The organism is Acinetobacter terrae, assembly GCF_002135195.1.
Taxonomy (GTDB): Bacteria; Pseudomonadota; Gammaproteobacteria; order Pseudomonadales; family Moraxellaceae; genus Acinetobacter; species Acinetobacter terrae.
In genome coordinates this window covers 173,015-230,685 of the sequence record NZ_NEGF01000004.1, presented here as the reverse complement: position 1 = coordinate 230,685, position 57,671 = coordinate 173,015, and the positions used below count along the sequence as shown (strand labels likewise).

53 protein-coding genes and 2 tRNA genes (1 of these 55 cut by a window edge) are annotated in these 57,671 nt (G+C 40.6%); 30 read left to right on the top strand and 25 right to left on the bottom strand.

The annotated features are described in order from the left end of the window. The 6 genes in view from B9T23_RS06770 to B9T23_RS06745 are tightly spaced (at most 15 nt apart) and all read right to left on the bottom strand, a layout consistent with a single transcriptional unit that may run on beyond the window. On the bottom strand, positions 1–744 hold the 5' portion of the coding sequence (locus B9T23_RS06770; RefSeq protein ID WP_086193531.1) for a methionine ABC transporter ATP-binding protein. 327 nt of this gene lie to the left of the window's left edge; the window shows 744 of its 1,071 coding nt (coding positions 1–744); the start codon lies at positions 742–744; its stop codon lies off the left edge, out of view. An 11-nt stretch (positions 745–755) separates the two neighbouring features. After that, positions 756–1,592 carry a MetQ/NlpA family ABC transporter substrate-binding protein gene (locus tag B9T23_RS06765; RefSeq protein ID WP_086193530.1) on the bottom strand — a complete coding sequence of 279 codons (837 nt, stop codon included), beginning with the start codon at positions 1,590–1,592 and terminating at the stop codon, positions 756–758. Positions 1,593–1,596: 4 nt separating this feature from the next. Then, complete coding sequence (locus B9T23_RS06760; protein ID WP_086193529.1) at positions 1,597–2,427, bottom strand: MetQ/NlpA family ABC transporter substrate-binding protein; 831 nt, start codon at positions 2,425–2,427, stop codon at positions 1,597–1,599. 15 nt (positions 2,428–2,442) lie between these two features. Continuing rightward, positions 2,443–3,867, bottom strand: coding sequence for an LLM class flavin-dependent oxidoreductase (locus B9T23_RS06755; RefSeq protein ID WP_086193528.1), 1,425 nt, complete (start codon positions 3,865–3,867; stop codon positions 2,443–2,445). Continuing rightward, positions 3,867–5,090 (bottom strand): SfnB family sulfur acquisition oxidoreductase, encoded by a 1,224-nt coding sequence (locus B9T23_RS06750; protein ID WP_086193527.1) that lies wholly within the window; start codon positions 5,088–5,090, stop codon positions 3,867–3,869. The genes B9T23_RS06755 and B9T23_RS06750 overlap by 1 nt, the downstream gene beginning before the upstream one ends. Positions 5,091–5,101: 11 nt before the next feature. Next, on the bottom strand, positions 5,102–6,304 hold the full coding sequence (locus B9T23_RS06745; RefSeq protein ID WP_086193526.1) for an SfnB family sulfur acquisition oxidoreductase: 1,203 nt from the start codon (positions 6,302–6,304) through the stop codon (positions 5,102–5,104). A 381-nt stretch (positions 6,305–6,685) separates the two neighbouring features. Here B9T23_RS06745 and B9T23_RS06740 point away from each other — a divergent pair, with 381 nt between their 5' ends. Further along, on the top strand, positions 6,686–7,450 hold the full coding sequence (locus tag B9T23_RS06740) for a glutathione S-transferase family protein (RefSeq protein ID WP_086193525.1): 765 nt from the start codon (positions 6,686–6,688) through the stop codon (positions 7,448–7,450). 71 nt (positions 7,451–7,521) lie between these two features. Here B9T23_RS06740 and B9T23_RS06735 read toward each other — a convergent pair whose 3' ends face one another. Then, positions 7,522–7,854 (bottom strand): hypothetical protein, encoded by a 333-nt coding sequence (locus B9T23_RS06735; protein ID WP_086193524.1) that lies wholly within the window; start codon positions 7,852–7,854, stop codon positions 7,522–7,524. 338 nt (positions 7,855–8,192) lie between these two features. Here B9T23_RS06735 and B9T23_RS06730 point away from each other — a divergent pair, with 338 nt between their 5' ends. Further along, positions 8,193–8,663, top strand: coding sequence for an Lrp/AsnC family transcriptional regulator (locus B9T23_RS06730; RefSeq protein ID WP_067724192.1), 471 nt, complete (start codon positions 8,193–8,195; stop codon positions 8,661–8,663). Positions 8,664–8,769: 106 nt separating this feature from the next. Here B9T23_RS06730 and B9T23_RS06725 read toward each other — a convergent pair whose 3' ends face one another. Next, a complete protein-coding gene (locus B9T23_RS06725; RefSeq protein WP_067724193.1) occupies positions 8,770–9,519 on the bottom strand; it encodes a YebC/PmpR family DNA-binding transcriptional regulator in 750 nt (249 codons plus the stop codon). A 113-nt stretch (positions 9,520–9,632) separates the two neighbouring features. Beyond that, the gene (locus tag B9T23_RS06720; protein ID WP_067724194.1) at positions 9,633–10,196 is read right to left on the bottom strand and encodes a 1-acyl-sn-glycerol-3-phosphate acyltransferase; all 564 of its coding nucleotides are present in this window, start codon (positions 10,194–10,196) and stop codon (positions 9,633–9,635) included. A 309-nt stretch (positions 10,197–10,505) separates the two neighbouring features. On the opposite strand from B9T23_RS06720, the gene B9T23_RS17145 reads away from it, so the two are divergent. The 4 genes from B9T23_RS17145 to B9T23_RS06705 all read left to right on the top strand — a co-directional run bounded on the left by B9T23_RS17145 (position 10,506) and on the right by B9T23_RS06705 (position 14,775). Further along, positions 10,506–10,628 (top strand): hypothetical protein, encoded by a 123-nt coding sequence (locus B9T23_RS17145; RefSeq protein WP_265733409.1) that lies wholly within the window; start codon positions 10,506–10,508, stop codon positions 10,626–10,628. A gap of 381 nt (positions 10,629–11,009) precedes the next feature. After that, positions 11,010–11,086: transfer RNA gene (locus B9T23_RS06715), tRNA-Ile, on the top strand. Between the two features lie 543 nt (positions 11,087–11,629). Continuing rightward, positions 11,630–13,834: an OsmC domain/YcaO domain-containing protein gene (locus B9T23_RS06710; protein WP_086193523.1), complete on the top strand. Its 2,205-nt coding sequence runs from the start codon at positions 11,630–11,632 to the stop codon at positions 13,832–13,834. Positions 13,835–14,550: 716 nt separating this feature from the next. Then, the gene (locus tag B9T23_RS06705; RefSeq protein ID WP_086193522.1) at positions 14,551–14,775 is read left to right on the top strand and encodes a hypothetical protein; all 225 of its coding nucleotides are present in this window, start codon (positions 14,551–14,553) and stop codon (positions 14,773–14,775) included. A 72-nt stretch (positions 14,776–14,847) separates the two neighbouring features. On the opposite strand, the gene bioB is transcribed toward B9T23_RS06705, so the two are convergent. Together bioB and queG are read right to left on the bottom strand one after the other, a co-directional pair. Beyond that, entirely contained in the window at positions 14,848–15,837 is a 990-nt protein-coding gene (gene bioB, locus B9T23_RS06700) for a biotin synthase BioB (RefSeq protein WP_086193521.1), read from the bottom strand. Between the two features lie 284 nt (positions 15,838–16,121). Next, positions 16,122–17,234, bottom strand: a complete 1,113-nt coding sequence (gene queG / locus B9T23_RS06695) for a tRNA epoxyqueuosine(34) reductase QueG (RefSeq protein WP_086193520.1) — start codon at positions 17,232–17,234, stop codon at positions 16,122–16,124. 23 nt (positions 17,235–17,257) lie between these two features. Here queG and B9T23_RS06690 point away from each other — a divergent pair, with 23 nt between their 5' ends. The 3 genes from B9T23_RS06690 to B9T23_RS06680 are packed head-to-tail and all read left to right on the top strand — an operon-like array spanning position 17,258 to position 19,373. Then, a complete protein-coding gene (locus B9T23_RS06690; protein ID WP_086193519.1) occupies positions 17,258–18,730 on the top strand; it encodes an NAD(P)H-hydrate dehydratase in 1,473 nt (490 codons plus the stop codon). Further along, complete coding sequence (locus B9T23_RS06685) at positions 18,723–18,998, top strand: acylphosphatase (RefSeq protein ID WP_086193518.1); 276 nt, start codon at positions 18,723–18,725, stop codon at positions 18,996–18,998. Before B9T23_RS06690 ends, B9T23_RS06685 begins: the two co-directional genes overlap by 8 nt. Positions 18,999–19,034: 36 nt before the next feature. Next, a complete protein-coding gene (locus tag B9T23_RS06680; RefSeq protein WP_171263063.1) occupies positions 19,035–19,373 on the top strand; it encodes a hypothetical protein in 339 nt (112 codons plus the stop codon). A 9-nt stretch (positions 19,374–19,382) separates the two neighbouring features. Here B9T23_RS06680 and ruvC read toward each other — a convergent pair whose 3' ends face one another. Then, the gene (gene ruvC / locus B9T23_RS06675; RefSeq protein WP_086193516.1) at positions 19,383–19,925 is read right to left on the bottom strand and encodes a crossover junction endodeoxyribonuclease RuvC; all 543 of its coding nucleotides are present in this window, start codon (positions 19,923–19,925) and stop codon (positions 19,383–19,385) included. A 122-nt stretch (positions 19,926–20,047) separates the two neighbouring features. On the opposite strand from ruvC, the gene B9T23_RS06670 reads away from it, so the two are divergent. Both B9T23_RS06670 and B9T23_RS06665 read left to right on the top strand, forming a co-directional pair. Beyond that, complete coding sequence (locus B9T23_RS06670; RefSeq protein ID WP_086193515.1) at positions 20,048–20,614, top strand: FxsA family protein; 567 nt, start codon at positions 20,048–20,050, stop codon at positions 20,612–20,614. Positions 20,615–20,760: 146 nt separating this feature from the next. Then, on the top strand, positions 20,761–21,399 hold the full coding sequence (locus B9T23_RS06665) for a LysE family transporter (protein WP_086193514.1): 639 nt from the start codon (positions 20,761–20,763) through the stop codon (positions 21,397–21,399). Here the strand turns inward: B9T23_RS06665 and B9T23_RS06660 are convergent. Then, positions 21,396–21,584: a hypothetical protein gene (locus B9T23_RS06660; RefSeq protein WP_086193513.1), complete on the bottom strand. Its 189-nt coding sequence runs from the start codon at positions 21,582–21,584 to the stop codon at positions 21,396–21,398. The two genes, B9T23_RS06665 and B9T23_RS06660, sit on opposite strands and share 4 nt — an antisense overlap. 323 nt (positions 21,585–21,907) lie before the next feature. Between B9T23_RS06660 and B9T23_RS06655 the strand changes: the two genes are divergently transcribed. Next, entirely contained in the window at positions 21,908–22,150 is a 243-nt protein-coding gene (locus tag B9T23_RS06655; protein WP_086193512.1) for a hypothetical protein, read from the top strand. 51 nt (positions 22,151–22,201) lie between these two features. Here B9T23_RS06655 and metK read toward each other — a convergent pair whose 3' ends face one another. After that, entirely contained in the window at positions 22,202–23,368 is a 1,167-nt protein-coding gene (metK, locus tag B9T23_RS06650) for a methionine adenosyltransferase (RefSeq protein ID WP_086193511.1), read from the bottom strand. A gap of 847 nt (positions 23,369–24,215) precedes the next feature. Between metK and tkt the strand changes: the two genes are divergently transcribed. The 3 genes from tkt (at position 24,216) to B9T23_RS06635 (ending at position 27,598) form a co-directional block, all read left to right on the top strand. Further along, positions 24,216–26,204, top strand: a complete 1,989-nt coding sequence (gene tkt / locus B9T23_RS06645; protein ID WP_086193510.1) for a transketolase — start codon at positions 24,216–24,218, stop codon at positions 26,202–26,204. A 164-nt stretch (positions 26,205–26,368) separates the two neighbouring features. Beyond that, positions 26,369–26,584 carry a hypothetical protein gene (locus B9T23_RS06640; protein WP_067724440.1) on the top strand — a complete coding sequence of 72 codons (216 nt, stop codon included), beginning with the start codon at positions 26,369–26,371 and terminating at the stop codon, positions 26,582–26,584. A gap of 429 nt (positions 26,585–27,013) precedes the next feature. Then, a complete protein-coding gene (locus tag B9T23_RS06635) occupies positions 27,014–27,598 on the top strand; it encodes a YceI family protein (RefSeq protein WP_086193509.1) in 585 nt (194 codons plus the stop codon). 54 nt (positions 27,599–27,652) lie between these two features. On the opposite strand, the gene B9T23_RS06630 is transcribed toward B9T23_RS06635, so the two are convergent. The 3 genes from B9T23_RS06630 to exaC all read right to left on the bottom strand — a co-directional run bounded on the left by B9T23_RS06630 (position 27,653) and on the right by exaC (position 30,725). Then, entirely contained in the window at positions 27,653–28,285 is a 633-nt protein-coding gene (locus tag B9T23_RS06630; RefSeq protein ID WP_213033030.1) for a LysE family transporter, read from the bottom strand. A 58-nt stretch (positions 28,286–28,343) separates the two neighbouring features. After that, the gene (locus B9T23_RS06625) at positions 28,344–29,063 is read right to left on the bottom strand and encodes a glutamine amidotransferase (RefSeq protein WP_086193507.1); all 720 of its coding nucleotides are present in this window, start codon (positions 29,061–29,063) and stop codon (positions 28,344–28,346) included. Positions 29,064–29,213: 150 nt separating this feature from the next. Then, positions 29,214–30,725 (bottom strand): acetaldehyde dehydrogenase ExaC, encoded by a 1,512-nt coding sequence (gene exaC, locus B9T23_RS06620; protein ID WP_086193506.1) that lies wholly within the window; start codon positions 30,723–30,725, stop codon positions 29,214–29,216. 203 nt (positions 30,726–30,928) lie between these two features. Between exaC and B9T23_RS06615 the strand changes: the two genes are divergently transcribed. Continuing rightward, positions 30,929–32,110, top strand: coding sequence for a helix-turn-helix domain-containing protein (locus B9T23_RS06615; protein WP_086193505.1), 1,182 nt, complete (start codon positions 30,929–30,931; stop codon positions 32,108–32,110). Positions 32,111–32,132: 22 nt separating this feature from the next. Here B9T23_RS06615 and B9T23_RS06610 read toward each other — a convergent pair whose 3' ends face one another. Together B9T23_RS06610 and mdh are read right to left on the bottom strand one after the other, a co-directional pair. Further along, on the bottom strand, positions 32,133–33,101 hold the full coding sequence (locus B9T23_RS06610) for an alpha/beta hydrolase (protein ID WP_086193504.1): 969 nt from the start codon (positions 33,099–33,101) through the stop codon (positions 32,133–32,135). Between the two features lie 183 nt (positions 33,102–33,284). Beyond that, a complete protein-coding gene (mdh, locus tag B9T23_RS06605) occupies positions 33,285–34,457 on the bottom strand; it encodes an iron-dependent methanol dehydrogenase (RefSeq protein ID WP_086193503.1) in 1,173 nt (390 codons plus the stop codon). A 442-nt stretch (positions 34,458–34,899) separates the two neighbouring features. On the opposite strand from mdh, the gene B9T23_RS06600 reads away from it, so the two are divergent. Then, on the top strand, positions 34,900–35,184 hold the full coding sequence (locus B9T23_RS06600) for a hypothetical protein (protein ID WP_067724448.1): 285 nt from the start codon (positions 34,900–34,902) through the stop codon (positions 35,182–35,184). 110 nt (positions 35,185–35,294) lie between these two features. On the opposite strand, the gene B9T23_RS06595 is transcribed toward B9T23_RS06600, so the two are convergent. From B9T23_RS06595 to B9T23_RS06585, 3 genes are all read right to left on the bottom strand, one after another. Then, positions 35,295–37,373 carry a TonB-dependent receptor plug domain-containing protein gene (locus B9T23_RS06595; protein ID WP_086193502.1) on the bottom strand — a complete coding sequence of 693 codons (2,079 nt, stop codon included), beginning with the start codon at positions 37,371–37,373 and terminating at the stop codon, positions 35,295–35,297. A gap of 180 nt (positions 37,374–37,553) precedes the next feature. Beyond that, positions 37,554–38,552, bottom strand: coding sequence for an ABC transporter substrate-binding protein (locus B9T23_RS06590; RefSeq protein WP_086193501.1), 999 nt, complete (start codon positions 38,550–38,552; stop codon positions 37,554–37,556). A gap of 3 nt (positions 38,553–38,555) precedes the next feature. Then, positions 38,556–39,143 (bottom strand): ANTAR domain-containing response regulator, encoded by a 588-nt coding sequence (locus tag B9T23_RS06585; RefSeq protein ID WP_086193500.1) that lies wholly within the window; start codon positions 39,141–39,143, stop codon positions 38,556–38,558. A 450-nt stretch (positions 39,144–39,593) separates the two neighbouring features. Here B9T23_RS06585 and B9T23_RS06580 point away from each other — a divergent pair, with 450 nt between their 5' ends. The 13 genes from B9T23_RS06580 to B9T23_RS06520 all read left to right on the top strand — a co-directional run bounded on the left by B9T23_RS06580 (position 39,594) and on the right by B9T23_RS06520 (position 55,141). Further along, a complete protein-coding gene (locus tag B9T23_RS06580) occupies positions 39,594–40,934 on the top strand; it encodes an MFS transporter (RefSeq protein ID WP_086193499.1) in 1,341 nt (446 codons plus the stop codon). A 31-nt stretch (positions 40,935–40,965) separates the two neighbouring features. Beyond that, complete coding sequence (gene nirB, locus B9T23_RS06575; protein ID WP_086193498.1) at positions 40,966–43,512, top strand: nitrite reductase large subunit NirB; 2,547 nt, start codon at positions 40,966–40,968, stop codon at positions 43,510–43,512. A 30-nt stretch (positions 43,513–43,542) separates the two neighbouring features. Beyond that, positions 43,543–45,168 carry a nitrite reductase small subunit NirD gene (gene nirD, locus B9T23_RS06570; protein ID WP_086193497.1) on the top strand — a complete coding sequence of 542 codons (1,626 nt, stop codon included), beginning with the start codon at positions 43,543–43,545 and terminating at the stop codon, positions 45,166–45,168. A gap of 209 nt (positions 45,169–45,377) precedes the next feature. Further along, on the top strand, positions 45,378–48,158 hold the full coding sequence (locus B9T23_RS06565) for a nitrate reductase (protein ID WP_086193496.1): 2,781 nt from the start codon (positions 45,378–45,380) through the stop codon (positions 48,156–48,158). An 8-nt stretch (positions 48,159–48,166) separates the two neighbouring features. Beyond that, positions 48,167–48,793: a molybdenum cofactor guanylyltransferase gene (gene mobA / locus B9T23_RS06560; protein WP_086193495.1), complete on the top strand. Its 627-nt coding sequence runs from the start codon at positions 48,167–48,169 to the stop codon at positions 48,791–48,793. Between the two features lie 133 nt (positions 48,794–48,926). After that, on the top strand, positions 48,927–49,979 hold the full coding sequence (gene moaA / locus B9T23_RS06555; protein ID WP_086193494.1) for a GTP 3',8-cyclase MoaA: 1,053 nt from the start codon (positions 48,927–48,929) through the stop codon (positions 49,977–49,979). A gap of 1 nt (position 49,980) precedes the next feature. Further along, positions 49,981–50,232: a MoaD/ThiS family protein gene (locus B9T23_RS06550; protein ID WP_086193493.1), complete on the top strand. Its 252-nt coding sequence runs from the start codon at positions 49,981–49,983 to the stop codon at positions 50,230–50,232. A 1-nt stretch (position 50,233) separates the two neighbouring features. Continuing rightward, on the top strand, positions 50,234–50,788 hold the full coding sequence (locus B9T23_RS06545; protein WP_086193492.1) for a molybdenum cofactor biosynthesis protein MoaE: 555 nt from the start codon (positions 50,234–50,236) through the stop codon (positions 50,786–50,788). Continuing rightward, complete coding sequence (gene moaCB, locus B9T23_RS06540) at positions 50,757–51,752, top strand: bifunctional molybdenum cofactor biosynthesis protein MoaC/MoaB (RefSeq protein ID WP_228145902.1); 996 nt, start codon at positions 50,757–50,759, stop codon at positions 51,750–51,752. Before B9T23_RS06545 ends, moaCB begins: the two co-directional genes overlap by 32 nt. Continuing rightward, entirely contained in the window at positions 51,749–52,990 is a 1,242-nt protein-coding gene (locus tag B9T23_RS06535; RefSeq protein WP_086193490.1) for a molybdopterin molybdotransferase MoeA, read from the top strand. Before moaCB ends, B9T23_RS06535 begins: the two co-directional genes overlap by 4 nt. A 14-nt stretch (positions 52,991–53,004) precedes the next feature. Next, a complete protein-coding gene (gene modA, locus B9T23_RS06530) occupies positions 53,005–53,766 on the top strand; it encodes a molybdate ABC transporter substrate-binding protein (protein WP_086193489.1) in 762 nt (253 codons plus the stop codon). A gap of 27 nt (positions 53,767–53,793) precedes the next feature. Next, positions 53,794–54,477: a molybdate ABC transporter permease subunit gene (gene modB / locus B9T23_RS06525; protein WP_086193488.1), complete on the top strand. Its 684-nt coding sequence runs from the start codon at positions 53,794–53,796 to the stop codon at positions 54,475–54,477. 1 nt (position 54,478) lies between these two features. Then, positions 54,479–55,141, top strand: a complete 663-nt coding sequence (locus tag B9T23_RS06520) for an ATP-binding cassette domain-containing protein (protein WP_086193487.1) — start codon at positions 54,479–54,481, stop codon at positions 55,139–55,141. 88 nt (positions 55,142–55,229) lie between these two features. On the opposite strand, the gene B9T23_RS06515 is transcribed toward B9T23_RS06520, so the two are convergent. The 3 genes from B9T23_RS06515 to cysS form a co-directional block, all read right to left on the bottom strand. Next, on the bottom strand, positions 55,230–55,616 hold the full coding sequence (locus B9T23_RS06515; protein ID WP_086193486.1) for a carboxymuconolactone decarboxylase family protein: 387 nt from the start codon (positions 55,614–55,616) through the stop codon (positions 55,230–55,232). 381 nt (positions 55,617–55,997) lie between these two features. Then, positions 55,998–56,073 (bottom strand) — tRNA-Gly (locus B9T23_RS06510). A 62-nt stretch (positions 56,074–56,135) separates the two neighbouring features. After that, positions 56,136–57,557, bottom strand: coding sequence for a cysteine--tRNA ligase (gene cysS, locus B9T23_RS06505; RefSeq protein ID WP_086193485.1), 1,422 nt, complete (start codon positions 57,555–57,557; stop codon positions 56,136–56,138). Between the last annotated feature and the right edge of the window lie 114 nt (positions 57,558–57,671).

Genomic DNA, 57,671 nt, shown 5'->3' with positions numbered 1-57,671 from the left:
GGCTTTTTCTGGATTGGAAAATACCGACCAGACTTGCCCCGACTCCACGATTTCACCTTTTTCAATCACCACCACTTGATCGCAGATTTCACGGATCACCTGCATTTCATGGGTAATCAGTACAATGGTAATACCCAGTTTCTGATTGATTTCTTTGAGCAGGGAAAGCACCACCGAGGTACTTTCAGGATCGAGTGCAGAAGTGGCTTCATCGCAGAGTAAAATTTCAGGATGACTGACCAAAGCGCGGGCAATCCCGACACGCTGTTTTTGCCCACCAGAAAGCTGTGACGGATAATGTTGCGCCTTATCGCTCAGCCCAACCAATTCCAGTACTTCATTGACGCGTTGTTCAATGTCCGCCTTATTAAAGTTTGAAATTTTTAAAGGCAGGGCGACATTTTCCCAAACAGTTTTTGCCGACATTAAATTAAAATGCTGGAAAATCATGCCAATTTTTTGGCGCAATTGAATTAAATCCTGATGATTTAATGTCGCTATTTCTTGTTCATGGATATGAATACTGCCTTCATTGGCCTGTTCTAATCCATTGAGGGTGCGAAGCAGGGACGATTTGCCTGCGCCACTTTTACCAATAATGCCCAGAATCTTGCCTTGTGGAATATCCAGATTAATATTCTTTAAGGCATGCACCTGTTTGTCCTGTACATCATAAAATTTATTCAAGTGCCGGATTTGAATATGCGGCACTGAAAAATCGATTTGTGAACCAAAACTCACCATGGTTATTCTCCTTATTTCCAGCCTTCGAACCACATGCCTTGCCCAAAATCTTTATTCAAAATTTCACGAACTTTGGCAGAGTTTTGGAATGCTTGGACAAAGGTGGCAAGTTTTTGGTCTTGATCCGGGTAGTCTTTACGCGTCACAAATAAAATGGCGTATTTTTTATTCACTGGATCAATAATTAGTGCTGAATTTGGGTCAGCGACTTTTGCCATTTTTAAGTAATGTGGAAAGCCCATAATCAGATCCGCTTCGTTATAGGCATGCGCTGTTTGTGGACCTTCAACTTCAATTAACTTGAGTTGTTTTGGGTTACTTGTGATGTCTTGCAGTGTGGTCAATTCATTGTTGACATCTTTTACAGAGAGCAAACCTGCACGAGCCAATAGCGTCAAGCCACGCGATAAGTTCACAGGATCATTCGGCACCACCACTTTGGCTTGATTTGGAATTTGATCAAGCGACTGATATTTTTTGGAATATAAGCCGACATGACTGCCAGAACCTTTGCCAAAAGCATGCAGGTTATAACCCGTTTCACGCACGGCATTGGCTAAGAACACACTCTGCTGAAAAAAGTTGGCATCAATATCACCGTTTTGAACCGCAACATTGGGTGCTTGCCAGTCTGAAAACTCGATCAGCTCGACATTAATGCCTTGGGCTTTAACCTCGTCAGCCACACTTTTTAAAAGTTCGGCATAGGGTGGGCTAATGCCAATTTTCAGTGTGTCACTGTGTGTGTTGCTGTTGATCCAGCGATAGCCTGTCAGTCCGGCCACCAGCGCAATCACCACTGCTGTGATGACCCAAAGTTTGGTATTGTTTTTAACTGTATTTGACATGATCTTATTTCCAGCCCGGGAACCAAAGTTTGGCACCGAAATCTGCATCCAAAGCCTGTTTCACTTTTGGAGAGTTTTGATAGATATCCACAAATTTCTTCAGCTTGTCATTTTTATCTTCGTAGTCATCACGCACTGCAAACAAAATGGCATAGCGTGTGTCAGCGTTAGAGTCAAATAACAAGGCTTGTTCAGGATCTGCTGTTTTGGCAAGACGTAAGTAGTGCGGGTAGCCAAAAGCCAGATCAACATCATCAATGGCACGCGCCGTTTGTGGGCCTTCCACTTCGACAAACTGTAATTTTTTAGGGTTGGTCACAATGTCTTTTAGACTAGATAAATAATTCTCTGGATCTTTAAGGGTAATTAACTGTGCTTGTTGTAAAAGTAGCAGCGCGCGCCCCTGATTCACTGGATCATTGGGAACGACCACTTTGGCATTGTCTTTTAACTCATCAAAGCTTTTGATTTTCTTTGAATACAAACCCACATGCGTTGCAGCACCTTTAGCGAATGCTTTGATTTTAAAGTCGGTTTCTTTTTTTGCGTTATCCAGGAAAGGCTGGTGCTGGAAGAAGTTGGCATCAATATCGCCATGGTTCAATGTGATATTAGGGGTGTTCCAGTCGGAAAATTCCACCAGTTTTACATTCAAGCCTTGTTGTTTGGCCTCATCTGCTGCGACCTGTAATGGTTTGGCAAATGATGGACTGATCCCAATCACAAGTTCATCTGAACCGGATTTCTTTTGTTGATTCCAGACCACCAGTCCAATAATGACTGCGGCAATAATCACCCCAATAATGGTGAATTTGGTTTTCGCTGTTTGTGCCATGTTGCACCTCAAAATTTATGCGGATTGTTTTTGCTTTAAGTTGGAATTCGAAGTTGAGGCGGAGCTTTGACATCGAAATTGCTGCACCGGATGTGAGGCAGACAGTCGGTCGCCTTGCTGAAAAAGTTTGTGTCTTAAACTGCCGTGTTCATATGCTGTTTTATAACGGCCGCGTTGTTGTAATTCGGGAATCACCAGTCGAATAAAATCATGATGCGATTCAGGTGCAACGGTACGGGTCAGGTTAAAACCATCGATTCCTGTTTCATCTATCAGTTGAATCAGTTTTTCAGCAACGGTCGCACCACTGCCGACAATTAAGGGATAACGTCCACCGAGGACATGCTGTGCTTTTAAATCATTTTTGCTGATTTTCTGTTCTTTAAACTTATTGTTGACCGAAACAATGCTGTTGGTCTTTTGATAGGGAATCGCTTCGTCATCGGCAAATTTGGACAGATCGATACCGACTGAACTGGAGAAGTGGGCGAGACCCGCTTCAGGACTGGCATAAGAGATGTATTCATCCAGTTTTTGTTGTGCCAGATCATCGGTTTCAGCAGTCACTACAGTAATACCAACAAAGATTTTAATGGCTTCTGGATCGCGTCCTTGTTCGGTCGCCTGCTGACGAATTTGATCGACCTGTTTTTTGATTTTTTCAGGTTGATCACCACCAATGAACATGCCTTCTGCATGCTGAGTCGCAAAAGCTAAACCACGAGGAGATGCACCTGCCTGGAATAAAACTGGGGTACGTTGAATAGAAGGTGCAACCTGAAATACACCCTGGCTTTGGTAAAACTGACCGTCATGCTGAACTGGATGCACTTTGGATGGATCGGTAAAAATACGATTCTGCTTATCTTTTAAGACCGCATCGTTTTCCCAAGAGCCTTCCCAGAATTTATAGCAAAGCTGTAAAAACTCTTCGGCTTGCTCATAGCGCAGGTCGTGGTCTTTCAATCCTTTTTCACCAATCAGACGTTGTGCACTGTCTAAGTAACCGGTGACAATGTTCCAGCCAATACGGCCATGGGTGAGATGATCAAGACTGGCGAAGCGGCGGGCGAACTGATAAGGCGATTCATAGCTTAAATTTACCGTAACTCCAAAGCCTAGATTTTGCGTTACGGCAGCCATAGCTGAAACCAAGGTTGTTGGATCATGGCTCGGCAACTGAATCGATTCCTTTAAGGTCAACTCAATGTCATTTTGATAGACATCATAGACACCAGTAATGTCGGCAATAAATAAACCATCAAACAGACCTTGTTCTAATGTTTTAGCCAAGTCTGTCCAATAACTGAGTTCATTAAAACGATGTGACTCATCACGTGGATGGGTCCACAAACCGTGATTGATATGACCAACACAGTTCATGTCAAAGGCATTGAGCAGGATTTTTTTTGCTGTATTTGGCGTTGAGGTTGTTGTCATTACAATGTCCCTCGACGTGGTGGCAATACACCATTTAACACATGATTGGCAATGAAATAATATTTCCAGCGAGAAGCATCATGAAGGGTATGCACACGGGCATTACGCCAGAAGCGGTCCAAGCCATCTTCACGTTGACTACCACGGCTGCCTGCCAGTTCAATCAGTTTTGAGGACGCTTTCAACGCTGTTTCAGTACTGTGTGCACGCACCTTTGCGACATCGATTGAAGCTTTGGCAATATTTTCAACAGTAGGTTGTGGCTTGGCTGCATCAATAGAACGAGCTGCTTGTTTCAGTAAAACTTCTGAAGCACGCACATCGGCAACAATGCGACCCAATTCAAACAGGGTGAGCGGATCATCGGTGGCTTTGTCGACACCTGAATCGATCCATGGACGTGCTTGACGCACGCGGATCAGAGTTTCTTCAAATGCAGCACGTGCAATACCGGTTTCAATCGCGGCATGCATAATTTGTGCAAAGGGTCCTGAAATCGTCGGCTGTGAATACGCAGTATCAAATGGAATAACATCTTCAGCTTCAACGAAAACATTATTAAATTTAACGGTGCCACTACCTGTGGTGCGCTGTCCAAAACCAGACCAGTCATCTACTAATTCCAGACCTTCACTTTGACGAGGAATAAAAGCCAGAAATTCACGGCCATGTTCGTCTTTCACCAAGGTTGGGATGCGATGTGCAAATAAGCTGCCGGTGCAATAAAACTTTTCACCATTGACCAAGAAACCGTGTTCAGTGGAGCTAATTGCGGTTTGCTTTTGTGCGGCATTCTTGGTTTTAAATTCTGCTAACGCATTACCAAAACGTGCACCTTTTAAAACTTCGGCATACAGTTTCTGCTTTTGCTGTTCTGTGCCGGTATTACGTAAAATTTCTAGGCCATAAAAATGATTTTGTGGAATTTGCCCAATTGAACCATCCACACCACTCATGAGCGCAATGACTTGAGCTACTGTATAGCTGGATACTTCTGCGCCACCATATTGCTTAGGCACAGTAATCGCCCATAAGCCGGATTGGCTGTACGCCTCAATTTCTTCAAAGGGTAAAATACGTTCAGCATCACGTTGCACAGCATTATTTTTAAACTGTTCTGCTAACGCATGTGCAATTTCCAATGCTTCAGTATCAGACTGAATAATATGTGCATGCGCCAATTGTTGCGCTTCAGACTGGCTAAGTTCTTGATATGAAGTCATGTTTTTACTCCTTAAATCCAGGCGTGACGGGCAGGTAATTTATGATTCAGGTAATAGTCACCTAAAGCATGCAATTTCCAGCGCACTGGGTCATGCAGGGTATGCACACGGGCATTGCGCCAATGTTGATCCAGATTATGCTGACTTAGACTTGAACGGCTGCCACCAAGTTCGAGTAGTTTTTCAGAGATGTGCAGCGCTGCATCATTGGCATAGATTTTTGCCTCAGCCACTAAAATTGAAGCTTTAGCCGCTTGTTCATCCGTTACAGCATCAAGTTGATCCAGTTCATCTAAATACTCAGCTGCTTCATCGAGTAATAAGATGGCAGCATCCAGTAATACATTCGATTTACCGATTTCTTGCAGGGTGTAATGTTCAAAGCTGGCTTTTTCGACATTGGCATCAATAATGGGGCGGGCTTTTTGTACCGCACTTAGCGTGTCGGCAAAAGCGGCTTCGGCAATACCGACATCAATTGCGACTTGCATCAGCTGTGAGTAAGCACCACGATAGCTTGGCGCATTGCCGAGTAGGCGTTCATCAAAAATTAAAAATGGGTCAACTTCAACATGATGGAGTTTAACGGTGCCGCTTGATGTGGTGCGCTGACCAAAACCATTCCAGTTATCAATGACTTCAACACCAGTCGCTTGATGATTGACTACCACCAAAACCACATGACCTTCAGGATGAATGGCTTTAATCGCAAGCCAGTGTGCAAAACTGCTGCCGGTAGAATAAAATTTTTCACCCTCTAAAAAATAATGACCATCTTCAATTGTTAAAAGCGTATTTAATGTTTTAGTGTCTTTGGTATGACGTTCTGGACCACCGTTGGCTAAGCGTTTGCCTTGTAAAATTTCATTAAAAATAAACGTCTTTTGCTGTTCTGTACCCATGATGTTAATCATGTTGAGCAGGGCAATCTGGTTTTGCGGAATTTGTCCCACACTGGAATCCGCTTTATTTAAAATGCGAAAAACATGCGCCAAGGTTTTATTGGACACAAAGGCACCACCAAAATTTTGCGGAATGCGAATTCCACCTAAGCCTTTTTGACTGAATAAATCAATTTCAGCAAACGGTAATTGACGTTTTTGATCACGTTCATTACGACCTTCCAAAGCAAAATCTGCAACTTGGTACGCTGCATTAATCGCATCTTTGTCATTTTCAACCACATGAACATTGTCAGAAATTAAATGAGACATAACGACATCCTAAATAGATATCAAAACGCTACAAGTAATTGGATTTAAAATTAAGCAATTGCTTTTGCAAAGCTTATGAAAAATGGTCTTTAAGATAAAAACTGCTAGTTTTTGAATGAATTTGAATAAGTTAAGTGTTTAAAAATCCACATGATTTGGTTTTGTTTAAGTTTTTATTTGAACTTTAATCTACGGGTTTATCTGCTTTAAAGATAATCAAGACAAAAAAATGTATAAAAATAAATAATCTAGCAGTAACGCTGTACTCAGGTTTTTGAATAAAAAGTGCATTGTATTTCTAGGGCAGGGTGACTAAAGTATCCGACTAAGGTCGATGGTTATCTTTATAACCAGAACTAAAAAAATAACTGCGGAGATTTTATGCGAACTTTATACCAGTTTCCCTTGTCTCATTTTTGTGAGAAAGCTCGCTGGTTGCTCGATCATAAAGAATTGGATTATGTAGCCCATAATCTGATCCCAGGGGTGCATCGTGCATTTGCACAATTAAAAACAGGGCAAAACCGTTTACCCATTTTACGTGACCAAGACCGCTGGATTGCTGATTCGACTGAAATTGCATTGTATTTGGATGAAGTTTATCCAGAACATTCTTTGCTACGAGCTGATTTACAACAGCGTGAGTTAGCTTTAGAAATTAATCATCAAGCCACAGAATTGGGGATGCATGTGCGTCGCTGGGGCTTAGCGCATACTTTGTCCGAAAGTGAAGAATCACTCGATATTCTGATTGGTGAAAAAGGCTATTTACGCCAATTTGAAAAATATTCAAAACCGATTATCAAAGCATTGCTTTCAAAAGGCTATCAACTGAATGCTGATAAAGTGGCTGAATCTAAACAACGAATGGATGCTTTAGTCGAGCTGCTGAATCAGCGTTTAATTGAAAATCATGGGCGTTATTTTGTTGGTGAGCGTTTAGGTTTGGCTGATATTGCTGTTTGTTCAATGCTTGCTCCACTTTTGGAAATTCCCGGTACGCCGTGGGAAAAAGAGCATGCTGAAGGGTTATCTGAAGAATTTAAAAAATATAAAGAGACTTTAACTGAATTGCCGATCGGGCAATATGTGTTGCGTATTTATCAGACCGAACGCAATGCCCGCGTGGATTGGCGCGGGGTCTAAATGTAATTTATAAAAATACGTGCTCTATAGTGCATATTTTTTGCTCACTCAATGGCTTACCAAAAACAGACTTAACCAAATACAATCGGCTGATCGAGTTCTAAACTTGGTGTTGAAGTCGGTAAAGATGTTGCATCGTAACTCGATAGCGTGCCGATACTCAAAATTTCGTGAATTGAGTCTGTGGTACCCGGGGTAATATTGCCTAAATCGATATTACCTAAACTATTGTTACCTTGTAATAAATCAGCAACGCTTAGTAAAGTCGTTGGAGTGTCGCCAATCAATTGACCAGCACCTTCGATAATGCCACCGAGATCCAGAGTGCTGCCATTATTGAGATTACCCAATAATCCACTCAAGTCTATACCATTTGAGCCGCCTTCACTGAGACTGCCAAGCAAGTCTGTGACGGCACCAATGTCAATGTTGTTTGAACCACCGATTAAGCCACCTACTAGTTGAGCAATATACTCGAACAGCTCAGCCTGATCTTAAAGTTAGTCCTAAAGTTAAATGATTTAAAAATAAAGATTTAATGAAAATTGCTACTGGTCATTTTTATAATTAAATGACCAGTAGCAATCTAACTCAGCATTAATCAAAAATTTCTTTATGAATTGAGCAAGCTTTTGGAAAATATTTTCAGAATATTAAAATTTTGTGAAAATAAATAATTATTGTATAACAGGGATAGCGCAATATTTTGCGCATCTATTGATTATTGAGAAAGAGTATAAAAATGGAACTGGATCGTTTCGATAAACAAATCCTGGAAATTTTGAATCAGGAAGATGTGAATTTAAATGAACTTTCAGAGCGAATTAATCTTTCTGTAAGTTCTGTGCATCGACGGATTAAGCATTTGATTGAAGCTAATATCATGACGCATTTAAAGCGTGATATTAATTATGCCAAGTTAGGTTTTAGCCTGCATGTTTTATTACAAGTGTCTTTAAATAAACATGATACCGATACTTTCGCAAAGTTTTTAGAAGAACTTGAAAGTATTCCGGAAGTGATTAATGCCTTTTTAGTGACAGGTCAATCTGCCGATTTTATTGTCGAAGTAGTTGCAAAAGATATGGAAAATTACAGTGAAATTCTTCTAAAACGTATTGGTAAAATTGAGCATGTCGTGGCACTGCATTCGAGCTTTGTCATTAAAGAATATAACGTGTTGAACTGTAGTGGCTTACTCAGTCGGGTGTAATAGCTTTTATTCAATCTATCACTTTAAAAATTGATCCTCTCATTCATCTCTGGTTTTAAAGATCAAAAAAACGCACCATGCGGTGCGTTTTAGATTTGAAAAAATATTAGGCTTCAAGTTGCTCTAATACTTCATCTGAAAATTCTACGTTGGTATAAACGTTTTGAACATCATCAAGATCTTCAAACATATCAATCATTTTCAAGATGAGTTTTGCTTGATCGATATCTGTGATTTCTGCTTTAGTAGATGGACTCATCACAACTTCAGCATTGTCAGATTTTAAACCTGCAGCAGATAAAGCATCCTGTACATCACCAAATGATTCAGGCGTGGTGATGACTAAAATTTCATCTTCACTCACTTCAATATCTTCAGCGCCCGCTTCTAAAGCCACGTCCATGATTTTATCTTCTAAAGAAACATCTTCAAAAGTAATTTCACCACGTTTAGTAAAGAGGTAAGCCACTGAACCTGCAGTACCTAAGTTACCATTGGTTTTAGAGAAGCAATGACGAACGTCAGGTACGGTACGGTTTAAATTGTCTGTCATTGTTTCGACTAGAACAGCTACGCCACCCACACCGTAACCTTCGTAAGTGACTTCTTTTAACTCGTCGTTATCTTCGCCACCAGCACCACGTTGAATGGCACGGTTGATCACATCACGTGTCATATTTACAGACAGTGCTTTTTCGACTACAGCGCGTAGACGAGGGTTACTTCCCACATCTGGACCGCCGAGTTTTGCAGCAGTTGTTAATTCACGAATGTATTTGGTAAAAACTTTACCACGGCTAGCATCTTGTTTTGCTTTGCGATGCTTAATATTGGCCCACTTGGAATGACCCGCCATGCGAAATATGCTCCTTGTAGATTGGCTTTATGCCTAATCGAATGTGTTAAATTCTACCATAAGCCCTTTTTTCTTAGAAAGGGCTGGCTTTGGAGTTTTTATACAAATGTGACTTAGTTTTTAGGTTCTGGAATCACAATATCCAAACCAACTTTATCTTTATAAAGTTGTTTAAGCAAAGCTAAGTCATGATTGATTTCAGTCGGGTATATTTTCCCTAAAATACCGCCTTGCTTGGTAGTTGAATTGGCATACATTAAAACGATAGGAACACCCGCTGCTTTGGCAATATGCCAAAAGCCGGTACGAATCGGTCTTCTTGTTTCACCTGGTTTTGCACGGGTGGCTTCAGGTGCAATCACAAGATTGAATTTTTCATTTTGCTGAAAATGCTCAACCATTAATGACACAATATCTTTATTGGATTTGCGATCGACTGCAATACCGCCAATCGCTTCTAATAATGGTTTCATTGGCCCCTTAAATAATTCTTTTTTAATCAGGGTATGAATTTTCATATCAAAAATTTGGAACAAAGCAAGAGACAGAACCGCATCCATCATCGATGTATGTTCAAAGCCAACAATGACTTGTTTATTCTCAAGTACATCTGGTTCAACATGATAAGTCCATCCCGCAAGTTTAAATGCAGATTCACCAAGAAATTTTTTTAACATAGGAGGAAATTAGACAATTCGAAAGTCAGCTAATTTCTGCTTGTTCGTATTTATAGTCAAGAGGCGATGTGTTTAAAGTGTACAAATAAATATTTTGTATATAGTTTTGGGAAATGGTCGCATTAATTGTTTTTATATCTAAATAGGTGTTAATAAATATATAAAATGTATCATTTAATATAAATTAAGAATTAATAATGGCTCAAAATAGCTATTCAGATCAAAAAATACCTATTAGACTTTTGTCGAAGATAAAAGCTTCTGAACAAATTGTTCAACTTCGCTTCTGTTTAATGAGGATTGAAAAGAATGATGTATTTTTCGACTTTTCTATTGGCGTTTGGGTTGTTTATGCTGGTTGTTGTATGGTCTTTAATCGAAATTCGCTTGGAATCTCGTAAAGGACGCAGTTTTGGCTCTGAAGTGGGCTGAAAATTAAACTTTTTTGAAAAGTTAATCACTCTGTTTTATTTTTACATTATTACTTAAAATAATGGTTGAATGATTAATTAAGACCTTATAAGTATAATTAAGTCATCATTTTATCATGTTGTATTGTTCAGCATTCAAGCTTCTTATGTGATAGTGAATGTGGTTTTATTGAATGAATGTATTTCTAAAATAGAAAAAATATCTACTTTTAATTTTAGCGATGAATTAAGAATTTATGAAAAATACAAGTCATAAAATAAGTGATAAAAACAATTGTTGTGTTACTGTGCAAGTGAAAGCAAAAACGCTTGTTTTTTGAAAAAATCTTCGTTAGTATTGCCTCGCTTGAACTTGTTGATATATAACAGTTTCAGCTTATAAGGGCCTATAGCTCAGTTGGTTAGAGCAGCGGACTCATAATCCGTTGGTCGACAGTTCAAGTCTGTCTGGGCCCACCAAATTTTATAATCATATAGTTTTATATAAGATCCAAGCCCTTAATTCTAAAAGAGTTAAGGGTTTTTTGTTGCTTGGGTACACGTACTAAAATCCAGTTTATATATCTCAATAATTTCAAAAAATTAATGACTGATGCCGTATATACGGCATTAAAACCAACAGAAAAAGAATATCGTGTATCTAGTGTATAAGTTCTTTATATGTGAATCACTCCAAAAGATGGTAAATCTTGGCAATATTGATTTAAAAATAATGCGAGTAAGTGGGGATGCTTAGAGCTAATCAAAATCTTTGTCTAAGTTGTTCTTGTTTTAAGCATTTTTTATAAATAGTCTGTAAAGACAGACAAAAGTTATCAATCTAACCAAATCACTCTATAATATCGCCCATCATTACAAGTGTCAGTCGTTCGGTGTGGTCACCAAACGCATGATGCGAGTTACTCTCTTTTTTAAGTCAATTCTTTCCGTGATTCGGCTTATGTTTCAATATTTAGAATCTTATGGGTCCACAGTGGCACATAAGAATAGTTAGGTGCCAGCATGGAAATCAAGGTCAATTATCTCGACAACCTTCGACAAGAAGCCAAGTTCGATGATTTTACGGTAATTGCCGACCAACCAATTCGTTATAAAGGTGATGGTTCAGCACCAGGGCCATTCGATTATTTTCTTGCATCTTCTGCTTTATGTGCCGCCTACTTTGTAAAGGTGTATTGTGCAGCGCGTGATATCCCGACCGATAATATTCGTCTGTCGCAAAACAACATTGTAGATCCAGAAAACCGCTACAAACAAATTTTTAAAATTCAGGTGGAACTACCTGCGGACATTTCAGAAAAAGACCGTCAAGGTATTTTGCGTTCAATTGACCGTTGTACGGTTAAAAAAGTGATCCAAACGGGTCCTGAATTTATCATCGAAGAAGTAGAAAGCATTGATGCTGATGCACAAGCTTTGTTGATGCCAAGTTTAGCGTCAGAAAGCAGTACCTTTATTCCCGGTAAAGATCTGCCATTAGAAGAAACCATTGCCAATATGTCGGGCATTTTGGCCGGTCTTGGCATGAAGATTGAAATCGCTTCATGGCGTAACATTGTGCCGAACGTGTGGTCTTTACATGTTCGTGATGCGCAATCACCAATGTGCTTTACCAACGGTAAAGGTTCAACCAAAGAAAGTGCGTTGGCTTCGGCACTTGGTGAATTCATTGAACGTCTAAACTGTAACTTTTTCTACAACGATCAGTTTTGGGGTGAAGACATTGCCAATGCTGAATTTGTACATTACCCAGATGAAAAATGGTTTAAGCCGGGTTCACAAGGTGAATTACCAAAAGAAATTTTGGATGAATATACTTTAGAGATTTACAATCCTGAAGATGAACTCCTCGGGACGCATTTGTACGACACCAACTCAGGCAATACCGAGCGTGGAATCTGTTCATTGCCATTCGTGCGTCATTCTGATGGCGAGGTGGTGTATTTCCCATCAAACCTGATTGAAAACTTGTACTTAAGTAACGGTATGAGTGCCGGGAATACCCTAGCTGAAGCACAAGTACAGTGTTTGTCTGAAATTTTTGAACGTGCGGTGAAACGTGAAATTTTAGAAGGCGAGATTGCACTTCCAGATGTGCCAGAAGATGTATTGGCGAAATATCCAGGCATTGTGGCGGGCATTAAAGGTTTGGAAGAGCAAGGTTTTCCGGTCTTGGTCAAAGATGCCTCATTGGGTGGGAAATATCCAGTGATGTGCGTGACCTTAATGAATCCACGTACTGGCGGTGTATTTGCCTCTTTTGGTGCACATCCAAAATTAGAAGTGGCTTTAGAACGTAGTTTGACTGAATTATTGCAAGGCCGTAGTTTTGAAGGTCTCAATGATTTACCAAAACCAACCTTTAGCAGCAATGCCGTCACTGAACCGAATAACTTCGTAGAGCACTTTATCGATTCAAGCGGGCTGGTGTCTTGGCGTTTCTTTAGCTCAAAATCTGATTATGAATTTGTTGAATGGGATTTTACTTCTGAGGGCGAAAATGCCAATGCGGAAGAAGCTGCAACCATGTTTGGTATTCTCGAAGAGATGGGCAAAGAAGTGTATATGGCGGTGTATCAGCATTTAGATGCAACTGCTTGCCGTATCTTAGTGCCAGGATATTCGGAAATTTATCTGGTTGAAGATCTTATTTGGGACAATACCAATAAAGCACTTCAGTTCCGCGAAGATATCTTAAATATCCATCGTTTGGATGATGAACAGCTAGAAGCCTTGGTTGAGCGTTTAGAAGAGTGTGAGTCTGATGATTACACCGATATCGTGACCTTAATTGGTATTGAATTTGATGACAATACCGTTTGGGGGCAGCTCACTATTCTGGAACTTAAGCTCCTTATTTATATTGCCTTACAGCAATTTGAAGAGGCGAAAGACTTAGTTGAACAATTCCTGCAATACAACACCAATACGGTTGAACGTGGTTTATTCTACCAATGCTTAAATGTCATTCTGGAAGTTGAACTCGATGACGATATGGATTTGGATGATTATGAAACCAATTTCCGTCGTATGTTCGGTGATGAACGGATGGATGCCGTGATTGGTTCTATGGATGGCAGTATCCGCTTCCATGGTTTAACTGAAACCAGTATCAAACTGGAAGGCCTAGACCGTCATTTACGTCTGATTGATAGTTATAAAAAGCTCCATGCAGCACGGAAGAAGTTTGTAGCTGTATCAGAATAGAAATTATGCAGGCTGGAGCCATTATGAATATTACCGAGTTGCTCCTATGCTGTTGATGTGAAATGAAATAGATTTAAGAAGTGCTATCTATTTTCTATTCTAAGCGCCTGTGTATCAGCAATAAGCCGAATGACTCAAATCATTCGGCTTATTTTTTGTATTTATCAATATAATTTTTTAAATACAATGAGGTGGGAGATACTTCTTGCCTGTGTCGGTCTGTCAAATATTAAACCTCATAAACCTTTTTGTTTATGGGGGGATGACCTTATTTAACCGAGTATTAAAAGTAAGTCATTATTTAAAAAGAGTATTAATTTTAGCTTTATTTTTGTAATTTGCTCTAAAAATTGTTGCTAAGTTATTTGAATTATCCAGAAAATGTGTTAATAAATAGGGGTGATGTTTTTTTAATCACATAGTGATTTCAGGATGAAATGTATTTTAAAAAAAACTGAATTTTAAAAACAATCAAAAAGGAGTTTAGAAAATGCTTCAATTGCTTATGAAATTATTTTGTTTACATGTTTATGAATATGAGCACATGGAAGAAATTGGGGAACATTATAAGGAATGCAGAAAGTGTGGAGATAAGCCGCTCTAATTGAATTCTATTTATAATAAAGAAGTGGGCTTTATGCTCACTTCTTTGTTTTCAGCGCAAAATTAGTAATAATTGATAAGTAAAACTTTTTACTTAGGCAAGGCTAAGGCCAATGAACAAAGATTTTAAAGCAAAAACTTATATTGTAGATGAGCATCTGGAAGATACATTAACGTGGTTGTGTCATCATCAAGACAGTTTTGATTCATTTACTTATGATGCAATTACTCAAGAATTGGCGGTGAATCATGCTAATGGTATGGACATCATTCGGGTGGGAGATTATCTGAATGCGAGTTATGGCATTTTAATTACCGCACATAATTTTGCAGAGTAATGTTGCAGAATAATTTTTCCGAAGAAAAAAAGCCCAATGAGGGCTTTTTTATCAACGATCAGAATGAGTCATTTAACTCGTCATGGCATCTACTGATAATTCTTTAATACTTGGTTTGGCTTTTTCTGCTACCAAGCCTAACCTATCAAATAACTGTTTGTCTTTACCTTCACCCGCATTCGGGGTAGTCAAAAGCTTTTCACCCGAGAATAATGAGTTTGCACCCGCCATGAAGGCCAAGGCTTGATCGGCATCAGACAAAGACTCGCGACCTGCAGAGAGACGAATATAGCTCTTTGGCATAATAATACGTGCTACAGCAATGGTGCGAATCCATTCGGTTATATCAAGTTTTTCTACATCTGCAAGAGGAGTACCTTCAATAGGAACCAGCATATTGATAGGTACAGATTCAGGATGAATCGGCAACGTTGCGAGTTCGTACAAAAGACCAATCCGATCTTTACTGTTTTCACCTAAGCCAACAATCCCACCACTACAGACTTTCATACCCGCTTGACGGACATGATCCAAAGTATTTAAACGATCATCATAAGAGCGTGTGGTAATAACATTGGGATAATATTCGCGAGAGGTGTCGAGGTTATGGTTGTAATAGTCTAAACCCGCTTCACTCAGGCGTTCGGCTTGCGATTGATTAAGCATCCCTAAAGTCATACAGGTTTCTAAGCCAAGTGCTTTCACTTCGCTGACCATTTCTAACACATAAGGCATATCGCGTTCATGTGGATTACGCCAAGCTGCACCCATACAGAAACGTGAAGAACCTGAAGCAAGCGCTTCTTTGGCTTCTTGAATCACTTTATCGACAGCAATACGTTTTTCAGCTTCAAGTTTTGAATCATAACGCGCTGACTGTGAACAATATTTACAATCTTCAGGGCATTTACCTGTTTTAATTGAAAGTAATGTGCTGACTTGAATGGTATTTGGATCAAAGTGTTCACGATGAATGCGCTGTGCTTCAAAAACTAAATCTAAAAAAGGCTGATTATATAAAGCCTGAATTTCGTCACGTGTCCAGTCATTACGTACATTCATTGGTGAAAATCCATAATCATCATTATTTATTATTTTTTATCATACCTAATTTATGTGAAATCAAAAGGCATAAAAAGCCAAATTTGATGGTATCTATCGATTAATTTGAAATGAATTTTATAAATATAAGATTGTATATTTAGTTACAAACTAACTTGAATTGCTGTGAATATAGTTACAAAGTTTTTTATAATATTTTTTAGTTTGCATTGAACTGGACGCTAATTTTTTTATAAGACTGAAACTTTGCGCATATCTAGAAAAGTGGAATTTAAGAAAATATCTTACAATAAGTTAACTCCTTCATTAGATTTAGTCACTTGTTCCTGAATTGCCCAATCAATATGGACTTGCACAATCTCATCATGCGAATCACGCGTTTGCTTTAAAGTTTCAATAATTTCATGAGAAAATGGTGCATTTCCCAAACCAATCGCAATATTTCGCATAAAGCTTTGATAACCGGTACGTCGTATTGGACTGCCTTCAGTCTTGGCTAAAAAGGTCGCTTCATCCCAGTGCCATAAATTCAGTAAATTGATCTGATCTAAACCATGGCGTGGATTAAAATCTTCAATCGTGGCTTTCTTGGCAAAACTATTCCAAGGACAAATCAGTTGACAATCATCACAGCCAAAAACACGATTCCCAATACCACGACGTAATTCTTCAGCAATGATGCCTTTATATTCAATGGTTAAATAAGCAATACATTTACGCGCATCGAGCATATAAGGTTCAACAATGGCTTGGGTGGGGCAAATGTCGATACAGGCTGTGCAAGAGCCGCAATGCTTGGTTGCAGGCGAGTCGAAGGGCAAATCCAGCGAAGTAAAGAGTTCACCCAAAACAAAAAAGGAACCTGATTTTTTCTGAATCAATAAGGTATGTTTACCTGTCCAGCCCATACCGGCATTTTCTGCCAAAGATTTTTCAAATACTGGCGCAGAGTCAGCAAAAGGGCGTGATTCAAAATCCCCCACTTTTTCTCGAATTAAAGTGGCTAAAGTCTTTAAACGACCGCGCATGGTTTTATGGTAATCGCGACCTCGGGCATAGCGTGCAATGATGGCTGCATTAGGCTCATCCGGTACATAACGCGGTTTAGGCGTTTCGACCAAATAGTTCATTCGTACGCAAATAATGCTTTTAGTACCGGGAACCAGCAAAGTTGGATCAGCACGTTTTTCTAAATTTTCTTCCAGAAACTTCATATCGCCATGATAACCGCGCTTTAAATATTCTTTAAAACGTGGCAATTCTTCTTGAGCATCTGGTTTGGCAATGACACAATCACTGAAGCCTAATTGCAAAGCTTGAGCTTTAATCCACGCTTTTAGCGCTTCAGGATCATATTGATCTAAAGGTATTTTCTGTGACGGTGTGGATGTTGCCATAATTTAACAAGAAGAGAAGAACAATGCGTCAGCCAGTTTATCATAGCCAAAGTATTCAAGCATGGGAGCAACGCTGGTTTGCCAAGCAAAACAGTTCTTATGCGTTAATGCAGCAAGTCGCCTGGATGATTGCGCAGCGTCTAGTTCCCATTTTTCAGCAACAGCAAATAAAAAAAATCGCGGTGTGTTGTGGGCAAGGCAATAATGCAGGTGATGGATATCTAACGGCTAAATATTTAAAACAAGCCGGTTTTAATGTCGAGATTTATGCCGCCGAATTAGGTGCTTCAAAAGATTTACACAGTGCGTATCAAGAAGCTGTAACTGCAGAAATAAAAATCCATTCAGGTTTTGAATTTCCAAAACAATATGACTGCTATATCGATGCTTTGTTTGGCATTGGTTTAAATCGTGAACTCGGTGCTGATTGGCAGCAGATTATTCATAATATTAATGTTCAGTCTGGTTTGAAAATTGCCATTGATGTTCCAAGCGGTTTACAGGCCAATACTGGTCAGCCATTACCGTGTGCGATCAAAGCCGATTACACCTATTCGGCTTTAGGTTTAAAAGCTGGGCTATTTACCGGACAAGGGAAAGAATTTGCAGGACAGGTTGATGTCATTTCCCTGATTCCTATAGATGAAGATTTAAATCCAAGCGCTCAACTTTCAGCAATGACGATTTTACTTCCACAACGAAAAGCTTTTGGGAATAAAGGTAGCTATGGTCATGTACTCGTCGTTGGTGGACATGTGGATATGGGCGGTGCGGTCATGATGGCAGCCGAATCTGCTTATAGTGCAGGTGCGGGGAAAGTCACGATTGTCTGCCATGAAAAACATCACACGGCGATTTTGGCACGCTCACCGAATATTATGCTGCGTGATATCAATGCCTTGACCAAAACAGAAATTCAACAATTATTAGATCATGTCGATGCGGTCAGTTTTGGTATGGGTTTAGGACGTGATCCCTGGTCTGAACAACAATTTTTTAAATGGTTCCCGAAGCTCAATACAGCTGAACATTTACATGCGGTGCTCGATGCTGATGCGTTATGGTTTTTAGCTGAGCATCCTGAATTATTAAAAGCAGATTCTTACGCGACACCGCATCCGGGTGAAGCTGCAAAACTTCTACATTGTTCTGTGAAAGAAATTGAAAATGATCGCGTTGCAGCGATTCATCAACTTCAGGAAAAATACGCAGGGCAGTGGGTGCTCAAAGGTGCAGGCAGTTTGATTTTAGAAGATCAGCTCTGGATTTGTACCGCCGGCAATGCGGGGATGGGAACGGGCGGCATGGGTGATGTGCTGGCAGGTATGGTGGCCAGTTTGAAAGCACAATTTTCCGGGCAAATTCATCTGCATGAAATCGTCACTTTACATGCTTTGGCAGGGGATTGGCTGGCGACAAAAGGGATGCGTGGTGTGCAGGCTCATCATATGCATGAAGCGATTTATCATGTGGTCAATGGAAGTCATGATGAATAAGGCCATCAAATTAATCATTCATGGCAAAGTACAAGGTGTGGGCTACCGCCGCTGGTTTGAACAGCATGCTTTAGAATTAGAACTTAAAGGCTATGTAAAAAATCTGGATAGCGGTGAAGTTGAAGCAGTCATTGTTGGTACGGAATATCAGCTCCACACAATCATTGAACGTAGTTATATTGGCCCATCACGTGCCGAAGTTTCAAAGATTATTCAAATCGAATTTGATCAAAAACAGGATTTTATTGCATTTAAAATGTTGCGATAAATAGGACGTTGATAAAAACAAAAATATAGGCTGGAAATGATGGACAAATATCTGGTTGTGGCGATTGTGATCGCAATTTGCATTGTTATGGTGATTTACACACAACGTGGTGGTTCGAGTTCAAGTCGCTCAGGCAATACCTCATTTAAGGATATCGTACAAAAAGAATTCATGAAATATAAAGTCATTGAAAGGAATCAAACCATTATGATTTGCGAAATTAATCATCGCAATGAACCGGATGAACTGGTTTTGATCCGGATTGATCCCAATCAGAAAAAGAATATAAGAAATTTCGGCCGGAGAGTTACTTTTACTTATCCCAAGCAACCCTCGATTGGTGAAATGCGTAAAGATTTCGCGCCGTATCTTTAAATATTCTACTTATCTTCTTCTAACGGTACGGCTACGACCACGTGCCATACCACCTAGAGCATTGAGTACTGCCATTTTACTCATACTGCCTGAAGCGTGGGCATGGCAAATCGCAGCAGCCAAGGCATCGGCAGCATCTTGTTGCGGCTTAATGCTTAAATTTAAAATACGCATGACCATCATCTGAACTTGTTCTTTATCTGCCGCACCATAACCCACCACGGATTGCTTAATTTGTCGTGCTGTATATTCCGCCACTTGTAAGTCTAGATTTACCAATGCAGCAATGGCAGCGCCACGAGCTTGTCCCAACTTTAGCGCAGAGTCGGGGTTTTGTGCCATAAAGACTTGTTCGACTGCCGCTTCGGTAGGACCATGAAATTTAACAATACGTTCCACACCTGCAAAAATACGTTTTAAGCGTTCAGGCATTTCCGGGGTTTCGGTACGAATGGTTCCTGCATCTACAAAAGTCAATTTTTGCCCATTTTTTTCGATAATACCGTAGCCTGTCATGCGAGAACCCGGATCGATACCAATAATTAATGACATATAAAGACTTTAAAAATAGAATAATGCCCATATTGTTACATAAGCGTATCAAAAAAGCTTGATCGTGATTAAGCGCTTGAATATTGCACCCTATTTATTTTATTGAGATTTGATTAATTTTTATGAAATTATTTCTTATTGTTTTGGCTGGCTTAATCCTTGAAGTCTTTGTCTGGATTGGCGTGGGTGACCTCGTCGGCAGCATGTGGTACGTATTTTTCTGGTTTGTTGCTGCATTTTTCATCGGGATCAATATGATCCGTACCCATGCGTCTGGTCTGCAACAAATGAAACAAGGTCAAATGGCCATGGACCCAAGTCTAAGCAATAATTTACCTAAAATTATTGCGGGTTTGTTGTTACTGATTCCAGGCTTAATCACTGATGTACTTGCACTGTTAATACTCATTCCACCAGTACAACAAGCTTTGAAAGCTGTGGCAATGAAAACCATGATGAAACGTCAACAGGCCATGATGGAAAAAATGATGGGTGGTATGGGGAATATGGGAGGCATGGGCGATGCAGGTGCTCAAGGTCAAAATTCATTTGCGGATATCATGCGTCAAATGCAAGAGATGCAACAGCAAGGTGGGACACCGCGTCATGACTCTAGCATTATTGATGGTGAAGCACGTGAAGTAATGCCAGATGCGAAAAAAATTGAAATGAAAGATGTGAATAAATAAGTTTATTGATCTATATTTTTTTAAAGCCGAATCCTGATGATTCGGCTTTTTTATGCTTTCTATATTTGTATTAAAGGTAGGGCGTGAGACATGCAAAAAATTGAACAAACGATATAATACGTTTTTTTAAAATCTCCTCTATTTCTATGTCATTGCTTTTGACCATTTGTGCACTGCATTTTGTTGCACAGCTTAGCCCCGGGCCGGATGTTCTACTGATTGCTAAAAGTTCAGCATCGACTTCAAGAGCCAACACTTTAAAAATTATTTTCGGTATTTCAGTCGGTATTGTGGTTTGGGTGGTGCTGACCCTACTTGGCTTTACTGTGCTGATAGAACAATTTCCATGGATACAACAGGTTTTAATGTTGATTGGTGGACTGTTTTTGGCTCGCATGGGTTGGGCAATGTTGAATGGGGGGTTAAAAACCCTTAAAAAAGAAACAAATCTGGATGATGCTCAACAACACACTGCACCTGATGCTAAAAACCATTTTTTATTGGGATTGTTTACCAATTTATCCAATCCTAAGACTCTGATTTATTTTAGTAGCGTCTTTTCTTTAGCTTTAAGTTCATCCGCATCGACCCATTTAAAAACCCAACTTGCAGTGATTATTCCTCTGCAAACCTTTTTGGTTTTTGCATTGTTCATGCTAATTATGTCGATGCCAAAAATCAAAGCTGCTTATCAGCGTTCAGGGAGTTATATCGATATTATTTCGGGGGGATTATTCCTGATTTTTGCACTCTGGTTAGCGGTTGATGCATTAGCGATGTTTTAGTCTTTTTTGACGGAATCATCCGTGAGTGGTGTAGATGGGGGTGTAGCAGGACGTACTTCCTCATTTTTTTCGCCTTGAGAATAGCGATTGGGTTTTAAGGTTGTTTCAGTATTTTCTGAACCTTTGTAGCTGCGGCTACGGTTGGCACGTTCACGTAAGCCACCCTTTTTAATCAGTTGAACCATCATACACTCCAGATTATTGCCTGCTATTTTAACTAAAAACATGAGCATGATGTGGATCTTAAACGCACCAATTTAATTTTTGACTAATTCCATTTTTGTTACAAAGAATGTCAGTTTGTTTTAATTAGAAAAGAGATTTTTTATTAAAAATAAATAGATTAAATAAATAATGAAAAAGATTTATATTTTGGTCAATTTTAGTTATTGATAAATAGCCTTGTATCTAGCTAAAGACTCACATAAGATCTTATTGATATTACCCTCCATCAAACAATATGGTGGAAATATAAAAACAAGAATGTGCGTAATGTAGGAGCATGGCTATGCTATATCAATATCATTGTGCTTGTTGTGATCAAGTCGTTGATTCGACTCATAAAGAATGCACAAATTGCGGTTCACATAATATTAAAAGCCCGTATGGTTTCTGGATTTTTTGTGTTTTAAGCTGCTTGGCAGCAGTCATCATCTTTAAAATCGTTCATGTCTATTTACAGGATCATCAAGAAACGCCTGTGCAAATTTCATTATTAGAAATTCTACAACAGGGAGGAAAAACGAAATAATGATTTTTTACGTAAAAAAAGCCCACAGATGTGGGCTTTTTTATGAAAAAATTACAGTCCGGCAGAGGCTTTAAGCGCTTCCACTTTATCCGTTTTTTCCCAAGTAAATGCAGTGTCTGAACCTTCACGACCAAAATGACCATAAGCAGCAGTTTGCTTATACATCGGTTGAATCAGGTCTAGCATGCGGGTAATGCCGTATGGACGTAAGTCGAAGTGTTCACGAACCAATTGAATGATTAATTCTTCAGATACTTTTGCTGTATTGAAGGTATTGATTGAAATTGAAGTTGGCTCTGCAACACCAATTGCATAAGACACCTGAATTTCACATTTATCAGCAAGACCAGCAGCAACAATGTTTTTCGCTACATAACGACCTGCATAAGCAGCAGAACGGTCAACTTTAGATGGGTCTTTACCAGAGAAAGCACCACCACCGTGACGTGCCATACCACCGTAAGTATCTACAATGATTTTACGACCAGTCAAACCACAGTCACCTACAGGACCGCCAATCACAAACATCCCGGTTGGGTTGATGTGGAATTTGGTGTCTGCATGGAACATGTCAGCAGGAATCACTTTTTTCACGATTTCTTCAATCACAGCTTCTTTAAGATTTGCTTGTGAAATTTCAGGATCGTGTTGGGTAGACAATACCACCGCGTCTAAACGAACAGGCATGCCATTTTCATATGCAAAAGTCACCTGACTTTTCGCATCTGGACGTAACCAAGGTAAACGGCCATTACGGCGTAGTTCAGCCTGTTTTTCCATTAAGCGATGTGCATAAGAAATAGGAGCAGGCATTAAAACGTCAGTTTCGCGGCTTGCATAACCAAACATCAAGCCTTGGTCGCCCGCACCTTGATCTTCAGGTTTTTGACGGTCAACACCTTGAGCAATTTCAGGAGACTGTTTACCAATCATGTTGATGACAGCACAGGTTGAACCATCAAAACCAAGGTCAGAATGGTGATAACCAATTCCATTTACGGTTTGACGTACAATTGCTTCGAAGTCAACATTTGCAGTTGTTGTGATTTCACCGGCAAGTACTACCGCACCCGTTTTTACAAGCGTTTCACAAGCAACCCGTGCATATGGGTCTTCTGTTAATATTGCATCCAAAATAGCGTCACTGATTTGGTCAGCCATTTTATCCGGATGGCCTTCGCTTACAGATTCCGAGGTAAATACAGCGTACTCGCGCATAAGTCCTATCACAGTTAATTTTAAAGACCCGATATGTTACATCGAGTTAGACTTTTGGACTAGTTCTACACGACCAAAATGACTGAAATTATTTCAATTTCACGACTTTTTAATTGATATATGCATCTAAAAAACTGATAAGCAGAAGAAATTCGGCTTTAAAGTTGGAATTTCCGATATGAAAATTTTTATAGCGCATAGATTTAGTCAGTGAGTCAAAGTGTATTGATTGAGGATGAAAATATTATTAATAGGATTGCATGTTAAAGTTTATGTATAAAAATAATTATAATTATCAATATTTTAATTGGAGTAAATTGTGTTTCATTATTGTTTTAAGATCACTCTATTCAACTTATATAAGCAATAAAAATAGTCACAAAATATCGATTTAAAATAATTATATTTTTCATTAAATATTTCCAAAGATGAATTTTATTCAACTTTTGTATCTACTGGGTGTTAATTGACCAATTTCATTTAATAAAACTTTACTGACACCATCATGTGAGGGAAATTCATCCATTCATAGCTCAAAAAAAAAATGATTCCTTGGATAAGTGAAATATTTGAATAATGTTCTGACTCAATAAATGAAGCTGACTTATCGTTAAAATATTATTTATGAGTTTTAAATTAAATAAATCATGACTTTTACTTAGCTGCTAAATACTTAAAAGCGATGTGAAATTGAACGCTGCCTGCATTTAAATATGTCTAGTCACGAATAAATAGTGAAATGTTGACTATTAGGCTTTACCCCTTGCTGTTTTTTTAAGACAATATAGCCAGCTTTGAATTTTCCTATTCATCATCTTCTTTAAACGATTTAGTTGGACTCTGACCTATGACAACCCCGCTTAATGAACGTCGTATTGCAAACGCAATTCGTGTATTGGCAATGGATGCTGTGCAAAAAGCAAATTCAGGACATCCAGGTGCTCCAATGGGGATGGCAGATATCGCTGATGTAGTATGGCGTGAATTTTTAAATCATAACCCAACAAATCCACAATGGGCCAACCGTGACCGTTTCGTATTATCGAATGGCCATGGCTCAATGCTTCAATATGCATTATTACATTTAACCGGTTATGACCTTTCAATTGCGGATCTTCAACAATTCCGTCAATTACATTCTAAAACGCCTGGTCACCCTGAATTGGGTTATGCACCAGGGATTGAAACTACAACTGGTCCACTCGGTCAGGGTATTGCCAATGCAGTTGGTTTTGCTTTAGCTGAAAAAACGTTAGCAGCACAATTTAACAAAGACGACATTAAAGTTGTTGACCATTTCACTTACTGTTTCCTCGGTGATGGTTGCTTAATGGAAGGTGTTTCACACGAAGCATGTTCATTGGCAGGTACTTTAGGTCTGGGTAAGTTGATTGCTTACTATGACGACAACGGCATTTCAATTGATGGTGAAGTTGAAGGTTGGTTCTCTGACGATACAGAACAACGTTTCCATGCGTATGGCTGGCAAGTGATTAAAGTTGATGGACATGATGCTGATGCAATCCGTCAAGCAACTTTAGATGCAAAAGCTGAAACTGCTAAACCAACTTTAATCATCTGTAAAACAGTGATTGGTTTAGGTTCACCAAACAAACAAGGTAAAGAAGATTGCCACGGTGCGCCGTTAGGTAATGATGAAATTGCTTTAACCCGTGAAGCCTTAGGCTGGAAAGAAGAAGCATTTGTTATTCCTGCAGACGTATATGCTGCTTGGGATGCAAAAGACAAAGGTGCTAAATCTGAAGCTGCCTGGAATGAAGTATTTGCTGCATATGCTGCTAAATACCCAACTGAAGCTGCTGAGCTTAAACGTCGTATCTCAGGTGATTTACCTGCTGACTTCGTTGCAAATGCAGATGCATATATTGCTGAAGTGAATGCAAAAGCTGAAACTGTTGCGACGCGTAAAGCGAGCCAAGCTGCGATTCAAGCATTTGCTCCACAACTTCCTGAAATTTTAGGTGGTTCTGCGGATCTTGCAGGGTCTAACCTGACGCTTTGGAAAGGCGCACAAGGCGTTCAGGACAATCCAGCAGGTAACTACGTTCACTACGGTGTACGTGAGTTCGGTATGACTGCAATTGCCAATGGTGTTGCACTTCACGGTGGTTTCATCCCTTACGTAGCAACATTCTTGATGTTTATGGAATATGCACGTAATGCAGTACGTATGTCTGCATTGATGAAACAACGTGTGATTCATGTTTATACCCATGACTCAATTGGTCTGGGTGAAGATGGTCCTACACATCAACCTGTAGAACAGATTGCCTCTTTACGTGGCACGCCAAACTTAAACACTTGGCGTCCATGTGACACCGTGGAAGCCGCGATTTCTTGGAAATCTGCACTTTTACGTTCTGAAGGTCCAACTGCATTGATCTTCTCTCGTCAAAACTTGCCATTCCAAACGCGTACTGATGCTCAAATTGCTGATGTTGCCAAAGGTGCTTATGTATTGGCTGAAGAAAAAGGCGAATTAAAAGCAATCATCATTGCAACAGGTTCTGAAGTATCTCTTGCGATGGAAGCGTATGCACAACTTGAAGGTGTGCGTGTTGTTTCTATGCCATGTGCTGAAGAATTCGTTAAACAGGATGCGGCTTACCGTGAAGCGGTGCTTCCATCTCACATCCGTGCGCGTGTAGCTGTTGAAGCTGCGCATGTGGATTACTGGTGGAAATTTGTAGGTCTTGACGGTCGTGTGATCGGTATGACGACTTACGGTGAATCTGCACCTGCGAAAGATTTATACCAATACTTCGGTATTACAACTGATGCTGTCGTTGCTGCTGTAAAAGAAATTACTGCTTAATTTTAAAAGATTAATTCAGTTAAAAACGCCCCATAGGGGGCGTTTTTATTTTGATAAATTTTTAACGATATTGTTCTAGCAGTTTTTACGAATAAGTATATAGTGATGCCATTCATTGAGTATTCATTTTGAGATGGCATTTATTCAGCATAAGTGAGGAAAATATGAGCCTTTATAACCAAATTAGTGATGAAATCACTTTAATGGAACCAGGTGAGCAAAAGTGGATCGGTCAGGATCTCCCCCTAGAAAGCATGATGGCCGTAGTATTGATGCTGAAAGAACTGGACGAAGAAAAAGTGATTAAAGTACGTCGCCAAAACCGTGAAAAGCACACTGGCTTAAAACAAGTCGATCGTGTCCTGGTTGAAAAGTTGTAAAAGATTAATCATCTTTAAAAGCCCCACATGGGGCTTTAATTGTTTTAGCGATGTAGTGAAAATCTTAGATCGCTTTTGGATGGTTCATCAGTTTAAATTGAAATAGATCAAGTCAGTCCATTGTCAGCAGGGCAGCATGATCCACTTTCCATATAAAGCCCCTAAACTGTGTGTTTTTTGTATTAAATGATTCGAAAATTATTAAAAAAATAATGAAAATCAGGCACTGAGACAGAATAATAAAAGTTGATTAAAAATAATTTATTAAATTTATCAATTATTTAGCATTAATGTATTTATATTGATACCGGATTGATCTGCAAAGCCAAGTGATTGTTCTATTCTTGCAACATATCGTTTTATCTATACCAGTGAATTAAGATAAGAAACCTATAAACTAACAACCATTCCGAAGCGAGATAAAAACACATGAATTTCAAAGCAATAACTTTAGGTTTGGCGGTTGCATCAGTTGCAACTTTATCGTTGGCAAAACCCGTTGCTTACCAAATTGATCCAACCCACTCAGCAACCGTTTTCTCTTGGAGCCACTTTGGTTTCTCTACACCATCTGCGAACTTTTCTGACATTCAAGGTACGATTAACGTCGATAATGCAAAACCTGCCAATTCCTCTGTAAATGTTAATATTCCAGTATCAAGCATCAATACTAATGTAAAAGCATTGGATGAGCATATTCAAACTGCAGAATTCTTTGATGTTGCCAAATATCCGAACATCACTTTTAAAAGTACCAAAGTTCAGGCTTTAGGTAAAAACAAATACAGAATCACTGGTAATTTAACCGTGAAAGATGTGACTAAACCTGTAGTTTTAGATGCTGTATTAAATAAACAAGCCGTGCATCCAATGACTAAACTGCAAACTGTTGGTTTCAATGCAACCACTTCATTTAACCGTTCAGCCTTTGGTGTTGGCGGTTATGTTCCAAATGTGGGCGATAAGGTTACTGTAAATATCACCACTGAAGCCTCAGTTCCTGCAAAAAAATAAGCCTAAAATGTTCTAAAAAAGCACCATTTTGATGGTGCTTTTTTTATTGAATGCTTAATCTCGATTCAGAATTAAATAACAACCAAAACTGATAAAAATGCCACCCGTTAAACCATCGATCCAGTTGCTGAAGCGTTGGTAATAGGCATTCATTTTTTGCCAGGAAAATAAATAAGCCACTAAAGCAAACCAGACTAAACTTTCAATCCAAATCAGAAAAAGTAATGAGCTTTGTGTGCTTAATGGTGCATCGGTATTGATTGCTAAGGCAAAAACACTACTGAAATACACCAGTGCTTTAGGGTTTGCCATATTGGTCAGAAAACCTTGAACTAACAGTGTGCTGTGTGATTTTTGCGGTAGAATTTCATTCTGCTTTTTTGAGATAGACGCCAGATTTTTATTGAAAGCGGATTTCAGCAATTGTATCCCTAAATAAAGCAGGTATAGACCGCCAAAAATCATCAGCACCTGCTGCAGCCAGGCAATTTTATGAAATAAAAAATGTAGACCACTGATCGCACAAATAGACCAGACTAAAATGCTCAGTGAAATACCTAAGGCAGCAAAGAGGGCGTGCGATCTGGATTGACTAATTGCACTTTGAGTAACGAAGAAAAAATCTGGACCGGGACTGATCAAAGCAAAGAAATGAATTACTGCAATACTGATTAAGGGTGTCATCATCAGAGACTTATATAAATGAATGACACCCTTATAAATGAATTAAATCATAAATTAAAGTTTATTTTCTCATCACTTGCTTCATATAATTTCGTAAAATTGCTGTAGCAACAGTTTCTAATGACATGGCATATTTTTCATTGTCTGCACGTAAAGCAGGAATATTAATTTCAGCTTTACGCAGTTCACAAGTATGGCCAATGAGCCATTTTTCCATGCTCTCTGCTGCAACTTCCAGGTGAAATTGTAAAGCCAGAATATTTTTCCCCACTGAAAAAGCCTGATTTGAATAAACATCAGAGCTTGCTAATAATTCAGCCGGTTCAGGCACATCAAAGGTATCTCCATGCCAGTGTAAAACAGGGGTATCACTTAATGGTGCAAGCAAGTTGTTTGGGGTATTTGAAATGCTCAGTTTGCTCCAGCCAATTTCCTTTTGATGACCGGCATAGACTTTTGCACCTAAAGCATGCGCAATCAATTGAGCGCCTAAACAAATACCCAAGGTCGGTAAATTTTCTTCTAAACGAACTTTTAGTAAGTCAATTTCTTGTTGTAAGAAAGGGTAGTCATCCGTTTCATAGACACCAATCGGCCCACCTAAAATAATGGTCAAACCTTGGTGTTGAAATGCTTTGCTTAAGTCATCTACACCGGCTTCAAAATAACGTACCCGAAAGCCGAGTTGATAAAATATATCCTCCATGACACCTAAGTCTTCGAAGGCAAGATGTTGAATGGCATAAATGGTGTCTGGAAAATCTGGAGGTGCTGTAGTCATACTATTTTTCAAGATATTTGGAATAAGAGAAATTTAGCCCGAATCTGAAGAAAAATGAAGGTTTCAAAGGAAATGATTTGTTTAATGCGCTGCAATAAAGAAAAAAGCGAACCGAAGTTCGCTTTTTTGATGCTTTATACCAAGATATTTTTAGAAGAAGCCCATCGGTTTGGTTGAATAGCTCACCAACAGGTTTTTGGTTTGTTGGTAATGATCAAGCATCATCTTGTGATTTTCACGCCCGATGCCTGATTTTTTATAACCGCCGAATGCGGCATGTGCAGGGTAGATGTGGTAACAGTTGGTCCATACTCGACCGGCCTGAATTGCACGACCGGCACGGTAAGAAGTATGTGCGGAACGCGACCAGACACCGGCACCTAGACCGTAAATGGTGTCGTTGGCGATTTTGATCGCATCATCAAAGTCTTTAAAGGTGGCAACAGCAAGTACAGGTCCAAAAATTTCTTCTTGGAAAGTTCTCATGTCATTGGTACCTTTGAAAATGGTCGGTTCGATATAGAAACCTTGCCCCACTTCATGACGTGCGCCACCACCTGTCAATATTTCAGCACCTTCAGCACGGCCTGTGGCGATGCAGCCTAAAATTTTATCTTGTTGCTCTTGTGAGGCTTGCGCACCAATCATGGTTTCTGTATCGAGTGGATGACCGGTTTTAATCCGTTTAACACGCTCAACCGCTTTCTCCAGAAATTTATCGGCAATGCTTTCTTGAACCAATGCACGCGAAGGACAAGTACAGATTTCCCCCTGATTCAGGGCAAACATCACAAAACCTTCAAGTGCTTTATCTAAAAAGTCATCATCTTCTGCCATCACATCTTCAAAGAAAAGATTCGGTGATTTACCACCCAATTCAAGGGTTACCGGAATAATGTTCTCGGTTGCATATTGCATAATTTGCTGACCGACTGCCGTTGAACCGGTAAATGCGATTTTGGCGATACGTGGATTGGTTGCAAGTGGACGACCCACTTCAACACCATAACCATTCACAACGTTTAATACGCCTTCAGGCAGCAGGTCTTGAATCAGTTCCACCAACACCAAAATACTGACAGGCGTTTGTTCTGCAGGTTTGAGCACAATACAGTTACCCGCAGCCAAAGCCGGTGCCAATTTCCACGTTGCCATCAGAATAGGGAAGTTCCAGGGAATAATTTGCCCGACCACACCTAAAGGCTCATGAAAATGGTAGGCAATGGTATCTTCATCAATTTCTGAAATGCCGCCTTCCTGCGCGCGGATACAACCGGCAAAGTAACGGAAATGGTCAATCGCCAAAGGAATATCGGCAGCTAGGGTTTCACGTACCGGTTTACCGTTATCCCAAGTTTCAGCTACAGCCAAAAGCTCTAAATTGGCTTCTAAACGGTCTGCAATTTTTAACAGAATATTGGAACGGGTGGTAGGAGAGGATTTGTTCCATTGTTCTTTGGCTTTATGCGCTGCATCCAGTGCAAGTTCGATATCTTCAACACTCGAGCGGGGAACTTTGGTGAATGCTTTACCATCGACAGGAGAAATATTGTCAAAGTATTCGCCTTTTGTGGGTGCTACCCATTGTCCACCAATGAAGTTTTCATACTGGGCTTTAAACTGAACTTTTGAACCAGGTTGATTAGGATCGACGTAACGCATATGAATTTTCCTTTGCTTATTTTAGTGTTTTTAACCGCATCTACAGCTTTGGTATAAGGTACTTTTGTACATTATTTGATTAGCATACATGGAATAAGGTTGGAGAAAGGTTGGAGACAAGAAGGTTTACAATCTTTTCAATCGGTCTTAAAAGAGTAGCTATTACAGCGGATGTAAATCATGAATTGTTGTGAGAATAAGGAATGATGAATAAGCAAAATTTGATGCAAAAAAGACATAAAATTGAGCAGTTTAGGCAAAGTAGTAGTCTTTCTTCCTTGCATGCAGAGCAGTTAGGACAGAGCATTGTCAGTTCGTGGCAACGCTCAACTTCTGCCGAAATTCCCAAAGATCGTGCAGCTGCGCCCTTGGTTCATTTACAAAAAGAAACCTATCCTTCTGCTTTAGAACATGCCTTGCAACATTGTGTACAAGATTTAAAGCATATTGCCGAGCAATCCTCGATGGTGCTGGCTGTAGGAGATATTGGCAGTACCATCATTTGGACCGCGTCTAGTCCTCAAATGCAAAGGGCAGCAGAAAGTGTGCATTTTATCGAAGGCGGGCAGTGGCGCGAGGAACTGGTTGGCACCAATGCTCTGGCTCTGTCTTTAAAAACCCAACAATCGAGTTGTGTATTTTCCAATGAACATTATATGTCATCAATTCATGATTGGGTTTGTTATGCAGCCCCGATTATTGATCCCTATTCCAAACAGGTTTTAGGCGTAATTGACCTATCTACAACTTGGCAAAAGCATAATAGTTTAGGGCTACTTGCAGCGGAGCGCTGTGCCTCGATTATTCAATCCGCCTTACTTGAATATCAGAAACAGCGATTGTTTATTCGGGCTTTTTCTGTGCCGCAAGTCATGTTCAATGGCAAAGTCTTGGTGCTTACCCCACGTCAAATCGAAATTTTGACTATTTTAGCGCTGTGCCCGCAAGGCTTAAGTTTGGATACTTTGCATCAGGCATTATATGGTGAACGAAAAGTCAGCATCGGCACGTTAAAAGCGGAAATGTCACAATTGCGCGATATTTTAGGCGGCATGTTGGGGTCAAGACCCTATAAATTATTGGCGCATGTTGAAGCTGATTTTTTACTGACAGAACAATCTTTAGATGCCGGATATATCGATTCTGCCTTAAAACTGTGTAGCGGTGTGTTTCTGGCAAAAACCGAAAGTCCTTTTTTGTGTGCCTGGCGTGATTGCTTGGAGTCACGTTTAAGTGATGCCATTTTTAAAGCCAATGAAACGGATGTTTTGCTTAAACATGTGGCGCATTTTCCTGAAGCGATTGATGCCGTTGAGCGTTTAATTGAACTCATGCCCAAAACCCATCCCGTGCATCAAACCTTGCTTAAACTTAAAGATAATTAACGCTGATGTTGTGTAAATACCGCTATAAACCTTTTTGCTTGAGCCATGCAAAGAGTTGCTGATAAACATGCTCGCGCACAGATTTTTCAGACAAGATCAGATCATGTACACCATTTTTTATTTCACTGATGGTGACATCACCTTTAATTTTCTTGGCATATTTATCAATATGTTTTACATCTAAAATCACATCACTAGTTTGCACATTTTTGTGCCATTTTTTGGGATTTTTGCTCTGATCTGAATGCATCACTAAGGCAGGGACGTTTAAGCTCACGCCTTGATGAATTTCCTTTTGCGCTTCAAAAATTGCCCGTACAAAACTCAAACGAACCCAGGGATAAGTTGGTTTTTTCCATTCAAGGTTAAAGTACCATTCTCCTTTTAAGTTTTTGTGCAAACTGGTTACATACCATTTATTCAGTTCACTGGGGAATTCTAAATCCGGGCAAATTTTGCCCACACGACTTAAATTGGGTAGCCCTAATTTTTTCTTGATCGGATTCATGTTGAAGTCGTAAAAGGGGCTATTGACCCACAGCGCTTTAATTAAAGGATTATGAGGATGATGTGCTGCATATAAAGTTGTGGTTAGACCGCCTGTTGAATGTCCACTCAGTAAAATAGCATCATGACCTTCTGCACCAATAATGTCTAAAGCTTGGGTGATTTCAGCATCGTATTCAGCAATTTCACGCACGTTATAATATTTTTGATGGGGAAGATGGGAACGCCCGTATTTACGTAAGTCGAGTGCGTAAAAGTCAAAACCATGTTGATTAAACTGTTCCGCCATTTCAGTTTGAAAAAAATAATCGATAAAACCATGAATATATAAAACAGCTTTGCTGGTTGGTTGCTGCGCTTTTTTGCGCACCAATGTTGCTGTGACTTGACCTTCATAATCATCTGGGAAATTTAAGGTGGCCTGTTCATATCCTGAACCTAAGATATCCAGTTGATAAAGGGGTTCAATTATCTGTTTTGTCATTGTTGTGCTCATTTGGAATTATCAATTTTCTTTTATCCTTCATGATGAGCAGTCATTTGTCAAATTGCTTTAAGTTCAATAATAAAAAAAGGCAACCTAAGTTTCCACCTCATTAAGAAAATGGAGTTTAGATTGCCAAAAATGTAAGTCAGAGATTCGAAGGAGAAGACTTACATTGAGGTTTTACATCGCCGCTTTGAATATATCAACCACTTGTGCATGGCTGGCTTTACGTGGGTTGGTCAGCATGCAGGCATCTTTTTGCGCGTTTTCAGACATGATGGCTAAGTCTGCTTCTTTCACACCCAGTTCACTTAAGCCAGATGGAATACCGATCGCGGCTGAAAGCTGACGAATCGCCTGGATCGCTTCATCTGCAGCTTCATTCACAGTCAAACCGTCAGTATTTACACCCATCAATTGGGCAATTTTGGCATAACGGTCAGGGCAGGCAATCAGGTTAAATTCACAAACGTGCGGCAGTAATACCGCATTACATACACCGTGCGGCAAGTTGTAGAAACCGCCGAGTTGATGTGCCATGGCATGGACATAACCTAAAGAAGCGTTGTTAAAAGCCATACCTGCAAGGTACTGTGCATAGCTCATCGCATCACGTGCTTCCAGATTTTCACCATTTGCGACCGCAGGGCTAAGCCATTCGCTAATCATGCTAATGGCTTTTTCTGCACAGGCATCGGTAATAGGATTAGCTGCGGTAGAGACATATGCTTCCACTGCATGGGTTAAGGCATCCATACCTGTTGCTGCGGTTAAACCCGCGGGTTTAGCAATCATCAGTTTAGGATCATCAATCGCAATCAGTGGAGTACAACGCCAGTCGACAATCGCCATTTTTACATGCGTGTCGGTATTGGTAATAATACAGAAGCGCGTCATTTCAGAAGCCGTACCTGCCGTGGTATTGATGGCAATCAGTGGCGTCATCGGTACTGTGCTTTTATCAATGCCTTCATAATCACGAATATGACCACCGCCAGCTGTCACCAAGCCAATACCTTTGGCACAATCATGCGATGAACCACCACCTAAAGATACGATGAAATCACAGCCATTGTCGTTATAGGCTTGTACGCCGTTATGCACGTTAATATCGGTTGGATTAGGTTCTGCACCCGGGAAAATATGGCTGTCAACACCAGCCTCTTTTAAATAAGCGGAAATGGTATCTGCGACACCAAATTTAAAAAGACCAGCATCAGTCACTATCAGTGCTTTTTTAGCACCTAAATCTTGTGCCTTTGCGCCAATTTCTTTGGCACAGCCCGGACCAAAAAGAGAAACACAGGGAATATAAAAACCGTTCGTTTGATCTGCAATATTTTTAAAAGCCATGGTGCGATTCCTTCTACCATTGGTATGTTGTTATCGGTGACCCTCACCGTAAATTGAGTATCAAAGGAACAGGGAGGAAATCCTACCTACCAAACACCTACCATTTCACATTATTGAATTTTTATTATTTTTAAATGGTTTGAGGTGCGTATTAAACAAGCACTTAAAAAGCATTTTTAATGCAAATAAATGGGATCAACCAGAAGGATTTTTTACTGCTAAAAAGATGTAAATCAGGTTTAAGGTGAGAATTTTTGAATGAATGAATAGCGATGAAGGCATTGTTTTTTATAAAAGTATAGTTTTCCATTTGGTAAATAAATTATTTTTTATTTAATAAATGATCAATATTCTTAAAAAATACTTGATCCTATTGTCGAGAGTAAATTATAGTCAACTTATATGATTTTTATATTAAATTCCTAAGGATGGGGGAGGTTTAATGAAAGTCGAACATGCGAATGAAGCAACATTATTATTACATGCAATTCATAAAGTTTTACTCAAAGAATGGGATCCTTTAGGGATTCGTAGCATCCGATCCATGTCTGATGAATATGAAGATTATTTGCCTAGACTGTTTATGATGATTTGTGAGAATGCAGATGAATCAGAGATTTTTGAATATTTATGGCGGATCGAAAATAAAGTCATGGAACAAAAAGGAAACCGACAACACACCTTAAGAATTGCAAGTTTACTTAAACAACTACAAAGCAAAAATTAACCAGATCATCCATGTTTGCGATCCAATAAAAATATAAGTTGCTGCAGAATATTTGAAAAATAAATCTACTGCCAAGAAAAAACCGGTGTCTGAGCACCGGTTTTTTATGTTTAGAATTTCTTTTCCAGACTGATTAATACACTTGGAATCGCTTGATTCACCCGTGATTCATAGAGGCTGCCATCCGACTGATTGGTTAAGCGCTCTTTATAATCGGTGCTGAAAATATTGCGCGCATTCAGTGTGGTTGCCCAGCCATCATTAAAGCGTTTGGTGATGCTGATATCCATGTTGACACGTTCATTACTGGTACGGTCATAAGGTTGGTTATCCAAGGCACGAGTAAATTCAGGCACGTAGTTCAGGTTCACACTGCTTGAAATGCGCCAAGGCTGATAGTTATAAGACAGACCAGCGCTTGCTGTATAAGGTGCAACATCACTGACCAGACGTTCTTGATGATTTTCATCTTCAACTTTTGCACGCACAGTAGAAAGTTGTCCATTTAACATAAATGAATGACCATTTTCCGTTTGTTTTAATGCATAACGTCCAGCAAGTTCAACCCCATAAGTGGTGGCATTGTTCTGGTTTTGTGGACGTTCTACAAAACGCGTACCTTCCTGACGAATCACTTTTTCAATATAGTCATCAATTTCACGTTGAAACGCGGTGATATTGATCCCACCGGATGGAGTGTTGTAACCCAGTGTGGACTCAAATGCAGTGATTTTTTCAGGACGTAAATTAGGATTACCACCCCGATCTGGATTGTTCAGGCTACCGGCATCGCTATCGGTAGACACTGAAACCGTGGGCAATAAACGGTCTGCTTTAGGGCTACGGAAAGCCTGACTGATATTGGTTTGCAAAGACCAATGATCATCTAAGTCAAAACGATGTGCCAAGACTGGGCTTAAGTGGCTGTCGCTATAATCGACTAAACCAGAACGCTCGATCCATTCTTGACGGGCACCTAAAGTCACGGTTTGGCGATCGGTAAATTTCCAGCTACCTTCCGCATATAATGCGTATTGCTGTTCATCTAAAGTCTGGCTGACATTGCTGTCGAGTTCATTGGCACGAGCATCTGCACCAAATTTAACTTGGCGGGTTTCATTGAACTTTCGAACACCATCATAAGCAATACCATATTCATTTACCGTTTCATCGGTAGAGCTGCGGAATGAAGGAGAGCGCGTCGATTCAGTTTCATTCTGCTGTTCGACAGAAAGGCGAATCTTGTCTGAATTACCTTTGTCTTTACGTTCATAACGCGTGTTTAAACGGATGCTGTCATTTTTATCATTTTGAACTTGATCGCCACGAACGCCGTCACTTTCGTTATTGCGATAGAACAATTCCGCAACCAGTTTTTGTTGGTCATCTAATTCATATTCAACACGGGGGGAGATCATTTGTGACTTGCGTTCAGTTACTCGTTTTTGTTCACGTGTTTCGGTACTGGTTTGAGTCCGTGTGATAGACGTGGTGTCATTCCACATTTGATTCGCTGACAGACTGTATAACCATGCATTATCACGACCATCAGCCTGAACACTGATATTTTTGCGTTCTTCTTCTCTTTGATCCGATTTGGCTAAACCATATCCAACCCGGACTGTTCCGCCTATGCGGGCATTATCTAACGGTTCTTTAAGAATAATATTAATCACCGCAGAAGATGCCACAGAGGCTTGGGCAACACTTGGCTGTTTGGTAATTTCAATACGTTCAATCATGTCTGGAGTGATACTGTCGACTACCGACATTCCACCACGTGGACCACCTTGAACCGCTTCGCCATTAATTAAAAATACCGGAGCACCGCCACCACGAAAACGCATACCTGAAGCACTGCCACCCCCACGTGGACCTTGTCCAGGAGTTGGCATCTGAAAGCCTGCAGCACGACGTAGGGCATCATTTACTGATTGGTCGCCAAATTGCAGCATTTCCTCACGCGTGACGATGGTTTTGGCAACCGCACTGATATCTGGATCTTTTGCTATTGTCGATGTTGCTTCGAATTTTAAAGTGGCCAGTGTTTGTACTGGTGCTGTTTGTTCTGAGGCGCTGTCTGTTGTCGTTGTATTTGTAATGGAATCAGCAGCCCAAGTTGGGGAGATAAAAGTGAGCAAGGCACAATTTAATGCGCTTAATTGCCAACGCGGTTGTATGCGTTTCATTATTTGATGTTCCAAATGTAATTTTGCGTAAAATAGCGTAAAAATGTGGAGAAAGTTTGTGGAAAATCACAGAAATAGAAATAAAAGATAAAAATCTGATTGTAAGTATAAAACAATCAAAATGAATGATTTAGCTCCAGCATCTTATTGGAGTTTGTATGGCTGGAGCGATGGTTGATGTTAATGGTTCAAGGATAAAATACAGTTCTGGCTGATTTTCTCAATCAGGGCATCATTCAGGCTGATTTGACCATCCCATTTCAGCATTTGCTGAATCAGCCATTTAAAATCTTTAAGCTTGGGCTGCGATGATTCATCGGCAAAATGCCGAATAATATTTTGAATGGAATGGAATTTTTGCACATGAATGCTTTCTGAACATTGAAATTGAATAATATTGAAGTCGATGAGCATTTGCCAAACTTCAGCATAATCCTCTAGATCTTTCAGTTCCTGTTGGGCTTTTTGAATGGCTTGAGTTAAGGCAAGATGGGTATTAGGATGCTGTTTTGCCCAGTCAGCAGTGACCGCTAAAACCTTATCTGCCACTTGAGGAATAATGTCCTGACTGGCTGCCACAATCTGGCTAATGCCCAACAGTTCAGCTTGGGTATTCCATGGTTCACCGACACAAAAACCATCAATGACATGATTGCTTAATGCTTCCACCATATAAGGCGGAGGAAGGGGCGTAAGCTTGATGTTTTGTGCAACATCACGATCGGCTAGGGCGAGCCATTCTCTGAGGCAATAATGATGAATCGATTGTTTAAATACATGTGCCAATTGAATCGGTTTTTGTTGTTGTATGGCAGTCACTATTTTTTCTGCCGATTGCTGTACCGTATCCTGGGAAGAAATATTCAGCTCAAAGCACAATTTTTGACTCAGACTAATAAAGGCACGGTTATGACTTAACACTAAAGCCGTTTGCAGGGGAATTCCGAGTTGGTCTTCACCCAAAGCTGCAGCAGGAAGCATGGCAGACAGACAATGTGCAGCATCTAAAAAGCCAAAAGCCAGTCGATCCCTTAAACTTGCCCAGGAGGCTTCCTTAACTAGGGTAATCTCTAAACCGACTTCATCAAAAAAACCACGCTGCTTGGCCCAAAGAATGGCAACACAATCAAGCAAAGGAATATAGCCAATCTGGATTTGAGTTTTTTCTAAATCTTTCATGGCCTAATCCTTCAATTGGTTTTGTAATAGTTGTTGAGCATCTAATAAGCGTCGTGCCATTTCCCCAATGGTCATACGATGGCTCATGGCATTTTTGCGCAGTAATTGAAACGCCTGATCTTCACTGATTGAATGCAATTGCATCATTAACACTTTGGCTTTTTCCACATCTTTACGGTCGGCCAATTTATTTTTGGTATCTTCCAGATCACCCAGTAATTTCTTATGTTTTTTAAACTGTTCAATCGAAATTTCTAAAATGCTTTCCAGTTTGGAAGGATCAATACCGTCGACGATATAAGCCGTTACACCGGCATCGATGGCACTTTTGATGGTGTCTTTGTGGCTATTTTTAGTGAATAGAACCGTCGGCAAATCGAACTGGCTGACGCAACTTTCAATAATGTCGCGATGCGGGTGATCCATATCCAGCAATATCACGTCAGCATGCAGTTGTTCCAGACGGAACATGCTTAAATGGTCAATGGTCAGGCAGGCGACCACCTCAAAATTGTGTTCGATCAGGGAGGCTTTAATATAGTTGGCACGTTCTTGATCGTCATCAATCAGTGCGATTTTCAGTTTTGGCATATTGGCTAAAATATCATCAGGCAAAGCCTGAAAGAAAAGTCATAGTAAATGCAAAGCAATTAAAATGCCAAAATAGTTAAAACTGCATTAATTCAATAAAAATCAGACATAAAACTTAACCGTTATCGGGTTGTGCACCGTATTAATGCAAAAATGCGCTACAAGGAAGCACAACTGCAATCCATTTCCTTAGCTCTGCCGTTGTTAATCAAATGAACTTGCTGCAATGATGAATATCAAAAATGATCAATGAATCATAAAAATGATAAAAAATATTGAGTTAAAGGGATTTAAATTATGTTGGCATGGACATTGCTTAATTCATGTTGAGTCAAAGACGACTTTAAAAAATTTGTAAGACGGCCAACGACGTCCGTTCTGATCGAATCTGGTGTGCAGCGATCCGCATAGCAGATAACCCTATACGTTCAGTTCAGGAAGGAGAAGGCCATGTCTTCAAATTTATATGAAAAAAAGGCAACAAGAATAAATCTTTTCAGTTTTAGCAGTGCAGCGATGAGAGCCTTCCACATGAGTTGGCTCGCTTTTTTTGTCTGCTTCTTTGCCTGGTTTGCCTGTGCACCACTCATGCCTGTGATTGCAGGTGAGTTTCACTTAACCAAAGATCAAATTGCCAATATTAATATTGCCGCAGTCGCAATTACCATTTTAGTTCGCCTGGTCGTTGGGCCGTTGTGTGATAAATACGGTCCCCGCAAAACGTATACCGCATTACTGATTATCGGCAGTATTCCTGTTTTTGGTGTAGCCTCTGCCAATAGTTATGAATCTTTTCTTTTCTTCCGCTTATTGATTGGTGCCATTGGTGCCAGCTTTGTCATCACACAATATCACACCAGTATTATGTTCGCACCGAATGTGGTCGGTACTGCCAATGCTGCATCAGCAGGTTGGGGGAATGCGGGTGGTGGTGCAACTCAAGCCTTAATGCCGTTAATGCTTGCTGCCTTGGTGATGTTTGGTGTTGAACAGGCGATGGGCTGGAGAATTGCTTTATTGGTGCCAGGTATTCTGATGATTATTGTCGGTGCAATGTACTGGAAATTCACCCAAGACTGTCCACAAGGCAACTTTAAAGAACTTCGTGCACAAGGCATTCAAGTCGGTAGCGATAAAAAAGGCGGCATGGCGATTCTTATGCACGCTGCACGCAACTACCGTGTCTGGATTTTATTTGGTGCTTATGCAGCTTGTTTTGGTATTGAAATTTTCATTCATAACATCGTGGCGATGTACTACGTTGAACACTTTAGCTTTGGCTTAAAAGAAGCAGGTTTGGCAGCAGGGATCTTCGGTTTATTGGCATTGTTTGCTCGTGCTTTGGGTGGGATTGTCTCGGACAAAGTCGCAATGAAAAAAGGTCTGGATGGTCGTACCAAAGTGCTATTCACCATGATCTTGATGGAAGGCCTGTTCTTAATCTTATTCTCTCAAATGAATACCGCAGTTCTCGCAATTCTGGTCATGACCGTATTCGCACTCTTTACCCATATGGCTTGCGGTGCAACGTATGCCTTGGTGCCATTCATTGACCGTGATGCTTTGGGTGGTGTTGCTGGCATCATTGGCGCGGGCGGTAACGTTGGTGCAGTCGCAGCAGGTTTCTTGCTCAAAGGCATGCTGGATATTCAAACTTGTTTGATGGCACTCGGTGGATTGGTCGTGATTGCAGCAGGCTTTGTTCTGGTGATTCGCTTCTCGGTTGAGCATAAACAGAAAGAACAAAAACTGTTTGAAGATGCAGTACTTGAACGAAACAACATGGCTTAAATCAGCAGATTAAAAGAATAGGAGAGCAAATATGAAACTGGTAATGATTGGCCATGGCATGGTAGGACACAAATTTATTGAATCCGTGCTTGAGCATGCAGGTGATGAAGTTGAAATCACGATTCTGGCAGAAGAACCACGCTTGGCTTATGACCGTGTTCATTTAACCGAATATTTCACTGGAAAATCTGCGAAAGACTTAACCCTTTGCCGTAGCGATTTTGCCGATGCGTATGGCATTGATTTACGCCTGAGCACCAAAGCCAATGCAATCGACACTTTAAACAAAACAGTGACCACCAATCTTGGCGATGTGATTGCTTATGACAAGTTAGTCCTTGCAACCGGTTCATATGCTTTTGTCCCTCCTATTCCGGGGAATGAACGTGAGAACTGCTTTGTCTACCGTACTATTGAAGATCTGGATGCCATTCGTGCAGCAAGCTTAAATGCAAAAACTGGCGTGGTGATTGGTGGGGGTTTGCTGGGTCTGGAAGCTGCCAAAGCCTTACGTGACTTAAACCTTGAAACCCACGTGGTGGAATTCGCGCCACGTTTAATGGCAGTACAAATTGATGATTTAGGCGGTAAGGTTTTACGTGCAAAAATCGAAAATCTAGGGGTAAAAGTTCATACCCAAAAAGCCACTCAATGCATTGAAAGAGGTCAAAATACTACGCATGTAATGAAGTTCAGTGATGGATCTGAACTTGAAACCGATATCGTTCTATTCTCTGCAGGTATTCGCCCACGTGATGAATTGGCTCGTCAAAGTGGACTCGCGATTGGTGAGCGTGGCGGGATCGTGATTAATGACTATTGCCAAACTTCTGATGCAGATATTTATGCGATTGGTGAATGTGCACTTTGGGAAAATAAAATTTATGGTTTAGTCGCACCAGGGTACGACATGGCGCGCATCGCAGCCAAACATGTCATGGAGCAAAGCTGTAACGAGTTTGCGGGTGCAGACATGAGTACCAAACTTAAACTCATGGGTGTTGATGTTGCATCGGTTGGTGATGCACATGCCATGACGCCAAATGCGCTCAGCTATTTCTATGCTGATGAAGATGCCATGATTTATAAAAAAATCGTGGTGAATGCGGAAAAAACCAAGCTGATCGGTGCTGTGTTGGTGGGGTGTGCCAAAGAATATAGCGACCTATTACAAATGATGCTGAATGGATTGGCTGTACCGGAAAATCCTGAAAGCCTGATTATGCCGGGTTATGCCAATGCGCCATCTAAGAGTGGTGGTAGTGGTGTAGATTTACTGCCAGACAGTGCAACCATCTGTTCATGTAATAACGTGTCTAAAGCAGATATTTGTAGTGCCATCGCCGACGGTTCAACTTCACTCGGTGCACTGAAAAAATGTACCAAAGCCGCAACCGCTTGTGGCGGATGTGCGCCTTTAGTCACTCAAGTATTGAAATCCGAATTGCAACGTCAAGGGGTAACAGTCAATAACCATCTATGTGAACACTTTGCTTATTCGCGCCAAGAGCTGTATCACCTAGTGCGTGTCAATGAAATCAAAACTTTTGATGACCTGATCGGGCAGCATGGTCATGGTCTGGGTTGTGATATTTGTAAACCAACGGCGGCTAATATTTTAGCCTCTTGCTGGAATGACTTTGTACTTAAACCAAGCCATGCAGGATTACAAGACAGTAATGACTACTACCTCGGTAATATCCAAAAAGATGGTTCTTATTCAATTGTGCCGCGGATTGCAGGTGGTGAAATTACTCCTGAAGGTTTAATTACCATCGGGCAGGTCGCGAAAGAATATGGTTTATACACCAAAATCACCGGTGGACAACGTATCGACCTGTTTGGTGCGCAAGTGCATCAACTGCCTGAAATCTGGGAAAAACTGGTCAATGCAGGATTTGAGTCCGGTCATGCTTATGGTAAATCACTGCGTACCGTTAAATCATGTGTCGGTAGCACGTGGTGTCGTTATGGTGTCGATGATTCAATGGGCTTGGCCATCTTCCTGGAAAATCGCTATAAGGGTTTACGTTCTCCACACAAACTCAAAATGGCAGTCTCTGGCTGTACCCGTGAATGTGCCGAAGCGCAAAGTAAAGATGTCGGGGTGATTGCCACTGAAAAAGGCTGGAACCTGTATGTGTGCGGTAATGGTGGCATGAAGCCACGCCACGCGGAACTACTTGCTTCTGATTTGGATACTGAAACTTTAATTCGTTATATCGACCGATTCTATATGTTCTATATCCAAACCGCAGATCGCCTGCAACGGACATCGGTATGGCGTGACAATTTAGAAGGTGGTCTGGACTATCTTAAAGCTGTGGTGGTTGAAGATTCTTTAGGACTGGCTGCTGAGTTAGAACGCCGTATGGATCATGTGGTCGGCACTTATCAAGATGAATGGCGCACTGCGGTTGAAGATCCGGAAGTACGTAAACGCTTTATCACCTTTATTAATGCCAAGGCTGAAAAACAGAATGATCCACATATTCAGTTTGCTACTGAACGTGGACAAATTCGCCCAAAAACTACGGTGGAACGTGATGTGACACGTATTCCAGTGGTTGAAGCCTAAGCATTTTCAGGGAAATGAAGGAGAATAAAGATGACGATTTTAAAAGAAATGAATGAGTTGGAATGGGTTGAGATTTGTAGTCTGGATGACATCACCCCCAATACCGGGGTGGGCGCATTGATCAACGATCAACAAATTGCACTGTTCCGTGTCGGTAATGAAAAACGCGTTTATGTACTCAGTAACCAAGATCCATTTAGTCAGGCTTTTGTCATGTCACGCGGCATCATTGGCGATTTGCAAGGCGAACGCGTGGTGGCATCTCCGATCTATAAACAACATTTCAGTTTAGCGACCGGGCGTTGTCTGGAAGATAAAGACCAAAAGTTATTGGTATTTCCAAGTAAAATTGAAAATGGCAAAGTTTTGGTTAGTCCGACACCGCAAAAAACCTATATCACCAATAATGGGACTTCCCAAGAAAAGATGAAACTGGTGTTGGTAGGCAATGGTTTGGCAGGTATGCGTTGCCTGGAAGATTTACTGGATATGGCACCAGAGCGTTATGAAATTACCGTGATTGGTGAAGAACCTTGGGGTAATTACAACCGCATTATGCTGTCGCCGGTATTGTCGGGTGATAAAACCATTGATGACATTATGCTGCATCCGCATGCATGGTATAGCGACAAAAACATTCGTTTTATTGCCGGTGATGCTGCAGTGAAAATTGACCGTTCACGTAAACAGGTACATACCGAAAAAGGCGAGATCGTTGATTATGACCGTTTGATCTTAGCCACAGGTTCTAAACCTTTTGTCCCACCCATTCCAGGTTGTGACTTAAAAGGTGTGCTGAGCTTCCGTGATATTTATGATGTCAACACCATGCTGGATTATTGCAAATCTAAAAAGAATGCTGTGGTGATTGGTGGCGGTCTGCTTGGGCTTGAAGCAGCTTATGGCCTGAAACAACGTGGCATGAATGTGACGGTTTTGCATTTGATGGATTGCATCATGGAACGTCAATTGGACAGTCGTGCAAGTAGCTTGTTAAGAGAAAGTATTGAAGCCAAGGGCATAAATATCATGACTCAAGCCAATACAGAGCAACTGATTGGCGAAGATGGTCATGTCACCCAAATCAAACTGAAAGATGGCACCGTATTAGATGCTGATCTGGTGGTCTTTGCGGTGGGGATTCGTCCGAACATGGCATTGGCGCAAAGTGCAGGCTTGCGTTGTAACCGTGGTGTTCTGGTCAATGACACCATGCAAACCTTTGACCCAAGTATTTATGCGGTGGGTGAATGTATTGAGCACCGTGGTCAAACCTTTGGTCTGGTTGAACCACTTTGGGGCCAAGCCTTTATTTGTGCCTCACATCTGGCCGAACACGGCAGCCTAACCTTTAAAGCACCGACGGTTCCGACGCAACTCAAGGTGAGTGGCTGTGATGTATTTTCAGCAGGCCGAATTGATTTAGAAAGTAGTGAACCACAAGATGATTATGAAGATATTATCTTGAATGATGAAAAACGTCAGATTTATAAACGCATTATTATTCAAAAAGATAAAGTCATTGGTGCGGTTTTGTTTGGTGATACTGAAGATGGGGCATGGTATGCGGAACTGATTTCTGATCAAACCCCAATTGCAAATATTCGTAACAAGCTGCTTTTTGGTCGGGATTTTGCATTAAAGAAAGTAGGGTAGTTAATTCAGCAGAAATAGCTTTATTTAGAGTGTATCACAGCAGTAAATAGAGCTTATGAATATGTATAAATCTCCCCTAACCCCTCTTTGAAAAAGAGGGGGAAATGACCTTAACAAAAAGCTGATCAAATAAAGAAAGGCTCCCTCCTTTTTTAAAGGTGGGTCGGGGGAGGATTAAAAATGCTTATGTAAGGAGCTAAGGAGCGATCATGAATAGTATCCCTGTGATGGAACTGCATAGCTCCACAGAAATAAATACGAAAATCACCAATACCACCTGTCCCTATTGTGGAGTGGGGTGTGGTGTCACTGCGACTGTACAGGACACAGCTTTAGGTCAAAAAGTTTCGGTAACCGGGGATGTCAATCATCCATCTAACTACGGAAAACTGTGCATTAAAGGCAGTAATCTGGCCGATACGATTGGTCTGGAAACACGTGTTCTTCATCCCATGCTCGGCAGAAAGAATCAGCGTGAAATAACAGACTGGAATACCGCAACTGATTTAATTGCCAATAAATTTCAGCAATGTATTGATCAATACGGTCGTGACAGCATTGCCTTTTATGTCTCCGGTCAATTGCTGACTGAAGACTATTATGTGGTGAACAAATTCGTCAAAGGCTACCTCGGTACAGCAAATATTGACACCAATTCACGACTCTGTATGTCATCAGCGGTAGCAGCACACAAACGTGCGTTTGGTGAAGATATTGTTCCTGCAAGTTATGAAGATTTTGAACATACCGAAATGGTGGTCTTGGTCGGTTCAAATACGGCATGGTGTCATCCGGTGCTATATCAACGCATCATGAAAGCCAAAGAGCAACGCGATCTGTTTGTGGTGGTGGTTGACCCACGTTTTACCAGTACCTGTGAAGCAGCAGACTTGCATTTACCGATTTTACCGGGTCAAGATGTCGCTCTATTTAACGGCTTATTGCAGTACCTATGGAAAAAGGGTTGTGCTGATCAAGCTTTTATTGCTGCACATACGCAAGGTTTGGAACAGGCTGTAGCGCAAAGTCAAAGCGAATCATCCATTGAAGATGTGGCTCATCGTACTGGTATTTCACTGGAAAAACTGCAAGTTTTTTATGAAAAATTTGCCCAAACTCAAAAAGTGATGACCCTGTTTTCGATGGGGGTGAATCAGTCCTCACAAGGGGTGAATAAAGCCAATAGTATAACCAACTGCCATTTATTCACCGGAAAAATTGGCAAGCTCGGCGCTGCACCATTTTCCATGACCGGACAACCGAATGCGATGGGCGGTCGTGAGGTGGGCGGTTTAGCCAACATGCTGGCGGCACATTTAGAACTGGAAAATGAAAGCCATCAACAACTGGTGCAAGACTTCTGGCAAAGTCCGTATATCGCCAAGCAAGCTGGTTTCAAGGCAGTCGATTTATTTCATGCGGTGGAAAGTGGCAAGATTAAAGCCATTTGGATTATGGCCACCAATCCTGTGGTGAGTTTGCCTGATGCAGATCAAGTCAAACGTGCCCTAGAAAAATGTGAATTTGTGGTGGTGTCTGATATTTGCCAAGACACAGATACCACGCAATATGCAGATGTGTTGTTACCGGCTTTAGGGTGGGGAGAAAAAGATGGCACAGTTACCAATTCTGAACGCCGTATTTCTAGACAACGTGCATTTTTAGAAGAGCCAGAACAGGCTAAAGCCGACTGGTGGGCGATTAGTCAGGTCGCAAAAAAAATGGGTTTTAATGGTTTTGATTTTAACAATAGCCATGAAATCTTTTTGGAACACGCCAGATTATCCGCTGAACAAAATTCAGATGTAGAGCATCGAAGTGCAACGCCAAATTTCCGTTATTTTAATTTAAACGGCTTAACAGATTTAACAATCAGTGAATATGACGAACTGAAACCAGTGCAGTGGCCAGTGTGGACTAAAGATCAACCAGAGGGTGCAGTCGCTCGGTTGTATGCCAAAGGGCAATTTAGCCATGCAGATCGCAAGGCTAAATTTATTGCCATTACTGCGATCGATCCAGTTCATCAAGTTTGTAAAGAATTTCCTTTGATTTTAAATACCGGACGTATTCGAGACCAATGGCACACTATGAGCCGTACCAGTTTATCTGCAAATTTAAGTACCCACCGTGCAGAACCGTATTGTGAAATCCATCATCATGATGCTTTGAAATATGGTGTGAAAGATGGGGAATTGGTGGAAGTGAAATCCAAGTGGGGCAATTGCGTTCTACGTGCGACGGTCAGTGATGATATTCGTCGTGGACAAGTCTTTGCACCTATTCACTGGAATGACCAAGTTGCGTCGGATGCCCGCATTGGTAAAGTGGTCAATCCGGTGGTGGATGCCATTTCAGGTGAACCTGAGTTTAAACATACCCCTGTGATCATCCATCCATTTTATAGCCAGTGGCAAGGCGTGTTTTATGTGCGTCAGGGCTTTGAAAAAGTCGTGCAATCCTCGATTGAAAATACGGTGTGGTGGACAAAAATTACCACGGCCAAAGCTGTGCGCTATGAACTGGCAGACCGTAAAAAATTTACCCAGACCACTGAACATTTGAAAGAGCTGTTACCGTTTCAGGATGAAAGTTTTGAATGGCTGAACATTGAAGATCAAACCGCGCATATCAGTCACAGCGTGGTGTTGAAAGATGGTCATTTGATTGCGAGTTTATATATCGCGCCTTATGCACTATTGCCAGATCGTGATTGGGTGGCGAGCCTGTTTAAGCGTGAGCGCTTAAGTGCGATGCACCGTAAGGCGCTGCTTGCCGGACAAGCGATGTCGATGGCCAATAATGAAGGGCCATTGGTGTGTAGCTGCTTTAAAGTCGGTAAAAACCGCATTATTGAAACCATTAAAACCCAAAATATCACCGATGAAAAACAAGTCACAGCCTGTTTAAAAGCAGGTGGTAATTGCGGTTCATGTCTACCTGAAATTCGAGGCCTGATTAAAGCCTGTCAAGCTGAGGCAGTGGAATGAAGATAAAAATGAAGAAAGGAATAAATAAGTCAGTTTATCCAGACACCGATCTGGTGATTTTAGCCGGTGGACAGGCACGGCGCATGAATGGCATCAATAAACTGTTGCAGAAATTTGATGATCAAATTCAACTGATCAAGATTCATCAACAGCTTAAATCACATGTTGCACAAGTTTGGATCAATAGTCACCGTGATGATTCGATCTATCAAAAAATGATTCCAAGCACTCATTGCTATCACGATGATGAAAGTGGTTTTTTAGGTCCACTCATGGGCATGAAAAGTGCCTGGTCACATGTACAGGCAGACTATGTGCTGTTTGTCCCCTGTGATGTGACCTACATTCCGTCAAAAGTTATTTTAAAATTGCATCAGGCTTTAGCCAAAAATAGCTTGGCGGAAGTGGCGTATGTAGAAATAAACGGTGAGGCACTGTACCCATTTTGCTTGGTTAAACGTAGCAGCTTAGCCATTCTTACGATGCATCTTGAACAAAAACAGCGCAGTTTAAAGCACTGTTTTGCAGATTTGCACGCACAAGTGGCACGTTTTAAAAATCACGCACTGTTTTTTCACAGTATTAATTCAATGGATGAGCTGCAACAGCATCAACAACTTAAATTTCTGCATTAAAACTGAATATTTCGCCTTTGGCACAAAGTTGGAACACTTATTGCAAATCTAATCATAACAAGATTGGGCGATTTAACGCTTGCGCACAATATGTGTGCAGTTACAACAAGATGCCTGAAGATGGATGTTCAACATGAATATGATGACAGAGCTTAAAACCGAAGCGCAATTTGTCGATCAGTTTGGTCGTAGTAAGCGCAAACTGCGGATTTCAGTGACTGATCGCTGTAATTTTAAGTGTGTCTATTGCATGCCCGAACATCCGGAATGGATGAAAAAACACGACTTACTCAGTTTTGAGGAACTCTATCAATTTTGTGATTTTATGGTGCGCCGTGGTATTGAATCTATTCGGATCACGGGTGGTGAACCGTTAATGCGTCAGGGCGTGGTGCATTTTGTTGAACAGCTGCAAGACCTAAAAAAGCTCGGGCTTAAACGTATTTCCATGACCACCAATGCACATTATTTAAAACAGTATGCAACCGCATTAAAACAGGCCGGACTGGATGATCTGAATATCAGTTTGGATAGTCTGGATGCTGATCAGTTTAAACAACTCACTCAAAAAGATTTAGCACCCGTACTCGACGGAATTCGTGCTGCACAAGACGTTGGTCTACCGATTAAAATCAATAGCGTATTAATGAATGGCATCAATGACGATCAAATTCTGCCTTTGGCCCGATGGTCGGTTAAGCAAAAAATCAGCTTACGTTTTATTGAATTTATGCCGCTGGATGGTGACCGGAAATGGTCGAGCGAACATGTGGTCAGTGAACAACAGATTTTAGATATTTTGGCCACTGAGTTTGAAGTGTCCAGCCAAGCAAATCATTCAAATCAGTCAAATTCAGATCCGGCACGACAATATTTTATTGATGGTCATCCGATTGGAATGATATCTACGATTACTCATTCATTCTGTGGAACGTGTGATCGGGTACGTTTAACCGCGCAAGGCGAGTTTTATAATTGTCTGTTTGCACCGAAAGGTTTGAATCTTAAAGCTGAAATTAAAGCCCTGACTTCAGCTACACCTTTGAATGAGGTGAGCTTACATAGTGCCTTATTAAATTATATTTGGCACAAAGAACACGGCTTTCATGCCATTGAGCAGCTTTTAAAAAAACAAAATATGGATAAAAGCAGTCGCAAAATCAGCATGCACATGATTGGAGGTTAAGATGCCACAGATCAAAATCAAAATTGAAGCCTTCGGTGCGGTCGAACGACAGTTACCCCAAAATCTGGAAATTATTTGCAGTTCAAATAGCACTGTCTCCGATGTCTTGGATCAAGTTACACAAGAATGTCCTGCCGCTTTTGCCATGATTGAGCGATGTGCCTGTGCCATGGGTGAGGACATTATTCCACGTCAAACCTCATTGAATTCGGACAGTACCTTGGTGCTGCTTTCACCAGTGGCAGGAGGCTAAAATGGATAGATTGAAACAATTTTCAAGGATTCAGGATACCGCATTAACATTGGATAGCTTTGATCAGATTCAAACTTTTCCTGAATGTGGTGGTATTGGTATTTTTGTCGGCACGGTGCGCAATCATCATGAAGGCAAAGCGGTTAAAGCACTGAGATACACGGCTTATGCACCTGTGGCAGAAAAAATGATTCGCCAGATTGAGCGAGAAATTCAGCAAAAATATGATGTGTCCTATGTGCGGGTGATTCACCGTGTCGGTGCCTTAAATATTGGTGAAAAAGCCATTATCGCGATTGCCTATGCTGCCCATCGCCGTGAAGCCTTTCAAGCCTGTGAAGAAGCTGTAGAACGGGTCAAGCATGAAGTTCCGGTCTGGAAAGAAGAATTTTACATGGATGGCAGCAGCCAATATGTTGAAGGCTGTTGTATCCGCAAAGATGAAACGGAAGCAGTACATTCACATCACCATCCTGTGAACGCTGAACATGACAAACACCAACATTGTCATCATGCAAAAGAGAATGATCCACAGATCTACCAATGGCCGCTTTAACAAACACCTGTATAGCAAAAATGAATCAAAGGAACATGCAATGAAAAATGTCGGGATGAAAGCAGAGAGTTATCGCACTGCAGTGGCAACAGGGATTCTGCACGCACCGCCACATTGCATTGAGTTGCTCCGTAACGGCAATACTGAAAAAGGCGATGCGCTGAAGACGGCACGAATTGCGGGTATTTTGGCGGCAAAACGTACCGATGAGCTGATTCCACTGTGTCATCCATTGCCAATCTACCGCGCCGACGTTGAATATGAACTGTTTGATGCCCATGTGGAAATTATTGCCACTGTAGAAACCATTGGTCCGACAGGCGTGGAAATGGAAGCATTAACTGCGGTTAGCCTAGCGGGTTTAACTTTATATGACATGCTTAAACCGCATTGTGAACCTGAAGATTTATGTCTGGATCAGGTTAAATTACAAAAGAAAAAGGGTGGAAAATCACACTTTACTCGTGTACTCAAAGAAACGTTATCGGCATCGGTGATTGTACTGTCAGATACGGTAGCCGCAGGTAAAAAATCAGATACAGCCGGTCAAAATATTCTGGAAATATTACAGGAAGCCAATTTTAGCAATATTTCATATCAGGTGATTCCAGACAGTCCTGAGCAGTTACTGGCACTGATCGAACAGCAAAAAAATGATTATCCGCTAATTCTAACCGTAGGTGGTACAGGGCTGGGTCCTAAAGATTTAACTGTGGAAACCATTCAACCTTTATTAAAACGTGAGATTCCCGGGCTGATGGAAGCATCGCGTAGTTTTGGACAAAAACGTACTCCATATGCGGCTTTAAGTCGTGGCGTGGCAGGTTATATCGATAACAGTCTAGTGATGACCTTACCGGGCAGTCGTCAAGGTGCGAAAGAATCTTTAATTGCCGTGCTGCCTGCGTTGGTACATTTATTTGATGTGCAAAAAAATATTCCACATCAAGGCGGTTACCAATGAATAGCATCAGCTCAGGATGTGGCGCTGAACATGGCCTGATTACTGTGGATCAGGCTTTGGATCTCATTTTAAATCAGACCAAATCCTTAACGACTGAAACTCTTGAATTAAATCAGACTTTAAACCGTTATTTAGCTGCAGATGTTTACTCGAATATCAACCTTCCATTATTTTCGCAAAGCGCTGTGGATGGCTATGCTCTGTGTGCCCAATCATCCATTGAGACGAATACTGAATTTAAACTCATCGGGGAAATTCAAGCAGGCTATTCTTCCGAATTACAACTCAAAGCAGGACAAGCGGTTCGCATTTTTACCGGTGCCAAAATTCCTTTTGGTACGACTACGGTCGCACGTCAAGAAATTGTTCAAGTCATCGATTCTTCCAAAATTGTAATCACCGAAAATTCAAAATCCAATGCCGATATTCGGGATGTTGGGGAGGAAATTTCAATCGGACAATTATTGGCCAATAAAGGACAACAACTGTCTGTGGGTGCAATTGCATCCTTAAGTATGGCAGGCATTAAACAGGTTGAAGTCTTTCAATATCCCAAAGTTGCTGTGGTGATCACGGGTGATGAGGTCGCGGAAAGTATCGCGGACTTTGCAACGGGGAAAATCTTCGATGCCAATGGGCCGTTGATCGAAGCCTGGTTTCAGAATCAAGGAGAGCAGATCGAAATTTTTCATGTGGCGGATACTGAAGATGCAGTTAAAGGTTTAATTCAAAAATTATCGAAAAGTTATGATCTGATTTTAACCACGGGTGGTGTATCGGTCGGGGATTATGACTTTATTCGCCCCGTAACTTTGGATTTGGGTTTTGAGCAAATTTTCTGGAAGGTGAAGCAGAAGCCAGGCAAGCCAATGTTCTTTGCCCAATTTGAGCGATATGATCGTTCACATTGCTATTTATTGGGTTTACCGGGCAATCCTGCGGCCGTATATGTGGGTATGCAAATCTATACTTCAACTTTGCTGAATGCTTTGCAAGGGCAAAAACAGCAACCGAACTGGTTCAGTGCGGTACTGACCCATAATCTGAAAATGGATACTAGAGAGCATTTTTTAAGAATGTCAGCCAGTTTTGATCAGGGGGTATTAAAGGTCAAAAGTTTGTCTAAACAGCAGTCTCATATGCTGAGCAATTTAATGCAGGCCAATTGTCTGGTCAGAATTCCTGCAGGGCAAAGCTTGAGTGAAGGGCAAATTGTACAAGGCTTGTTTATTCATTGATAAGGAAAATACGCATGAAAAAATCCCTGTTTTTAACAGTGTGTTTATTAGGTGCATTTTCCTCTACCTATGCGGGTACGGTAAAAGTCTATGCTGCGGCAAGTCTAAGCAATACCATGACAGATATTGCCAATATTTACCAAGCCAAACATCCACAAACTAAAATTGTATCTGTATTTGGTGCTTCATCCGCTTTGGCGAAACAGGTACAAGCAGGTGCCAGTAGTGATCTGTTTTTCTCGGCAGATCAGGATTGGATGAATTATCTAGTTCAAAAAAAAATGGTAGATGCCATTTCAGTTCGACCTTTATTGTTGAATCAGCTGGTGGCGATCAGTCCTAAAAATCTAAATATTTCATTTAAGCCTCAACCCAATTTTAATTTTGCACAGTCTTTTAAAGGACAGCTCTGTACCGGACAAATGGAATCAGTGCCTGCCGGTAAATACGCCAAACAAAGCCTGCTTAAATTGAATTGGTTAGAGAGTTTAAAAGGTCGCATTGTTGGTACGGATGATGTACGTTCTGCACTTGCTTTTGTTGAGCGTGGTGAATGTGAAGTCGGTATTGTCTATAGAACCGATGCCTTGATTAGCCAGAAAGTCAAAATTATTGGAGCATTCCCGAGCAATTCACACAGCCCAATTGTTTATCCACTGGCATTAACCAAACAGGGTGCAAAAAATAAAGAAGCAATGCAGTTTGAGCAGTTTGTAAAAGCCAGTCACCAAGCCAAAGCGATTTTCCAGAACTATGGCTTTAAGGTGAAATCCTAGGCAAATGCAGAAGGAGACAGCGACCCTATGTTAAGTCCCGAAGAACTGAGTGCGCTGTATCTATCTGCCAAAGTGGCCTTGTTTGCAACAGTTTTTAGTCTGCCTTTTGCTGTCGCTTTGGGCTGGTATTTAGCGCGTTATGAATTTCGCTTAAAGTTTCTTGTGGAAGCACTATTGCAGTTACCCATGGTGTTGCCTCCTGTAGTTTTAGGTTATTTGCTTTTAGTTCTATTTGGCAATCAGGGTTTTATTGGAAAATATTTAAATGTGATTGGAATACATCTGGCTTTTAACTGGAAAGGGGCTGTTTTAGCGTCCATGATTGTAGCATTTCCACTGATGGTGCAACCGATTCGTTTATCTTTTCAGTTAATGAATCAACAGTTGGATCAGATCGCGGGTTCACTGGGTGCATCACCACATAAAGTATTTTTGAGTATCAACTTACCCTTGGCTATTCCCGGAATCGTGATTGGCAGTATTTTATGTTTTAGTCGCAGCTTGGGTGAGTTTGGTGCAACCATTACTTTTGTGGGTAATATCCCAAATGAAACCCGAACTATCCCCATTGCGATTTATTCATTCTTGCAACAACCCGATGGCGAAAATATGGCGATGAGATTGGTAGCCTTGTCTTTATTTTTGGCATTTTCAGCCTTGGTCGCCAATTATTTTATTCTGCAAAACTATCAACGGAAATTGGGAGGCTGATATGTTGAAATGTGCTTTTCAATATCAACAGGCCGATTTTAAGTTGAATGTTGAACTGGAAATGTCGCAGCAACTTTTAGGCATTGTTGGTGCTTCGGGTAGTGGTAAAAGTACATTTCTAAAAAATATTGTGGGGCTGTTGCAACCTCAGCAGGGCTATATTCACTTTAATAATCGTATGCTGGTAGATACACAGCAAAAAATTGATATACCGATGTATCAACGCAAAATCGCTTTAATTTTCCAGAATGCATTGCTGTTTCCACATATGAATGTACGGCAAAACCTAAGTTATGCTGAAAAATTAGTGTCCAAGTCCGAACGAAAATTTCAGTTTGAAGAAATTGTTGAATTGCTGGAACTAAAACCTTTAATTCATCGTAAAGCACATCAACTTTCAGGTGGGGAAGCACAGCGTGTGTCGATTGGACGTGCCTTATTATCTTCACCGAATTTATTATTGCTAGATGAACCTTTAACGGGTCTAGATCCGAATCTAAAGCAGCAAATTTTACCGTTTTTAAAACGGATTAAAGATGAGCTGGATTTGCCGATGATTTATGTGACCCATCATATGCAAGAATTGGAATATTTACAGGCAGACATTTTGCAGTTAAATCCGGGGAAATTACAGCCTAAACAAAACCTAATATCTAAGATGTAATGATTAAAGCATCTAAGAGAAAATAAAAATAGCCTAAGTAATTTAAAGTATAGGGTACTTAAGCTATTTCTATAAACATCAAATGATACTATTCAGATTTTTGATATTCATTAATCACTTCAAGCGCTGCGCGAAAGGCTTCTTGAGTTGCTGGTGCGCCACAATAAGGCAAGCTATGAAGTAAGACTTCTTGAATTTCTTCTACCGTCGCGCCGTTATTGAGTGCGCCACGAACATGACCTTTAAGCTCAGTGGGGCTTTTTTGTGCAGTTAAAAAGGCAATGGTAATCAGTGAGCGGTATTTACGAGGGAGCACACCTTCACGTTGCCAAGTTGAACCCCACGCATGTTCATTAATCCAGTCCTGTAAAGGTTGAGTAAATGGCACAGTATTGTCTTGTGCACATTTTACAAAAGATTCGCCCATCACTTCGGTTCGGACTTTTAAACCATTTTCAAAATCTTGTTGTGACATATTTTTTACTCTTTCAATGTCTATAAAAAAGAAGTGATCAAAGTTTATGCCTCAATGACTTCCATGCGTATTGGTTTATGGTCGTAGTTCGATTGCAATTGCGGTGACTTTACCACGACGCATATTTCGATGAATAATTGAATGTTTATAATAAAATTTGTGATTTTTGGAAATAACTGTTGATAAGCTATTGGTTTTAATAAAGATGATTTAAAAATGAAAAACTAAATTTTGATTTGGAATTTTATCTGGTCACTATTTGATAGTATTTTGTTCAGATAAGCGATTTGAGATAAAAAGTAGAGATAAAGGATCGCGGTTAAAATTATAAAATAGTGATATAAAAAAAGCCCTGATCAATGATCAGGGCTTTTCGTATTCTGGAGCGGGAAAGGAGACTCGAACTCCCGACCCCAACCTTGGCAAGGTTATGCTCTACCAACTGAGCTATTCCCGCAATGGTGTGAATTATAGAGAATTTAATAGAACTGTCAACTCTCTATAGTTATAAGTGGTCAATTAATCGGCACGACGCCAAATAGTACCTTGACGCGTATCTTCCAAAACCACACCTTGATCGAGTAAAGACTGACGAATTTCATCGGCCTTGGCGAATTCTTTGGCTTTTTTCGCATCTTTACGTTGTTGAATCAAATCTTCAATTTGTTCCGCGGTTAGGCCTAAAGCTTCCTGACCAATATCAGACTTTAAGAAATCATCCACATTGTATTGAACTAATCCAAGAATATTGGTGAGGTGACGTAAAGTTGAATAGTAAACTGTTGCCTGTTCTTGGTTTTCATCTTTTACTGCACGGTTGAGTTCTTTATTGATTTCGAACAATACCGCAATCGCTTCGGATGTATTAAAGTCATCACGCATTGCTGCATTAAAACGTTCAACCAAAGTTTCATCTAAAGTTTCAATGGTTTGTTCTCCATAAACTGCTTGATACGCTTTAAACGAATGATAGAAACGAGAAAGGGTATTTTTTGCTTCTTTCAGTGCAGTGTCCGAGAAGTTCACCGGGCTACGGTAGTGTGATGACACAATAAAGTAACGAATTACTTCAGGATGGAATTTATCCATCACATCGCGAATGGTGAAGAAGTTACCGAGTGACTTCGACATTTTTTCGCCATCGACATTAATAAAGCCAACATGCATCCAGTAATTTACATATTGTTCATCAGTCGAAGCTTCACTTTGTGCAATTTCATTTTCATGGTGCGGGAACATGAGGTCTGAACCGCCACCATGAATATCAAAGTGGTTGCCTAGGCAGCAAGTTGACATGGCTGAACATTCAATATGCCAACCTGGACGACCATTACCCCAAGGTGAAGCCCATGATGGCTCATTTTCTTTGGCATGCTTCCACAGCACGAAGTCAAATGGATGTTTCTTTTCAACTTCAACATCAACACGTTCCGATGCACCGGCTTGCATATCTTCCAGTTTACGGCCAGATAAACGACCATATTTGGCAAATTTTTCAACCTGGAAATACACATCACCATTGCTAGAAGGATAAGCCGTGCCTTTATTGACCAAATTACCGATCATGCTTTGCATCTGGTCAATATAATCAGTCGCACGCGGTGCTTCATCAGGAGCTAGGCAACCCAAATTTTCAGCATCGTCATTCATCGCTTGAATAAAACGATCGGTTAATGCGGTAATGCTCTCGCCATTTTCATTGGCACGTTTGATAATTTTGTCGTCAATATCAGTAATATTACGAACGTATTTTACTCTCCAGCCTTGACTGCGCAAGAAGCGGATAATGTAGTCAAATGCAACCATGACCCGAGCATGCCCAATATGACAGTAATCATAAACTGTCATACCGCAAACATACATATCGATATGTCCCTCGACACGCGGAACAAATTCAACTTTTTTACGTTGCTCTGAGTTGTATAGAACAAATGGCTGCATAAGTCTTCAAAATGCTAAATAAAAAGATGCTTCATCATAACGTAAGCACTATTTTTCATAAAGTTTTATGCGCTTTTTTTATAAGCTTGTGAAATCTTGTACATTTAGAAACGT

Bases quoted from the DNA above. Each gene is read 5' to 3' on its own strand.
- B9T23_RS06765 (WP_086193530.1), bottom strand. From the start codon at position 1,592: ATGTCAAATACAGTTAAAAACAATACCAAACTTTGGGTCATCACAGCA.
- B9T23_RS06760 (WP_086193529.1), bottom strand. From the start codon at position 2,427: ATGGCACAAACAGCGAAAACCAAATTCACCATTATTGGGGTGATTATT.
- B9T23_RS06755 (WP_086193528.1), bottom strand. From the start codon at position 3,867: ATGACAACAACCTCAACGCCAAATACAGCAAAAAAAATCCTGCTCAAT.
- B9T23_RS06750 (WP_086193527.1), bottom strand. From the start codon at position 5,090: ATGACTTCATATCAAGAACTTAGCCAGTCTGAAGCGCAACAATTGGCG.
- B9T23_RS06745 (WP_086193526.1), bottom strand. From the start codon at position 6,304: ATGTCTCATTTAATTTCTGACAATGTTCATGTGGTTGAAAATGACAAA.
- B9T23_RS06740 (WP_086193525.1), top strand. From the start codon at position 6,686: ATGCGAACTTTATACCAGTTTCCCTTGTCTCATTTTTGTGAGAAAGCT.
- B9T23_RS06730 (WP_067724192.1), top strand. From the start codon at position 8,193: ATGGAACTGGATCGTTTCGATAAACAAATCCTGGAAATTTTGAATCAG.
- B9T23_RS06725 (WP_067724193.1), bottom strand. From the start codon at position 9,519: ATGGCGGGTCATTCCAAGTGGGCCAATATTAAGCATCGCAAAGCAAAA.
- B9T23_RS06720 (WP_067724194.1), bottom strand. From the start codon at position 10,196: ATGTTAAAAAAATTTCTTGGTGAATCTGCATTTAAACTTGCGGGATGG.
- B9T23_RS17145 (WP_265733409.1), top strand. From the start codon at position 10,506: ATGATGTATTTTTCGACTTTTCTATTGGCGTTTGGGTTGTTTATGCTG.
- B9T23_RS06710 (WP_086193523.1), top strand. From the start codon at position 11,630: ATGGAAATCAAGGTCAATTATCTCGACAACCTTCGACAAGAAGCCAAG.
- B9T23_RS06705 (WP_086193522.1), top strand. From the start codon at position 14,551: ATGAACAAAGATTTTAAAGCAAAAACTTATATTGTAGATGAGCATCTG.
- bioB (WP_086193521.1), bottom strand. From the start codon at position 15,837: ATGAATGTACGTAATGACTGGACACGTGACGAAATTCAGGCTTTATAT.
- queG (WP_086193520.1), bottom strand. From the start codon at position 17,234: ATGGCAACATCCACACCGTCACAGAAAATACCTTTAGATCAATATGAT.
- B9T23_RS06690 (WP_086193519.1), top strand. From the start codon at position 17,258: ATGCGTCAGCCAGTTTATCATAGCCAAAGTATTCAAGCATGGGAGCAA.
- B9T23_RS06685 (WP_086193518.1), top strand. From the start codon at position 18,723: ATGAATAAGGCCATCAAATTAATCATTCATGGCAAAGTACAAGGTGTG.
- B9T23_RS06680 (WP_171263063.1), top strand. From the start codon at position 19,035: ATGATGGACAAATATCTGGTTGTGGCGATTGTGATCGCAATTTGCATT.
- ruvC (WP_086193516.1), bottom strand. From the start codon at position 19,925: ATGTCATTAATTATTGGTATCGATCCGGGTTCTCGCATGACAGGCTAC.
- B9T23_RS06670 (WP_086193515.1), top strand. From the start codon at position 20,048: ATGAAATTATTTCTTATTGTTTTGGCTGGCTTAATCCTTGAAGTCTTT.
- B9T23_RS06665 (WP_086193514.1), top strand. From the start codon at position 20,761: ATGTCATTGCTTTTGACCATTTGTGCACTGCATTTTGTTGCACAGCTT.
- B9T23_RS06660 (WP_086193513.1), bottom strand. From the start codon at position 21,584: ATGGTTCAACTGATTAAAAAGGGTGGCTTACGTGAACGTGCCAACCGT.
- B9T23_RS06655 (WP_086193512.1), top strand. From the start codon at position 21,908: ATGCTATATCAATATCATTGTGCTTGTTGTGATCAAGTCGTTGATTCG.
- metK (WP_086193511.1), bottom strand. From the start codon at position 23,368: ATGCGCGAGTACGCTGTATTTACCTCGGAATCTGTAAGCGAAGGCCAT.
- tkt (WP_086193510.1), top strand. From the start codon at position 24,216: ATGACAACCCCGCTTAATGAACGTCGTATTGCAAACGCAATTCGTGTA.
- B9T23_RS06640 (WP_067724440.1), top strand. From the start codon at position 26,369: ATGAGCCTTTATAACCAAATTAGTGATGAAATCACTTTAATGGAACCA.
- B9T23_RS06635 (WP_086193509.1), top strand. From the start codon at position 27,014: ATGAATTTCAAAGCAATAACTTTAGGTTTGGCGGTTGCATCAGTTGCA.
- B9T23_RS06630 (WP_213033030.1), bottom strand. From the start codon at position 28,285: ATGATGACACCCTTAATCAGTATTGCAGTAATTCATTTCTTTGCTTTG.
- B9T23_RS06625 (WP_086193507.1), bottom strand. From the start codon at position 29,063: ATGACTACAGCACCTCCAGATTTTCCAGACACCATTTATGCCATTCAA.
- exaC (WP_086193506.1), bottom strand. From the start codon at position 30,725: ATGCGTTACGTCGATCCTAATCAACCTGGTTCAAAAGTTCAGTTTAAA.
- B9T23_RS06615 (WP_086193505.1), top strand. From the start codon at position 30,929: ATGATGAATAAGCAAAATTTGATGCAAAAAAGACATAAAATTGAGCAG.
- B9T23_RS06610 (WP_086193504.1), bottom strand. From the start codon at position 33,101: ATGACAAAACAGATAATTGAACCCCTTTATCAACTGGATATCTTAGGT.
- mdh (WP_086193503.1), bottom strand. From the start codon at position 34,457: ATGGCTTTTAAAAATATTGCAGATCAAACGAACGGTTTTTATATTCCC.
- B9T23_RS06600 (WP_067724448.1), top strand. From the start codon at position 34,900: ATGAAAGTCGAACATGCGAATGAAGCAACATTATTATTACATGCAATT.
- B9T23_RS06595 (WP_086193502.1), bottom strand. From the start codon at position 37,373: ATGAAACGCATACAACCGCGTTGGCAATTAAGCGCATTAAATTGTGCC.
- B9T23_RS06590 (WP_086193501.1), bottom strand. From the start codon at position 38,552: ATGAAAGATTTAGAAAAAACTCAAATCCAGATTGGCTATATTCCTTTG.
- B9T23_RS06585 (WP_086193500.1), bottom strand. From the start codon at position 39,143: ATGCCAAAACTGAAAATCGCACTGATTGATGACGATCAAGAACGTGCC.
- B9T23_RS06580 (WP_086193499.1), top strand. From the start codon at position 39,594: ATGTCTTCAAATTTATATGAAAAAAAGGCAACAAGAATAAATCTTTTC.
- nirB (WP_086193498.1), top strand. From the start codon at position 40,966: ATGAAACTGGTAATGATTGGCCATGGCATGGTAGGACACAAATTTATT.
- nirD (WP_086193497.1), top strand. From the start codon at position 43,543: ATGACGATTTTAAAAGAAATGAATGAGTTGGAATGGGTTGAGATTTGT.
- B9T23_RS06565 (WP_086193496.1), top strand. From the start codon at position 45,378: ATGAATAGTATCCCTGTGATGGAACTGCATAGCTCCACAGAAATAAAT.
- mobA (WP_086193495.1), top strand. From the start codon at position 48,167: ATGAAGAAAGGAATAAATAAGTCAGTTTATCCAGACACCGATCTGGTG.
- moaA (WP_086193494.1), top strand. From the start codon at position 48,927: ATGAATATGATGACAGAGCTTAAAACCGAAGCGCAATTTGTCGATCAG.
- B9T23_RS06550 (WP_086193493.1), top strand. From the start codon at position 49,981: ATGCCACAGATCAAAATCAAAATTGAAGCCTTCGGTGCGGTCGAACGA.
- B9T23_RS06545 (WP_086193492.1), top strand. From the start codon at position 50,234: ATGGATAGATTGAAACAATTTTCAAGGATTCAGGATACCGCATTAACA.
- moaCB (WP_228145902.1), top strand. From the start codon at position 50,757: ATGATCCACAGATCTACCAATGGCCGCTTTAACAAACACCTGTATAGC.
- B9T23_RS06535 (WP_086193490.1), top strand. From the start codon at position 51,749: ATGAATAGCATCAGCTCAGGATGTGGCGCTGAACATGGCCTGATTACT.
- modA (WP_086193489.1), top strand. From the start codon at position 53,005: ATGAAAAAATCCCTGTTTTTAACAGTGTGTTTATTAGGTGCATTTTCC.
- modB (WP_086193488.1), top strand. From the start codon at position 53,794: ATGTTAAGTCCCGAAGAACTGAGTGCGCTGTATCTATCTGCCAAAGTG.
- B9T23_RS06520 (WP_086193487.1), top strand. From the start codon at position 54,479: ATGTTGAAATGTGCTTTTCAATATCAACAGGCCGATTTTAAGTTGAAT.
- B9T23_RS06515 (WP_086193486.1), bottom strand. From the start codon at position 55,616: ATGTCACAACAAGATTTTGAAAATGGTTTAAAAGTCCGAACCGAAGTG.
- cysS (WP_086193485.1), bottom strand. From the start codon at position 57,557: ATGCAGCCATTTGTTCTATACAACTCAGAGCAACGTAAAAAAGTTGAA.